The organism is Pseudomonas taiwanensis (assembly GCF_013393345.1).
GTDB lineage: Bacteria > Pseudomonadota > Gammaproteobacteria > Pseudomonadales > Pseudomonadaceae > Metapseudomonas > Metapseudomonas resinovorans_C.
Map to the genome: position 1 here is coordinate 57247 of NZ_QJRF01000031.1, position 55774 is coordinate 113020.

At 65.4% G+C, this 55774-nt stretch carries 51 protein-coding genes (2 of these 51 running past the window's edge); 29 read left to right on the forward strand and 22 right to left on the reverse strand.

Annotation, left to right across the window (positions count from 1 at the left end):
• Positions 1-266: the beginning of a LysR family transcriptional regulator gene (locus tag DM872_RS02980; RefSeq protein WP_179058057.1), read on the reverse strand. It extends 628 nt beyond the left edge of the window; only the first 266 of its 894 coding nucleotides appear in the window; it begins with the start codon at positions 264-266; its stop codon lies beyond the left edge, outside the window.
• A gap of 103 nt (positions 267-369) precedes the next feature.
• On the opposite strand from DM872_RS02980, the gene DM872_RS02985 reads away from it, so the two are divergent.
• The 4 genes from DM872_RS02985 to DM872_RS03000 are packed head-to-tail and all read left to right on the forward strand — an operon-like array spanning position 370 to position 3199.
• Positions 370-1068, forward strand: coding sequence for an MOSC domain-containing protein (locus tag DM872_RS02985; protein WP_179058058.1), 699 nt, complete (start codon positions 370-372; stop codon positions 1066-1068).
• Positions 1065-1304: a hypothetical protein gene (locus tag DM872_RS02990; RefSeq protein ID WP_179058059.1), complete on the forward strand. Its 240-nt coding sequence runs from the start codon at positions 1065-1067 to the stop codon at positions 1302-1304. Before DM872_RS02985 ends, DM872_RS02990 begins: the two co-directional genes overlap by 4 nt.
• Positions 1297-2493, forward strand: a complete 1197-nt coding sequence (locus DM872_RS02995; protein ID WP_179058060.1) for an aminotransferase class III-fold pyridoxal phosphate-dependent enzyme — start codon at positions 1297-1299, stop codon at positions 2491-2493. The genes DM872_RS02990 and DM872_RS02995 overlap by 8 nt, the downstream gene beginning before the upstream one ends.
• A 1-nt stretch (position 2494) precedes the next feature.
• The gene (locus DM872_RS03000; protein WP_179058061.1) at positions 2495-3199 is read left to right on the forward strand and encodes a type 1 glutamine amidotransferase; all 705 of its coding nucleotides are present in this window, start codon (positions 2495-2497) and stop codon (positions 3197-3199) included.
• Between the two features lie 121 nt (positions 3200-3320).
• Here DM872_RS03000 and DM872_RS03005 read toward each other — a convergent pair whose 3' ends face one another.
• The 3 genes from DM872_RS03005 to DM872_RS03015 form a co-directional block, all read right to left on the reverse strand.
• The gene (locus tag DM872_RS03005) at positions 3321-4115 is read right to left on the reverse strand and encodes a carbon-nitrogen hydrolase family protein (protein ID WP_179058062.1); all 795 of its coding nucleotides are present in this window, start codon (positions 4113-4115) and stop codon (positions 3321-3323) included.
• Between the two features lie 15 nt (positions 4116-4130).
• Positions 4131-5813 carry a flavin monoamine oxidase family protein gene (locus DM872_RS03010; protein WP_179058063.1) on the reverse strand — a complete coding sequence of 561 codons (1683 nt, stop codon included), beginning with the start codon at positions 5811-5813 and terminating at the stop codon, positions 4131-4133.
• Between the two features lie 239 nt (positions 5814-6052).
• Positions 6053-6823, reverse strand: coding sequence for an AraC family transcriptional regulator (locus tag DM872_RS03015; protein ID WP_179058147.1), 771 nt, complete (start codon positions 6821-6823; stop codon positions 6053-6055).
• 300 nt (positions 6824-7123) lie between these two features.
• Between DM872_RS03015 and DM872_RS03020 the strand changes: the two genes are divergently transcribed.
• From DM872_RS03020 to DM872_RS03045, 6 genes are all read left to right on the forward strand, one after another.
• Positions 7124-8752, forward strand: coding sequence for an APC family permease (locus tag DM872_RS03020; protein WP_179058064.1), 1629 nt, complete (start codon positions 7124-7126; stop codon positions 8750-8752).
• Positions 8753-8775: 23 nt separating this feature from the next.
• Positions 8776-9789 (forward strand): Ldh family oxidoreductase, encoded by a 1014-nt coding sequence (locus DM872_RS03025; RefSeq protein ID WP_179058065.1) that lies wholly within the window; start codon positions 8776-8778, stop codon positions 9787-9789.
• Positions 9790-9831: 42 nt separating this feature from the next.
• Positions 9832-10758, forward strand: coding sequence for a 4-hydroxyproline epimerase (locus DM872_RS03030; RefSeq protein ID WP_179058066.1), 927 nt, complete (start codon positions 9832-9834; stop codon positions 10756-10758).
• A gap of 43 nt (positions 10759-10801) precedes the next feature.
• The gene (locus DM872_RS03035) at positions 10802-11749 is read left to right on the forward strand and encodes a dihydrodipicolinate synthase family protein (RefSeq protein ID WP_179058067.1); all 948 of its coding nucleotides are present in this window, start codon (positions 10802-10804) and stop codon (positions 11747-11749) included.
• Positions 11750-11812: 63 nt separating this feature from the next.
• Positions 11813-13390 carry an aldehyde dehydrogenase (NADP(+)) gene (locus DM872_RS03040; RefSeq protein ID WP_179058068.1) on the forward strand — a complete coding sequence of 526 codons (1578 nt, stop codon included), beginning with the start codon at positions 11813-11815 and terminating at the stop codon, positions 13388-13390.
• A gap of 4 nt (positions 13391-13394) precedes the next feature.
• On the forward strand, positions 13395-14678 hold the full coding sequence (locus DM872_RS03045) for an NAD(P)/FAD-dependent oxidoreductase (protein WP_179058069.1): 1284 nt from the start codon (positions 13395-13397) through the stop codon (positions 14676-14678).
• Positions 14679-14701: 23 nt separating this feature from the next.
• Here DM872_RS03045 and DM872_RS03050 read toward each other — a convergent pair whose 3' ends face one another.
• Complete coding sequence (locus tag DM872_RS03050; RefSeq protein WP_179058070.1) at positions 14702-15169, reverse strand: Lrp/AsnC family transcriptional regulator; 468 nt, start codon at positions 15167-15169, stop codon at positions 14702-14704.
• A 177-nt stretch (positions 15170-15346) separates the two neighbouring features.
• Between DM872_RS03050 and DM872_RS03055 the strand changes: the two genes are divergently transcribed.
• The gene (locus DM872_RS03055) at positions 15347-15799 is read left to right on the forward strand and encodes a YMGG-like glycine zipper-containing protein (RefSeq protein WP_179058071.1); all 453 of its coding nucleotides are present in this window, start codon (positions 15347-15349) and stop codon (positions 15797-15799) included.
• Here DM872_RS03055 and DM872_RS03060 read toward each other — a convergent pair.
• Complete coding sequence (locus DM872_RS03060) at positions 15796-16527, reverse strand: tellurite resistance TerB family protein (protein WP_179058072.1); 732 nt, start codon at positions 16525-16527, stop codon at positions 15796-15798. The two genes, DM872_RS03055 and DM872_RS03060, sit on opposite strands and share 4 nt — an antisense overlap.
• 221 nt (positions 16528-16748) lie before the next feature.
• On the opposite strand from DM872_RS03060, the gene DM872_RS03065 reads away from it, so the two are divergent.
• A complete protein-coding gene (locus DM872_RS03065) occupies positions 16749-17006 on the forward strand; it encodes a DUF2790 domain-containing protein (protein WP_179058073.1) in 258 nt (85 codons plus the stop codon).
• A gap of 520 nt (positions 17007-17526) precedes the next feature.
• Here the strand turns inward: DM872_RS03065 and DM872_RS03070 are convergent.
• Positions 17527-18435: an NmrA family NAD(P)-binding protein gene (locus tag DM872_RS03070; protein WP_256873278.1), complete on the reverse strand. Its 909-nt coding sequence runs from the start codon at positions 18433-18435 to the stop codon at positions 17527-17529.
• Positions 18436-18533: 98 nt separating this feature from the next.
• Here DM872_RS03070 and DM872_RS03075 point away from each other — a divergent pair, with 98 nt between their 5' ends.
• Together DM872_RS03075 and DM872_RS03080 are read left to right on the forward strand one after the other, a co-directional pair.
• Complete coding sequence (locus DM872_RS03075) at positions 18534-19493, forward strand: AraC family transcriptional regulator (RefSeq protein ID WP_179058074.1); 960 nt, start codon at positions 18534-18536, stop codon at positions 19491-19493.
• 124 nt (positions 19494-19617) lie between these two features.
• Positions 19618-21702: a TonB-dependent receptor gene (locus tag DM872_RS03080; protein ID WP_179058149.1), complete on the forward strand. Its 2085-nt coding sequence runs from the start codon at positions 19618-19620 to the stop codon at positions 21700-21702.
• Between the two features lie 289 nt (positions 21703-21991).
• On the opposite strand, the gene DM872_RS03085 is transcribed toward DM872_RS03080, so the two are convergent.
• Positions 21992-22555 (reverse strand): tetratricopeptide repeat protein, encoded by a 564-nt coding sequence (locus tag DM872_RS03085; protein ID WP_179058075.1) that lies wholly within the window; start codon positions 22553-22555, stop codon positions 21992-21994.
• A 255-nt stretch (positions 22556-22810) separates the two neighbouring features.
• On the opposite strand from DM872_RS03085, the gene DM872_RS03090 reads away from it, so the two are divergent.
• The 4 genes from DM872_RS03090 (at position 22811) to DM872_RS03105 (ending at position 27142) form a co-directional block, all read left to right on the forward strand.
• Positions 22811-23713: a LysR family transcriptional regulator gene (locus DM872_RS03090; RefSeq protein ID WP_179058076.1), complete on the forward strand. Its 903-nt coding sequence runs from the start codon at positions 22811-22813 to the stop codon at positions 23711-23713.
• A gap of 166 nt (positions 23714-23879) precedes the next feature.
• On the forward strand, positions 23880-25169 hold the full coding sequence (locus DM872_RS03095; RefSeq protein ID WP_179058077.1) for an NAD(P)/FAD-dependent oxidoreductase: 1290 nt from the start codon (positions 23880-23882) through the stop codon (positions 25167-25169).
• A gap of 37 nt (positions 25170-25206) precedes the next feature.
• Positions 25207-25764 carry a helix-turn-helix domain-containing protein gene (locus tag DM872_RS03100; RefSeq protein WP_179058078.1) on the forward strand — a complete coding sequence of 186 codons (558 nt, stop codon included), beginning with the start codon at positions 25207-25209 and terminating at the stop codon, positions 25762-25764.
• Between the two features lie 25 nt (positions 25765-25789).
• Positions 25790-27142 carry a glutamine synthetase family protein gene (locus tag DM872_RS03105; RefSeq protein ID WP_179058079.1) on the forward strand — a complete coding sequence of 451 codons (1353 nt, stop codon included), beginning with the start codon at positions 25790-25792 and terminating at the stop codon, positions 27140-27142.
• 250 nt (positions 27143-27392) lie between these two features.
• On the opposite strand, the gene DM872_RS03110 is transcribed toward DM872_RS03105, so the two are convergent.
• On the reverse strand, positions 27393-28292 hold the full coding sequence (locus DM872_RS03110; RefSeq protein ID WP_179058080.1) for a LysR family transcriptional regulator: 900 nt from the start codon (positions 28290-28292) through the stop codon (positions 27393-27395).
• A gap of 110 nt (positions 28293-28402) precedes the next feature.
• Here DM872_RS03110 and DM872_RS03115 point away from each other — a divergent pair, with 110 nt between their 5' ends.
• Positions 28403-29485 carry a polyamine ABC transporter substrate-binding protein gene (locus DM872_RS03115; RefSeq protein ID WP_179058081.1) on the forward strand — a complete coding sequence of 361 codons (1083 nt, stop codon included), beginning with the start codon at positions 28403-28405 and terminating at the stop codon, positions 29483-29485.
• 61 nt (positions 29486-29546) lie between these two features.
• On the forward strand, positions 29547-30509 hold the full coding sequence (speB, locus tag DM872_RS03120) for an agmatinase (protein ID WP_179058082.1): 963 nt from the start codon (positions 29547-29549) through the stop codon (positions 30507-30509).
• Between the two features lie 291 nt (positions 30510-30800).
• On the opposite strand, the gene DM872_RS03125 is transcribed toward speB, so the two are convergent.
• From DM872_RS03125 to DM872_RS03135, 3 genes are all read right to left on the reverse strand, one after another.
• Positions 30801-32360 (reverse strand): acyl CoA:acetate/3-ketoacid CoA transferase, encoded by a 1560-nt coding sequence (locus tag DM872_RS03125; RefSeq protein WP_179058083.1) that lies wholly within the window; start codon positions 32358-32360, stop codon positions 30801-30803.
• A gap of 165 nt (positions 32361-32525) precedes the next feature.
• Complete coding sequence (locus DM872_RS03130) at positions 32526-33914, reverse strand: GntP family permease (RefSeq protein WP_179058084.1); 1389 nt, start codon at positions 33912-33914, stop codon at positions 32526-32528.
• A 354-nt stretch (positions 33915-34268) separates the two neighbouring features.
• The gene (locus tag DM872_RS03135; protein ID WP_179058085.1) at positions 34269-35714 is read right to left on the reverse strand and encodes a sigma-54 interaction domain-containing protein; all 1446 of its coding nucleotides are present in this window, start codon (positions 35712-35714) and stop codon (positions 34269-34271) included.
• Between the two features lie 116 nt (positions 35715-35830).
• Between DM872_RS03135 and DM872_RS03140 the strand changes: the two genes are divergently transcribed.
• Positions 35831-35989, forward strand: coding sequence for a YqaE/Pmp3 family membrane protein (locus DM872_RS03140; RefSeq protein ID WP_077520738.1), 159 nt, complete (start codon positions 35831-35833; stop codon positions 35987-35989).
• A gap of 110 nt (positions 35990-36099) precedes the next feature.
• Here the strand turns inward: DM872_RS03140 and DM872_RS03145 are convergent, their stop codons facing one another.
• A complete protein-coding gene (locus tag DM872_RS03145) occupies positions 36100-36948 on the reverse strand; it encodes an EamA family transporter (RefSeq protein WP_373273675.1) in 849 nt (282 codons plus the stop codon).
• Between the two features lie 116 nt (positions 36949-37064).
• On the opposite strand from DM872_RS03145, the gene DM872_RS03150 reads away from it, so the two are divergent.
• Positions 37065-37943: a LysR substrate-binding domain-containing protein gene (locus tag DM872_RS03150; RefSeq protein WP_179058086.1), complete on the forward strand. Its 879-nt coding sequence runs from the start codon at positions 37065-37067 to the stop codon at positions 37941-37943.
• Between the two features lie 405 nt (positions 37944-38348).
• Here the strand turns inward: DM872_RS03150 and DM872_RS03155 are convergent, their stop codons facing one another.
• The 9 genes from DM872_RS03155 to DM872_RS03195 all read right to left on the reverse strand — a co-directional run bounded on the left by DM872_RS03155 (position 38349) and on the right by DM872_RS03195 (position 47807).
• Positions 38349-39128 carry a lysine/arginine/ornithine ABC transporter substrate-binding protein gene (locus tag DM872_RS03155; protein ID WP_179058087.1) on the reverse strand — a complete coding sequence of 260 codons (780 nt, stop codon included), beginning with the start codon at positions 39126-39128 and terminating at the stop codon, positions 38349-38351.
• A 25-nt stretch (positions 39129-39153) separates the two neighbouring features.
• On the reverse strand, positions 39154-40341 hold the full coding sequence (locus tag DM872_RS03160) for an amidohydrolase family protein (RefSeq protein WP_179058088.1): 1188 nt from the start codon (positions 40339-40341) through the stop codon (positions 39154-39156).
• Positions 40342-40365: 24 nt separating this feature from the next.
• Positions 40366-41028 (reverse strand): flavin reductase family protein, encoded by a 663-nt coding sequence (locus DM872_RS03165; protein WP_179058089.1) that lies wholly within the window; start codon positions 41026-41028, stop codon positions 40366-40368.
• Positions 41029-41032: 4 nt separating this feature from the next.
• The gene (locus DM872_RS03170; RefSeq protein ID WP_179058090.1) at positions 41033-42538 is read right to left on the reverse strand and encodes an amidohydrolase family protein; all 1506 of its coding nucleotides are present in this window, start codon (positions 42536-42538) and stop codon (positions 41033-41035) included.
• Positions 42535-43731, reverse strand: coding sequence for an amidohydrolase family protein (locus DM872_RS03175; RefSeq protein WP_179058091.1), 1197 nt, complete (start codon positions 43729-43731; stop codon positions 42535-42537). Before DM872_RS03175 ends, DM872_RS03170 begins: the two co-directional genes overlap by 4 nt.
• Before the next feature lie 179 nt (positions 43732-43910).
• Positions 43911-44963, reverse strand: a complete 1053-nt coding sequence (locus DM872_RS03180; protein WP_179058092.1) for an extracellular solute-binding protein — start codon at positions 44961-44963, stop codon at positions 43911-43913.
• Between the two features lie 48 nt (positions 44964-45011).
• On the reverse strand, positions 45012-45803 hold the full coding sequence (locus DM872_RS03185) for an ABC transporter permease (protein WP_179058093.1): 792 nt from the start codon (positions 45801-45803) through the stop codon (positions 45012-45014).
• Positions 45803-46717, reverse strand: a complete 915-nt coding sequence (locus DM872_RS03190; RefSeq protein ID WP_179058094.1) for an ABC transporter permease — start codon at positions 46715-46717, stop codon at positions 45803-45805. The genes DM872_RS03185 and DM872_RS03190 overlap by 1 nt, the downstream gene beginning before the upstream one ends.
• A 1-nt stretch (position 46718) precedes the next feature.
• On the reverse strand, positions 46719-47807 hold the full coding sequence (locus DM872_RS03195) for an ABC transporter ATP-binding protein (RefSeq protein WP_179058095.1): 1089 nt from the start codon (positions 47805-47807) through the stop codon (positions 46719-46721).
• Between the two features lie 142 nt (positions 47808-47949).
• On the opposite strand from DM872_RS03195, the gene DM872_RS03200 reads away from it, so the two are divergent.
• From DM872_RS03200 to metE, 7 genes are all read left to right on the forward strand, one after another.
• Positions 47950-48639: a GntR family transcriptional regulator gene (locus tag DM872_RS03200; RefSeq protein WP_179058096.1), complete on the forward strand. Its 690-nt coding sequence runs from the start codon at positions 47950-47952 to the stop codon at positions 48637-48639.
• A gap of 8 nt (positions 48640-48647) precedes the next feature.
• Positions 48648-49385, forward strand: coding sequence for an aspartate/glutamate racemase family protein (locus tag DM872_RS03205; protein ID WP_179058097.1), 738 nt, complete (start codon positions 48648-48650; stop codon positions 49383-49385).
• Positions 49386-49868: 483 nt separating this feature from the next.
• Entirely contained in the window at positions 49869-50252 is a 384-nt protein-coding gene (locus DM872_RS03210) for a DUF2946 domain-containing protein (RefSeq protein WP_179058098.1), read from the forward strand.
• 189 nt (positions 50253-50441) lie between these two features.
• Positions 50442-50825 (forward strand): DUF2946 domain-containing protein, encoded by a 384-nt coding sequence (locus DM872_RS03215; RefSeq protein WP_256873279.1) that lies wholly within the window; start codon positions 50442-50444, stop codon positions 50823-50825.
• A gap of 111 nt (positions 50826-50936) precedes the next feature.
• Positions 50937-52976 (forward strand): TonB-dependent receptor family protein, encoded by a 2040-nt coding sequence (locus tag DM872_RS03220; RefSeq protein WP_179058099.1) that lies wholly within the window; start codon positions 50937-50939, stop codon positions 52974-52976.
• A gap of 152 nt (positions 52977-53128) precedes the next feature.
• The gene (cobF, locus tag DM872_RS03225; protein ID WP_179058100.1) at positions 53129-53899 is read left to right on the forward strand and encodes a precorrin-6A synthase (deacetylating); all 771 of its coding nucleotides are present in this window, start codon (positions 53129-53131) and stop codon (positions 53897-53899) included.
• Between the two features lie 111 nt (positions 53900-54010).
• A protein-coding gene (metE, locus tag DM872_RS03230) for a 5-methyltetrahydropteroyltriglutamate--homocysteine S-methyltransferase (RefSeq protein ID WP_179058101.1) crosses the window boundary here: on the forward strand, positions 54011-55774 show its 5' portion. It continues 528 nt past the right edge of the window; the window shows 1764 of its 2292 coding nt (coding positions 1-1764); its start codon is at positions 54011-54013; its stop codon lies beyond the right edge, outside the window.

The window sequence follows — 55774 nt, forward strand, 5'->3', positions numbered from 1 at the left end:
GACTGGCCACGGAAGCCGCGCAGGGCTTCGCGGGCGCGCTCGAGACCATCCAGCAGCGGCAGCGCGTGGCTATACAGGGTGTGCGCGGCCAGGGTCGGCAGCAGGCGTTTGCCGCTGCGTTGGAACAGGCTGACGTCCAGACCCTGTTCCAATTGACGAATCTGCTGGGAAAGCGCGGGTTGCGACAGGCTGAGGCGCTCGGCGGCTCGACCGACATGGCCTTCCTCGTAGAGCGCGACAAAGTAGCGGAGCTGGCGAAAATCCATAAGCGTTACTTATCGATAAAACAGGAAAATCGAAATGGCCCGTGATGCCTCAAGACCATAGCCTATGCCGCGTAGAGACTGTATCTCGCGCTGGAGAGGGCAAATGTGCGCGTTAGTCGTGAAGGGCGTTTTCATAGGTAAAGCCGAAGATATAGGTGGCGGTTTGTCCAGTGCAATCGACAAGCAGCCGATCGATCACCGACTCTGGCTCTGGCCCCAGGGGCTGGGCAGCGACGAGCAGGGCGACCCCCGCTTCCATGGTGGCCCGGAACGGGCCCTGCACCACTATCCGGCCGAGCACTACGCATACTGGCGCAGGCATTTCCGCGACGTCGACTGGAAGGCGCCCAGTTTCGGCGAGAACCTTTCCACCTACGGCCTGACCGAAGACCAGGTGTGCATCGGCGACATCTTTCGCTGGGGGCAGGCCTTCATCCAGGTCAGTCAGCCGCGTTCGCCCTGCTATCGCCTAAGCCGGCGCTGGGGAATTCCCGACCTGCCGCAAAGGGTGCAGGAAACCGGCCGCTGCGGCTGGTTCTACCGCGTGCTGCGGCCCGGCTTCGTCAGCCAGGAAGATTCGCTGGAACTGATCCAGCGCAGCTACCCCGGCCTGACCGTCGCCCACGCTATTCAGAGCTACTTCCACTACCCGCTGGAGCACGCTGGCCTGCAACTACTGCAGAAGTGCGAGGCGTTGACCGGTCGCTGGCGCGATACCGTTGCCAGGCGCCTCAGCACCGGCCTGGTGGAAGACTGGAATGCGCGCCTGCAGGGCTTGCCGCTGGAGGGGATGCGCGCATGAGCGACTACCGCATAAGCCTGCGTCGTGACGACGTGCTGTTCGCCGAAATCAGCGTGAGCCAGGCGCGCTACGTGGAAATGACCCACGAGATGCGCAAGCGTTTCCCGCGCGAGGAAGGTTTCAGCCTGCACATCGAGCGTCGCCGGGAACTCCGCCGCATCCTTGAACAGGGTCCAGATGGACTGCGCCTGCTGGGCGTCGAGTATCGCCATGAAGAGGTGTCCGAGCATGCGTGACGCTCTCGCCGACCTGCGCCTGATGAAAACCGTGGATCGGCCCGCGCAACTGTTCGTGCGCGGCCAGGGTTCCTGGCTGTGGGATTCCGAAGGCCACGCCTTCCTGGACTTCACCCAGGGCTGGGCAGTGAACAGCCTCGGCCATAGCCCCAGCGTCGTGGTGAACGCACTCAAGCGTCAGGCGGAGAGCCTGATCAACCCCGGGCCGGCCTACTACAACCGCGGCATGCTCGAACTGGCCTCGCGCTTGTGCCAGGCCAGCGGCAGCGACCAGGTGTACTTCCTCAACAGCGGTGCCGAGGCCAACGAAGGGGCCATCAAGCTGGCGCGCAAGTGGGGCCAGCTGCATCGGGGCGGCGCCTTCGGCATTGTCACCGCGAGCAACAGCTTTCACGGCCGCACGCTGGCCACCATGTCGGCGTCCGGCAAGCCAGCCTTCGAATCGATGTTCGAGCCCAAGGTGCCCGGTTTTACCAAGGTCCCCTACAACGACCTCGATGCCCTGGCTGCCGCAGTAGGCGATGACACGGTGGCAGTGATGCTGGAGCCGGTGCAGGGCGAGGCCGGTGTTATTCCCGCCACGCTGGAGTACCTGCAGGGTGCCGAGCGCCTGTGCCGCGAGCGCGGCGTGCTGCTGATCCTCGATGAAGTGCAGACCGGCATCGGCCGCTGCGGCACCCTGCTGGCCGAAGAGCTGTATGGCATCCGCGCCGACATCATCACCCTCGGCAAGGGCCTGGGCGGTGGCGTGCCCCTGGCGGCGCTGCTGGCGCGAGGCAATGCCTGCTGCTTTGAGATGGGCGAGCAGGGCGGCACCTACCATGGCAATGCCTTGATGACCGCAGCCGGCCTCGCCGTACTGAACACGGTGTTGGAGCCCGGTTTCCTCGAGCAGGTAGGCGAGGTTGCCCAGCACCTGCGCGAGGGGCTGGCGCGAGTATCGCGTCGTCATGGCCACGGTCCCTTGCGAGGCCACGGATTGATGATCGGCCTGCCGCTGATCCGCCAGTCCGCACCCCTCGTGGCGCGGCAGGCTTTCGCCGAAGGGCTGCTGATCAATGCGCCGCAGCCCGACTGCCTGCGCTTCACCCCGGCGCTGACGGTAAGCCGCGCCAATGTCGATGAAATGCTCAAGCGTCTGAATCGCGCCTTCGCGCTGGCCAAGAACAAACCCCTGGAGATTGCCTGACATGCGCATTGCCACCCTGCAGCATGCCCCCTTTGAAGGCCCCGGCCGCATCCAGCAGTGGCTCGATCTGCGCGCCGCCAAGGTGCAGGTGTTCAATCTTTACGCTGATGCGTGCCTGCCCAGGCTGGACGACTTCGACCTGCTGGTCGTCATGGGAGGTCCCATGAGCGTGCATGACGAGGAAGCACTGCCCTGGCTCAAGGCTGAGAAGAAGCTGATCCGAATGTCACTGGATGCCGGCAAGCGGATACTCGGCATCTGCCTGGGCGGCCAGCTCCTGGCTCAGGCCCTGGGGGCCGAGGTGCGCAAAGGCGAAGCGGAGATCGGCTGGTGGCCCATGGAAAAACGCCCCGAAGCGGATCGCTCCCCGCTGGGCCGCATGTTGCCCCAGCGCCTGCTGGCGATGCACTGGCACGGCGAAACCTTCGATCTGGCGCCCGGTGCGATTCCTCTCTACGGTTCGGCGGCTTGCGCCAATCAGGGATTCGTCTGGGAAGAGCGCGCCATCGGCTTGCAATGCCATCTGGAAAGCACGCCGGAAATCATCGAGGCGATGTTGGAGGCCTGCGCGGCGGATCTGGAGCTACCCGGCTCAGTGGAGGATGCGGCCGCCATCCGCGACGGCTTCCCCCATTGCAGCGCCCTGGCGCCCACCCTGTTCCGCCTGCTGGATTACCTCACGGGGCCGCATGCCGCGCTGACTTGAGTGGACACGCCTGTGGGGGCGAATTCATTCGCTAAGCAGGCCGCAGGTCTGCCCTTCGAGATCGCAGGGCAGCTTCGCTACCCCAAGCGAATGAATTCGCCCCCACAAGGGCTTTACGGACTCAGGTCAGAGGGCGATACAACTCCGCCCGCCGATCCCGGAGGTAGGTGAGCCCTGCCCGCGAGGCTTCCAGCTTGTCCCGCTTGAGGTCGGCGAAGGCCAGGGTTTCCTCGCGGCCGCAGATCGCGGCCTGGCTGCCGTCCGGCGCGCACACGCTGGAGAGACCGCAGTAGCGGATTTCCCCTTCACCACCGCAGTAGTTGGCATAGGCCAGGTAGCACTGGCTCTCGAAGGCGCGGGTGCGGACAAGCACATCGCAGACGAAATCGTACGGCTCCATGTTGGCGGTCGGCACCAGTATCGCGTCAGCGCCGGCCAGGGCCAGGCGCCGCACGTTCTCGGGGAACTCCACGTCGTAGCAGATCAGCATGCCCAGCTTCCAGCCGTGCAATTCCACCAGCGGATAGTCGTCGCCGCCGGCGCTGAACATGCTCCTGTCCAGCTCACCGAAGAGGTGGGTCTTGCGGTAGTTGCCCAGGCGCTGGCCCTGGGCGTCGATCAGTTGCACGGAATTGAAGATGGCGCCTTCGACGCTACGTTCCGGATAGCCATAGAGGATGGCGATACCCTGCTCGCGGGCGATCTCGGCAATCCGTCCGGCCCAGGCGCCGTCGCAGGGTTCGGCCAGGGCGCTGACCGCTTCCGCGCCGATGTTGTAGCCGCTGAGGTACATCTCCGGCGTGACCAGCAGCTGTGCGCCGCGTCGGGCCGCCTCGGCCGCCCGCAGCTGCAGGCGATCGAGGTTGGCCGCCGGGTCGCGCGGCAGCGGTGGGCATTGGAAGAGGGCGATGCGCATGGAGCGTCTCCTGGCTCAGTCCGGCAGGGCGATGGGGCCGAGTTCGGCGAAGCAGTCGCCGGGGCCGGGGTTCTCGGGCGAGGTGCTGCCACCGAAGTGCTTCATGATGCCCCAGACCGCGTTGAGCGAGGTCTGCACCGCGCCTTCCACCCAGGCCGGGGTCCAGGACACGTCGTCACCGGCGATGAAGATGCCGCGCTGTTCGGCGGGCATGTCGTCCTGCACGAAGTGCGCGTACATGCGCTGGTTGTAGCGGTAGTGGCCCGGCAGCGCGCCCTTGAAGGCGCCGAGGAAGTGCGGGTCGGACTCCCAGGAAATGGTGATCGGGTCGCCGATGATGTGGCCGGCGATGTCCACGTCCGGGTAGATCTTCTTCAGCGCATCCAGGGCCAGCTTCACGCGCTTCTCCACCGGGTGCGGCAGCATTTTCAGCGCGTCGCTCATCCACGAGTAGGACAGGCAGATCACGCCCGGTTTGTCGTCGCCGTTGTCGAACAGGTAGGTGCCGCGAGTGAGGCGGTCGGTGAGGGTCATGCTCAGGGTGTCGCGGCCGGTTTCCGGATTCTTGTCCTTCCAGAACGGGCGGTCGACCATCACGAAGGTCTTGGACGACTGCATGTAGCGGGTGCGGTCCAGGGCCATCCACATCTTCTGCGAGAACAGCGATTCCTCGCACTCGATCTGGGTGGTCAGCAGCCAGCTCTGGCAGGTGGCGAGCACGGCAGCGTAATGGCGGGTGTCACCCCAGTTGTCGGTGACGGCGAGGCTGCCATCGGCGGCCCGGGCGATGCGCTTCACGCCTGGACGCGGGGCGCCGTTGTGCAGGGACGCGAGGCTGGTGCCCGCCGGCCAATGCACGCATTTCTCGGGGACGTGGCGCCAGATGCCCATGGGAACCTGTTGCACGCCGCCGACGATCAGGTGCTGGTTGTCGTCGCAGGCGGTCATCACCACGCGGAAGATTTCCAACATCGAGTTGGGGAAGTCCGAGTCCCAGCCGCCGGTGCCGAAGCCCACCTGACCGAACACTTCGCGGTGATGGAAGGACAGCTTGGCGAAAGCCTTGGAGCTGGCCACGAAGTCGTAGAAGGTGCGGTCGTCCCACAGCGGTACCAGGGTGTCCCACAGCTCCTTCAGGCGTTTCACATCGCGGTCGCGGATGGCCTGCTGGATGTCGCCGAAGCGGGCGCCGTCCTCCAGCGCATCGGCCCAGGCGTCGGCCACTTCCTGGAACAGCGCCGGCAGGTCGGCCATCTTCTCGGCGTAGTAGGTCTTGCCTTCGAGATCGATCACCGTGCTGCCCGAAGCTGGGGTCAGCGGGTTGGGGAAGGGCTGGGTCTTGAGGCCGAGCATGTCCACGTAGTGGTAGAAGGCGGTGGAGGACGCCGGGAAACGCATGCCGCCCAGCTCCGCGATGATGCCGTCGGTGCCTTCGAAGGTCTGCGAACGCAGGCGCCCGCCCATTTTCGAAGCTTCGTACACCACGGGTTTCAGGCCCAGCTTCATCAACTCGTAAGCCGCCACCAGCCCGGCGATACCGGCGCCGACGATGGCCACCTCGGCACCATGCTGTTCGGCCGGGATGCTCCCCAGGCCCGCAGGATGTTCGATCCAGTCATCGAAGGCGAAGGGGAAGTCCGGACCGAAGATGGTGATGGGTTTCTTGCCGTCGGCGGGGTGGCGATTGTTGTTGTTCATGCTGGACCTTGAAGGCTTGTGGGAGAGCGGCCCGTTGGGCGCGGTGGGGCCATTCTAGGGAGCGTCGTTTTCGTCCATAAGACGCAAAGTGTCGTCATTTGGAGCGCTGGTAATACAAAGTGACGATAGAAAAGTTAATAGTGACGAATATGCTTCACGCGTCCCTTCCTCAGGCTAGTCGCGGAGAGAAGAAGCCGTAGGCTGAGCTTGCTCGCGAAGGGCTGCACCTGCCCATGGCGCTATCTGCTGGCCGCGGTCGCTTGCCGATACTGCCGGGGTGTGAACCCGGTCAGCAGCTTGAACTGCCGGCTGAATGCGCTGTGGTCGGTGTAGCCGCACTGCAGGGCGACTTCCGTGATCGGCAGATCGGTCTGCAACAGGCGATGGGCGTGCTCGAGCCGCACCTTGTTGATCATCTGTCGTGGCGTCAGGTGGAACACACGCTTGCAGTAGCGTTCCAGTTGGGCGACGGAGATGCCGGCGATCCGCGTCAGCGTGTCCAGGGTGATGGGCTCGTGGAAGTGCGTGCGGATGTGCTCGTCCACTGCGGCGAGACGCTCATAGGCCGGGTGCGTATGGCTCGCGGACTGCAGATCCATCGAGATGCCCGCCAGGCCGATGATCTCGCCTGCGCGACTATGCAGGGGGCGCTTGTGCGTCAGGCACCAGCCCGGCTCCCGGCTGCCATACAGGTGCAGTTCCAATTGGTCTTCCAACACCTGGCCCTGTTCCAGCACCCGCCGGTCCTGCTCGGTGTAGCCAGGGCCGAATTGTGCGGGGAACACCTCGGCGCTGGTCTTGCCCAGAAGAGGCTTCACGCCACAGCGCTGGACCAGCGTGCGATTGGCCATTACGTAACGGGCCTGGGCGTCCTTGATGAAGATCGCCGCGCTGGAGATCGCATCCAGCATCGGCAGCAGCATCTGCACGCTCGCCAGCAGTTCATCCATGGTTTCGGGGCGCTTCAGGTCGCTCTCTGAGCAGAGTGCCGCAAGTGCGCTACGCGACATCATTTCCATCCTCCCCAAGGTTGGCCGGCGATGCCCAGCCGGCAGCTTGCCCCAGGGCCAGCGGCCTGTCGAGCGCCAACCGGAACGGGCTGCGCGGCTGTCCGGACTGTGCTGATTTCGTCACCCGAAGCGGGGAAAGGCATCAAGCGCGAAGGCGCGCCGCCCGTCCACTCTATGGCCATCGCCCCGGTCGGCGAATCCAGGGAATACGCACTCACCAAGGGGCAGCATTCACACGCCGATCCAAGCCCCGAATGGCGATCCACCAGCCCGTCCAATAACTCACAAGAAGGCGACGCCATGTCTGGAAAATTCAAGAAGCAGCTCTCGTTGATGGACCTGACCTTCATCGGTCTAGGGGCCATCTTCGGCTCCGGTTGGCTATTCGCGGCCAGCCACGTCTCGGCGATCGCCGGACCGGCGGGGATCATCTCCTGGTTCCTCGGCGGGTTCGCCGTACTGCTGCTCGGCATCATCTACTGCGAACTGGGTGCAGCGCTGCCGCGTGCCGGCGGCGTGGTGCGGTATCCGGTGTTCTCCCATGGCCCGCTGCTGGGCTACCTGATGGGGTTCATCACCCTGATTGCCTTCTCCAGCCTGGTGGCGATCGAAGTGGTCGCCTCCCGCCAGTACGCCGCGGCCTGGTTCCCGTCGCTGACCGAGCCGGGCTCCAGCGCCCCGACCATCCTCGGCTGGTTCGTGCAGTTCGGCCTGCTGTGCCTGTTCTTCTGGCTCAACTACCGCAGCGTCAAGACTTTCGCCAGGGCCAACAACCTGGTCAGCGTGTTCAAGTTCATCGTGCCGCTGCTGGTCATCGGCGTGCTGTTCGCCTTCTTCAAACCGGAGAACTTCGCAGTCCAGGGCTTCGCGCCCTTCGGCCTTTCGGGCATTGAGATGGCGGTCTCGGCGGGTGGCATCATCTTCGCCTACCTGGGGCTCACGCCGATCATCTCGGTGGCCAGCGAGGTGAAGAACCCGCAGCGCACTATCCCCATCGCGCTGATCCTCTCGGTCCTGCTCTCCACCGCCATCTATGTGCTGTTGCAACTGGCCTTCCTCGGTGCCGTGCCCACGGAAATGCTGGCCAACGGCTGGGCCGGTATCTCCAAAGAGTTCGCCCTGCCGTACAGGGACATCGCCCTGGTCCTCGGTGTGGGCTGGCTGGCCTACCTGGTGGTCGCCGATGCGGTGATCTCACCCAGCGGTTGCGGCAACATCTACATGAATGCCACGCCTCGGGTCGTCTATGGCTGGGCGCAGACCGGCACCTTCTTCAGGATCTTCACCCGCATCGACGAACAGTCTGGCATCCCGCGCCCGGCGCTCTGGCTGACCTTCGCCCTGTCGGTGTTCTGGACCCTGCCGTTCCCCTCCTGGGAGGCCCTGATCAACGTGGTGTCGGCCGCGCTGGTGCTGAGCTATGCCGTTGCACCGGTGACCGTCGCTGCCCTGCGCCGCAATGCTCCCGATATGCCGCGTCCGTTCCGGGTAAGGGGCCTGGGCGTGATGGGGCCGCTGTCCTTCGTCATCGCTGCGCTGATCGTCTACTGGTCAGGCTGGAGCACCGTTTCCTGGCTGCTGGGCCTGCAGATCCTGATGTTCGTGATCTACCTGCTGTGCCGGCGCTTCGTACCCACCGAGCACCTGAGCATCGCCCAGCAGGTGCGCTCGTCCGCGTGGTTGATCGGCTTCTACGCCACCACCCTGCTGCTCTCCTGGCTCGGCAGTTTCGGCGGCCTGGGCGTGCTCGGCCATCCGTTCGACACCCTCGTCGTGGCCGCCTGCGCCACCGCCATCTACTACTGGGGCGCAGCCACCGGCGTGCCGGCTCATCTGATCGTTCTCAGTGGAGAGGATGAAAGCGAAGAGGGCGCCGACACCGAGACGGGCCTGCATCCGGCCACGGCCCGCACCCAGGCCTCGTCCTGATGTCCAGCGAAAGGAGTACGGATATGAGCGACCTCATCAACCTCAGCCTCGACCAGGTCCATGCCCTGGCGACGCGCGCACTGACCCATAACGGTATGGGCGAGGACCATGCCCGCGCCATTGCCGACACCATCACCCGGGGGCAGCGCGACGAGTGCCACTCCCATGGCCTCTACCGAGTCCTGGTGTGCGTGCATTCGCTGCGCTCCGGCAAGATCGACCCGCTGGCACGCCCGACGCTGAGCCGGCCCGCGCCCGCCGTCGTCAGCGTCGACGCCCACCGAGGCTATTCGCTGCTGGCGTTTCAGAGTGGCCTGCCGCTGCTGGTGGAACAGGCCCGTGAATTGGGCGTCGCCGCTCTGGTGATCCGCAACTGCTTCCACTTTTCCGCGCTTTGGCCGGAGGTGGAAGCCATTGCCGCCGAAGGGCTGGTCGGGCTGGCCATGACCCCCAGCCACGCCTGGGTGGCGCCGGAGGGTGGCAGCAGGGGCGTGTTCGGCACCAACCCCTTGGCGTTCGCCTGGCCCCGGAATGGCCGCGAGCCCTTCGTCTTCGATTTCGCCACCAGCGCCATCGCGCGGGGCGATATCGAGCTGCACGCCCGCCAGGGCAAGCCCATTCCCCTGGGGTGGGGCCTGGATGCCGAGGGACTACCCACCACCGATGCGCGGGCCGCGCTGGAGGGTGCCATGCAGACCTTCGGCGGACACAAAGGCTCGGCGCTCGCCGCCATGATCGAGCTCATGGCCGGTGCGCTGATCGGCGACATGACCAGCGCCGAATCCCTGGCCTTTGATGCGGGTGCCGGCGCTACGCCCTGCCACGGCGAGCTGCTGCTGGCCTTCGACCCCGCCCGCTTCCTCGGCGGCGCGATGGAAGACGGCCAACGGCGTGCCGAGCAACTGTTCGCCGCCATCACCGACCAGGGGGCACGCCTGCCGTCTCAGCGACGTTTCGCGGCCCGCCAACGCAGCGAGCGTGATGGCGTCTGGGTGGGGCGAGCCCTGCTGGACGACATCGAGCGGCTGATGGCCTAGCAAGTTCCCCGAACCTTACCCGGCCACTGAATGGACCAGCTCATGAAGCGCATACACGTCATCGACTCCCACACCGGCGGTGAACCCACCCGCCTGGTGATGAAAGGCTTTCCCGAACCGGCCGGCGCTACCCTGGCCGAGCAGCGCGATGCACTGCGCGAGCGGCATGACCAATGGCGTCGAGCCTGCCTGCTCGAACCACGGGGCAACGACGTACTGGTGGGCGCCCTGTACCGCCCGCCGGTATCACCCGGCGCCACGTGCGGGGTGATCTTCTTCAACAACGCCGGCTACCTCGGCATGTGCGGCCACGGCACCATCGGCCTGGTCGCCTCCCTGCATCACCTGGGGCTGATCGGCCCGGGCGAGCACCGGATCGACACACCGGTGGGCACGGTCAGCGCCACCCTGCATGAAGACGGTGCCGTGACCATCGGCAACGTACCGGCCTACCGGTACCGCCGGCAGGTGCCGGTCGAGGTCCCCGGGCACGGCCTTGTCCACGGCGACATCGCCTGGGGCGGCAACTGGTTCTTCCTGGTGTCCGAACACGGCCAGCGGCTGCAACTCGACAACGTCGAAGCCCTGACCGCGTTCACCTGGGCGATGCTCAGGGCACTGGAAGCGCAAGGCATCCACGGTGAAGGCGGCGCGTTGATCGACCACGTCGAGCTCTTCGCCGATGACGACGAAGCTGACAGCCGCAACTTCGTCATGTGCCCGGGCAAGGCCTACGACCGCTCGCCCTGCGGCACCGGCACCAGCGCCAAACTGGCGTGCCTGGCCGCCGATGAAAAGCTCGCGCCCGGCCAGACCTGGGTCCAGGCCGGCATCACTGGCAGCCGCTTCGAGGGCCGCTACGAAACGGACGGAGAACGCATCCGTCCCTTCATCACCGGCCGCGCTTACCTGACGGCCGACAGCACCCTGCTCATCGATGAACAGGACCCCTTTGCGTGGGGCATCTGAGTCTCCACGCCTTCTTCATCCCCCTGCACCAAGGAGCAGAACAATGAACGACAGCATCTTCACCGGTTGCATTCCCGCCCTGATGACACCCTGCACCGCCGAGCGCACGCCGGACTTCGACGCCCTGGTGGCCAAGGGCCGCGAGCTGATCGATATCGGCATGAGCGCGGTGGTCTACTGCGGTTCCATGGGCGACTGGCCGCTGCTCAGCGAAGCCCAGCGCCAGGAAGGCGTGGCGCGCCTGGTGAAGGCCGGCGTACCCACCATCGTCGGCACTGGTGCGGTCAGCACCCGCGAGGCGGTTGCCCATGCCGCGCACGCCGCCAAGGTGGGTGCCCACGGACTCATGGTGATCCCGCGCCTGCTCTCCCGCGCCGCTTCGCCGGCCGCGCAGAAGGCCCACTTCTCCGCCGTGCTCGGCGCCGCCCCCGCGCTGCCGGCGGTGATCTACAACAGCCCCTACTACAGCTTCTCCACCCGCGCCGACCTGTTCTTCGAACTGCGCGGCCAGTTCTCCAACCTGATCGGCTTCAAGGAGTTCGGCGGCGCCGCCGACATGCGCTACGCCGCCGAGCACATCACCTCCCGTGACGACGACGTGATCCTCATGGCCGGCGTGGATACCCAAGTGTTCCACGGCTACGTCAACTGCAACGCCACCGGCACCATCACCGGCATCGGCAACGTGCTGCCACGCGAGGTGCTGCAGCTGGTGGCGCTGAGCCGGCAGGCCGCCAAGGGCGATACCCGCGCGCGTCGCCTCGCCCTGGAGCTGAGCGCGGCGCTGGACGTGTTGTCGTCCTTCGACGAGGGCTGCGACCTGGTGCTGTTCTACAAGTACCTGATGGTGCTCAACGGCGACCGCGAATACAGCCTGCACTTCAACGAGAGCGACGCGCTCAGCGACTCCCAGCGCCGCTACGCCGAGCAGCAGTACGCGCTCTTCCGCCAGTGGTACGCCAACTGGTCGGTGGAGCAGAACCTCGTCTGACACAGGCCCGCCGCGGAGCCCCCGCTCCGCGGCGGAGCGCACCTCGCACACCCAGGAAGCACCATGAAACTGACAGGCAACATGCTGATCGGCCGTCAGGCCGTAACTGGCAGCCGCGAAGCGATCCGCGCCATCGATCCCGCCACCGGCACCCCGCTCGAACCCGCCTATCCGGGCGGCAGCCAGGCCAAGGTGGAGCAGGCCTGCGCCCTGGCCTGGGCCGCCTTTGGCGGCTACCGGGAAACCTCGCTGGAGGCACGCGCCGGATTCCTCGAAACCATCGCCGAGGAGATCGAAGCGCTGGGGGACGAACTGATCCAGCGCGCTGTGGCCGAAACCGGGCTGCCCCAGGCGCGCATCCAGGGCGAGCGGGGCCGCACCTGCCAACAGCTGCGCACCTTTGCCCGTACCGTGCGGGCGGGCGAATGGCTGGATGTGCGGGTCGACACGGCCCAACCGGATCGCCAGCCCCTGCCAAGGCCAGACCTGCGCCAGCGCCAAGTGCCTCTGGGACCGGTGGCGGTGTTCGGCGCCAGCAACTTTCCCTTGGCCTTCTCCGTGGCCGGCGGCGACACCGCCTCGGCGCTGGCGGCCGGCTGCCCGGTGGTGGTCAAGGCCCATGGCGCACACCCCGGCACCAGCGAACTGGTGGGGCGTGCCGTGGCCAGCGCCGCGGAGCGTTGCGCCATGCCCGAGGGCGTGTTCTCGCTGCTGTTCGGTGCCGGGCGCGAGGTGGGCATCGCCCTGGTCAGCGACCCGCGCATCAAGGCCGTGGGCTTTACTGGCTCGCGCAGCGGCGGCCTGGCCCTGTGTCGGGCGGCCCAGGCCCGGCCGGAACCGATCCCGGTGTATGCGGAGATGAGTTCGATCAACCCGGTGTTCCTGCTTCCTGCCGCCTTGCAGGCCCGTGGCGAGGGCCTGGCCCAGGGCTTCGTCGCCTCGCTGACCCAGGGTGCCGGCCAGTTTTGCACCAACCCTGGCCTGGTGATCGCTCGCCGGGGCGCGGCACTGGATGCCTTCATCGCGGCGGCTGCCAAGCAACTGCAGAGCAGCCCGGCACAGACCATGCTCACGCCGGGCATCTTCGGCGCCTTCGAATCCGGCGCCGGCGCGCTGGCCGGGCACGCCGAGGTACGGCGTGTGGCCATCGGGCTGCCGGGCGAGGGTCCCAACCGCTGCCAGGCGCAACTGTTCGTCACCTGCGCCGAAGCCTTCCTGGCCGACCCGGCATTGCAGGCCGAAGTCTTCGGTGCGGCCGCGCTGATCGTGCAGTGCCGCGACGAGGAGCAGATACGCGAAATCGCCGAGCACTTCGAAGGCCAGCTCACAACGACCCTGCACCTGGACGAGGCGGACTTCGACGCCGCCCGGGCCCTGCTGCCGACCCTGGAGCTCAAGGCTGGCCGCGTGCTGGTCAACGGCTGGCCGACAGGCGTCGAGGTGTGCGACGCCATGGTCCACGGCGGCCCGTTCCCGGCCACCTCGGACACGCGCAGCACCTCGGTAGGCACTGCCGCGATCCGCCGCTTCCTGCGGCCGGTCTGCTATCAGGGCTTCCCGGATGGCCTGCTGCCCACCGAGCTCAGGCAAGACAATCCCTTGCGGTTGCGGCGTCTGCTCGATGGCGAGAGGGAGGTCTAGCGCCATGGCAAACGCTTCCGTTCCCGCTCAGGCCGAGATCGATATCGCGGTGGTCGGCGCCGGCATCATCGGTGTCGCCTGCGCCCTGCAATTGGCCCGGAAGGGCAGGCACGTCCTGGTCATCGACCCGCAAGGGCCGGGGCAGGGCGCCTCGTTCGGCAATGCCGGGCACCTGGCCACCGAGCAGGTCTTTCCCATCGCCGACCTGTCGATCCTCAAGCGACTGCCGGCGATGCTCATGGACCCCATGGGCCCGCTGCGTCTGGACTGGAAGTACCTGCCCTTCGCCTTGCCCTGGTTCACGCGCCTGCTGCTCAACCTGCGGCCGGCACCCTTCCAGCGCACAGTCGCCGGACTGCGCGGGCTCAACGAAGCCAGCCTGGGTGCCTGGCAACGGCTGCTGGCGGCCATCGACCGTCCGGGTCTGCTGAAGGAGGACGGCTCCCTGCTGATGTACGAGCGCCCCGAATCCCGCCAGGCGCTCGAAGCGCTACAGGCCCGCATGGCCGGTCAGGGCGTGCCGGTGGATTTCTGGGAGTCCGGCGCCGTGCGCGACGCCGCGCCCCACTTGAACGAGCGGATACGCGGCGGGTTGTTCTTCCCCCGTACCGGGCACTTCATCGACCCGTTCCGGGTGGTCTGCGAACTAGCCACTGCCGCCGAGAGGGCGGGTGTTCGTTTCCTCCGTCAGCGCATGCTCGGTGGGCGGTTGACCGAGGATGGCGTCGCGCTGAGCACCGGGGAGGGCAGCGTACGGGCCCGCCAGGTCTTGATTGCCTGCGGCGCCCATTCGGCCGGTCTTACCTCCGGGTTGACTGGCAAGCGGGTACCGCTGGATACCGAGCGGGGCTATCACCTGATGTTGCCCCAGGAGCACGGGCGACTGCCGTTCGCCGTCACCTCGTTCGAGCGCAAGTTCATCATGTCGCCCATGGCCGACGGCCTGCGTCTGGCCGGCACCGTTGAGTTCGCCGGCTTGGCGCGATCACCGAACATGGAACGCGCCTGGCAGTTGCTCCGCCTCGGCAAAGGTCTGTTCCGCCGTGAACTGAATGCCGAAGGGGCAACCCCCTGGATGGGATTCCGGCCATCCCTGCCGGACTCGCTGCCCATCATCGACCGGGTGTGCGAGGGGCGGGTGCTGCTCGCTTTTGGCCACCAGCACCTGGGGCTGACTCAGGCAGCGATCACCGCCGAGCACATCGCCGGGCTGGCGGGGCTGCCGGTAGCGGCGGGCGCGTCGCACGGTGTGCCGGATCTGGCGCCTTTCCGGCTGGCTCGCTTCTGAGCGGGGGGGGCGCCGTGGCGGCGTCAGGTGGCCGGCGGCGCCAGCGGCTGGCCACGGTCGATCTTGCAACTGAGGATGATCGAGGTGGTGGTCTTCTCCACCCCGTCGACGCTGCCGATCAGGTCCAGCAACTCGTCGAGGCGCTCGGGGGAGTCGGCGCGCAGCCAGGCGACGTAATCGAACTCGCCGCTCACCGCGCAGAGCACCTGTACTTCCGCCATGCCGGTCAGGCGCCGCAGCACGTCCTTGCCGCTGCGCGGTTTCACGGTGATCCCCACGTAGGCCTGCAGGCCGCCATCGGCGACGCGCCGGCCCAGGCGCACGCCGTAGCCGGTGATGACCTGTGCCTTCTCCAGCCGTGCCAGTCGCGAAGTCACCGTGGTGCGCGCAATGCCCAGGTGCCGGGCCAGCGTGGCCACGCTCTCGCGGGCGTTGATCTGCAGCGCGGCGATCAGCTGGCGGTCGATTTCGTCGAGGGACAGGTCGGACATGGACGGGCTCGTTGGTGGCGTGCTTGGAGGTTAGCGGGTGCGCAAGGCTACCTGAAGCCGATGGGTCGCGCCCATTGGTCGGCGCCGCTGTCGCGCCACCCGTAGCCGAACCAGACTGAACACGACATGGTCGGAGACACGTCGGCCCCATCCACTTCCCTCGAGAGCCTCACCACCATGATCTCCATCGCCCCTTGCCGCTGGACCCTGCTCGCCTCGCTCATCTGCCTGCCCGCCTTCGCCGAAACCGTGGTGCCGTTGCAGGGGCAGACCCAGCAGCAGGTCCAGCAGGATATCGCCAACTGCCAGGCCCAGGCCGGCAGTTCCACGAGCACCACTACCTCCAACCCGAGCGGCGGTCGAGTCCGGGGCGCCGCGACGGGGGCCATGGCCGGTGCCGTTGTTGGCCAGGCGCGCAGCAACGACTACGACCGCATCGATGACGATCTGCAGAAGGAGTACCGGCAGGAGAAAGCCAAGGACGCCGCGGTGGCCGGTGCCGTGGTCGGTGGTTCGCGTCAGCGCCAGGAGCGCAGGCAGGACCGCCGCACCAACGAGCAGGCCAGCAGCACGGCGTCCTCGGCTTATACGAGTTGCCTGCAGCAGCGCGGCTACCAGGTAACGCCCTAGGCAGTGCCGCGCGCCTGCTGCTCCAGCTGCGCCTGCAGGTTCGGATCGAGCCTGAGCTGATAGGCCAGTTCGTCCAGGTAGGCGCGTTCGGCGGATTGCTGGTCATCTACCAGCATCACGCTGGCCAGGTACATCTCGGCCGCCATGCCGGGGTCCGATGCGGCCTGCGCCACTTCGGCGGCGTCCAGCGGCCGTTGCACTTCCTGGTCCAGCCACGCCTGCAATTGTGGGTCGTCGGTGTGCCGGGAAATCTCGGCATAGATCGTCTGTTTTTCCTGCTCGTCGATGCGACCATCGGCCTTGGCCGCGGCGATCAGTGCGCGGAGGATGGCCAGGCTGTGGTCATCGGCCTCGGCACCGGAAAGCTGGTCCACCGTGCTGATCGCCTGCTGGGGTGCGGAAGATTGCTGGCGCTGCCAGGCCTGGTACGCCTGGAAAGCCATCATGCCGAGGGACGCCAGCGCGGCGTAATTCGGTCCCCCGGCGCGCCCGCCACCACCGCCCATCGAACCACCGCCCATGGAGGCACCGCTCTGGCCCCCACCGAGGATGCCGCCGAGCAGGCCGCCCAGTCCGGCATTGGCGCCGCCGCCACCTCCCATGAGCCCGCCCAGCAGGCCACCGAGCCCGCCCAGAGGGTCCTGCGACGCCATCCCTGCGCCGCCCCGTTGTGCTGCGCCGGCCTGGCCGGACCGCAGTAGTTGTTCGAGCAGATCACTGGTGTTCATGGCCTCGTCCTCGCGGTGGCCGTTTTCCGGTCAGGGAACGATAGACCCGGCCAGAAGCAGGGGCATGACCGTCGGGCGGCGAAGATTGTTGCGCGCCACGGAAAAGCGCTTTCAGCAAAGGCGTCTTTTTCCCGCGCCTTGCCTGGAGTCGAATTGGCACATCGGCCGAATGCGCATCGCCAGCGATGCCCGGGGCCTTCCAGGCAAACAGGAGAACCACCATGAACCGTGCAATCGCCACCAGTACCACCTTGCTGCTCGCCTTCCTGGCCAGCGGCAGCGTCTTCGCGGCTAAATCCGCCGAGTCCGTGCCCTACAGCTACGGCATGCCGCTGGACGTCGCCCGCGTGATCTCCATCGACGAACCGAACTCGGTGACCTGCGAAACCATCCAGGCGAAGATGACCTACGTCGATTCCCAGGGCGAAGAGAAATCCGTGACCTACCTGAAAGAGTCCAGCGCCTGCGCCAATAGCTGATGTGGGGACGTGAATCGTCCGGCGCCAGACGGCAGGACTGCGTCCTGCACAGCGATTGAAATCGCCCCCACAGAGAGGGGCAACAGGATTGTGCCGCCGTTGGCCCGAGAGTCACCCCTCTCCATTCAGGGAGAGGGGCCGGGGGTGAGGGGGGCCGGCCAGCTCCGAGCTAGCTCCCCATCGCGAATGAATTCGCTCCCACAAGAGCTAGGCAGCCCTGCGGCCTGCTTGGCGAATGAATTCGCCCCCACAGGGTTTGTGCACAGCCAGACCAAGGTGTCAGTGGTGCAGGGCGTTGCAGGCGCGAGTCACCCCTCTCCATTCAGGGGCGAAGAGGCACGCTTTTGGAAGCACCGCTTCCAGTGCCGATGAGCGACTGAGCGCGAAGGCGATCAGGCCGGGGCGCAGGGCGGGGGCCGGGGGTGAGGGGGAACAGGCCAGCGCCGAGCCAACCCCCATCGCGAATGAATTCGCCCCCTACGGAGAAGCGAGCTGGATTGCGTTGTGGGTGAGGCGCCAGTCACCCCACTACCTCTGCCACAAACGCCTCGAACGATGTCGCCGTGGTGTTTTCCGGACGCCGTCCTTCCAGCGACTTCACCGTCCGTTCGTTGATGCCATGGGCCAGTTCCGCATAGAGCTCGGCGAGATTGGCCGAGAACCCTGCCTCCTGCAGCATCCCCGCCATTTCGCCATAGGGCAGTTGAACGTAGGGCAGGTCCGGCCGGCCCAGATGCTCGCCGAAGATGCGTGTGGCCTCGCCGTAGCTGATGTCCCGCTGTCCCAATAGCTCGCGCACCTGGAACCCGGCCCAGTCACGGTCGAGCAGCGCGGCGAGGGCCGCATCGGCGATATCCTTCGAGGCGATCATCGGCACCGGCACGTCCGCGCCGACGCCATCGGCCACCAGGCCGTGCTGTTCGATCATGTACAGCGCCGGTAGCAGGTTTTCGAAGAAGGCCCCGGCACGCAGGATCAGCACATCCACCCCCGTCAGTTCGCGCAGTCGCCCTTCCTGTTCATGCATGCTGGCGATGGGACCGTTGCCCGAAGTCAGTTCGGCACCGACGCTGGAAAGCGCTACCACGCGGCGTACGCCGCTGGCGCGTATCGCCTTCACGATGGCTTCGCCCACCTCCGCCTGCTGCGCCATGTAGTCCGTTACCGATGGGTCGTAGGGCAGCAATGTGTAAACCACCTCGGCGCCGTGGAAAGATTCCGTCAGATACGCCGCATCGTTCGGCTCACCCACCATCACCTCGGCTCCGGCGTTCTTCAGCGTGGCCAGGCGTTCAGCCGAACGACCCAGTGCGCGAACCGGCTGACCGGCTTTCAACAGTTGCTCGACGATGCGTTTGCCCGTGTGTCCGCTGGCGCCCATTACCGTGATCATTTCTTCCTCCAGGTCGCGCTTGTCTGTTCGGCACATGCCTGCGCGCTTGGGTTCAAGTCTCGGCTGGGAGTGCTGGACGAACAATGATTCTGGGTCGATGATTCATGATCATTCGTCCAGAGATGAGCAAGCCCATGGACCCAAACGCCCCCTGGCAATCCCGCGATCCCCTGGGCGAGGCGCTGCACCTGCTGCGCATGAGCGGGACGCTCTATTGCGCGTCGGAATTCACCGCGCCCTGGGGGCTGGGGCTGCCGCCGATGGAGGACTGCCTGATGTTCCATGTGGTGACATCCGGCGAATGCTGGCTCGACGTGGGCGGGCACGAACCGCTGCTGCTGCGGGCAGGCGACCTGGCGCTGGTGCCCCATGGTCACGGCCATAGCCTGCTGAGCGGCAAGGGTGTGGCGGCGGTGCCGTTGTTCGACCTGCCACGGGAGTGCCTGAGCGAGCGCTACGAGATCATCCGCCATGGTGGCGGTGGGGAGCCGGTGAGCCTGGTCTGCGGCGCGGTCCGCTTCGACCATCCGGTGGCCCGGCAACTGGTGCGCTTGCTGCCGGCGTTGCTGCATGTGGAGGCGGCCAGCGCCGAGCACGCCGACTGGTTGCAGGGCACCTTGCGCTTCATGCGCGACGAAGCCCGTGCGCTGCGCCCTGGAGGCGAGACGGTGGTGACGCGACTGGCCGACATCCTGGTGATCCAGGCCATTCGCGCCTGGATCGAGCGCGACCCCGCCGCCCAGACTGGCTGGCTCGGTGCCTTGCAGGACCGCCAGATCGGCCGCGCCATCGGCCTGATCCACCGCGATCCGGCGCGCGACTGGAGTCTCGTGTCCCTGGCCGAGGCTGCCGCCATGTCGCGCTCCGCCTTCGCCGCGCGCTTCACCGCCCTGGTGGGCGAACCGGCCATGCAATACCTCACCCGCTGGCGCATGAACCTCGCGCTGGGCTGGTTGCAGGAAGGGGATATGGGCATCGCTGTCTTGGCCGAGCGTCTGGGCTACCAGTCGGAAGCGGCCTTCAGCCGAGCATTCAAGCGCTGCCATGGCATGGCGCCTGGTGCTGCACGACATGCCACGAAAATCAATCGGTAAAATTTACCATTCGCGAATTATTTACATTTGATTTACAAATGCTAATTGTTACCATTTGTTCTTTCTTCCAACGATCAAGGAACTCGTGGTGGCTAGAAAGCGTATTGCCCCGGCATCTCTGCCGATGCTGGGCCTGCTGGTAATTCCCGCTGTCCAGGCTGAAACCAAAGAGGCGCTGGCCATTCCGGCGACCTCAGTGACCAGTGCTTACGAGCAGCAAAGCTACAAGGCCACCGAGAGCCGCAGCGCGCTGAAGATCGACGCGCCGCTGCGCGACATTCCCCAGACCGTCAACGTGGTGCCTGAGAGCGTGATCAAGGATCAGGGCGCCCAGTCGATGGAAGACGTCCTGAAAAACGTTCCCGGCATTGGTCTTTCCAACGGTGACGGCCAGCGCGACCAGGTCACCATCCGCGGCTTCAGCGCCATCGGCGACATGTTCATCGACGGTATCCGTGACGATGCGCTGTACTTCCGCGACCTCTCCAACATCGAGCGCGTCGAGGTCATCAAGGGCCCGGCCGCGGTGCTTTACGGGCGTGGTTCTTCCGGTGGCCTGATCAACAGCGTGAGCAAGAAACCCGGTTTCGATCCCAAGCATGAACTGGGGGTCAGCTTCGACAGCGAAGGCAAGCGCCGCACGCAGTTCGATGCTGGCTGGGCCGACCAGCAACAGCGCGACAAGGCATTCCGCGTCACTGGTGCGTTCGAAGACAGCGACACCTTCCGCGACGACGGCTACATCGACCGCAAGGCCATCGCGCCGTCCGCCTTCTTCAAGCTCTCCGACGACCTGGAGCTGAACCTCGGGGCCACCTACCTCTACGACAAGCGCCTGATCGATTTCGGTATTCCTGCACTCGGCGATCGTCCGGTGCACGTCGATCGCGAGAAGCGCTTCGGCTCCGGCGACGCGGACCAGGATTACGCCCGCAGTGAGGTGTTTTCCTTCACCGCCGGCCTGGACTACCGGATCAACGACGAGCTGACGCTGAGCAACACCACCCGCTACTACCGCTACGACCTGGACCGTAACAACACCCTGGCCGACAGCAGCCCGACCCGCTTCGTCACCGCGCCCAACGGTGAGCTGCTGGTGAAGCTGAACCGTGGCAACGTGGCGCGTGACGAATACGGTGTGTTCAACCAGACCGAACTGAAGCAGCAGGCCCAACTGGCCGGCATGCAGCACAGCCTGCTCTACGGTGTCGAACTGGGTCACCAGGACAAGTACCAGCGCGTGTTCAGCCAGAACAACGTGGCCCAGGTGCCTGTCTACCGTGACGCCCTGGTTCCGGTGCCGGAACACGCCAACAGCCTGTCGTCCAAGGGCACCAACTTCCAGGACACCGCCGGCTTCTACGTGCAGGACCTGATCGAGCTGACCTCGCAGTGGAAGGCCCTGCTCGGCGTGCGCTACGACATCTTCGGCCAGGAGTACGACGACGATCGCGTGCAGAACGTCGATCTCGATCGCACCGACAAGACCTGGAGCCCGCGTGCCGGCCTGGTCTTCCAGCCGGATCAGATCCAGTCCTACTACGCCTCGGTGAGCCGTGGTTATCAGCCGTCGGGTGAAGTGTTCGCCCTGGCTCCGACCAACCAGCATCTCGAACCCGAGGAAACCACCAACTACGAGGTGGGCGCCAAGTGGGATCTGCTCGACAACCGTCTCTCGGTTACCGCCGCGGTGTTCCGTCTCGAACGCACCAACATGAAGACCACCGACCCGACCACCAACCTGACGGTGCTGGCCGGTGAGCAGCGTACCGACGGTTTCGAAGCGACCTTCAGTGGCCAGATCACCGAGAAGTGGAACGTGTACGGTGGCTACGCGTACCTGGACGCGGAAATCACCAAGTCCACCAACAAGACCAATGGCGTGCCCAACGAAGGTCAGACCCCGACCCTGACCCCACGCAACAGCGCCAACCTCTGGGTGGTGCGCTCGCTGACCCCGGAATGGCGTCTCGGCATGGGCGCCAACTATGTGGATGACCGCTACACCGCACTGGACAACAAGGTCGTGATGCCCAGCTACACGACCTTCGACGCGGCGCTGCTGTACAACCTTCCGCAATGGGACATGGCACTGCGTCTGCACAACGTGTTCGACCGCGATTACTACGCCTCGGCCCACGGCTCGGTGGACCTGATCACCCCCGGCGCGCCCCGTACCCTGGAGCTCAGCGCCAACTACCGGTTCTGATCGACGTGCAAGAAGCCCGGCCAATGCCGGGCTTCTTGCTTTTCATGCAGCGAATTGTTGGGCTTCGCTCCGCTCTGACCAACCTACAAGAGCTTCCTTGTAGGGGCGAATTCATTCGCCAAGGGCCGCGCAGCGACCCAGTAGGTTGGTCCGAGCCTGCGAGGCCCAACGTGGTCAGTCACAGGCGCCGCAACGTTGGGCTTCGCTGCGCTCTGCCCAACCTACAAGAGCCCGCTCGGTGCCGTAGGTTGTGGCTGAGCTGTGCGAAGCCCAACATTCCTCCAAGCGCTCAATTCGCCTGCAATTTTTTCAACGCTTCGCAGCTCGGTGCGTACTGCTTGTCGCACGCACTCTGGAACAACGCGCGCGCCTGGTTGGGGTCCTGCTTCAGGCCTTCGGCGCCTTGGGCATACATGCTGCCCAACACGTGCTGCGCCATGGCATTGCCGGCGGCGGAGGACTGGGCGAGGTACTTGTGCATGGCGCGCTGGTCGGCGAAGGCGGGATCGGCGCGGCCGGTGTAGAGGAAGGCGAGACTGAACGCCGACTGGGAATGCCCCTTGTCGGCAGCCTGCTTCCACCAGTACTCGGCTTGCTTGAGGTCCTTCTGCGGCTTGCCCACGAAGTACAGGCTGCCGAGTTGGTACTGCGCGTCGGGGTCGCCACGTCCGGCCTGTTGCTTGATCCGTTCGAACTCGCTGGCTTGCTGGTCCTGCGGCGTAGTCGCCGGGGCCTGGGGTTGGTCGGCTGGCGGCGTGGCGGGCTGTTGTTGCTGTTGTTGCTGCGTGCATGCACCCAGCAGGGCGAGTGCGGCGATGCAGGCAAGTCGCGGCAAGGCGCGTTGAATGGACATGGGCGGAGTTCTCCCTGGCAGATCAGGAGGAGGGTAGTTGCATCCGCTGGCCCCGTCACCCGGCGTGTTGATGGTGCGCGGACGTCTTGCGCATGTTGGTGGATCGGTGAAGCCTGATCCACCCTGCGCAGCGGAGGTAGTCGGTGGGTAGGGTGGATGTCGCTTTTTACATCCACCATCCCAGCCAGGCTTCGCCACTCGACTCATGTGAAAATCCCGGCTATCAAGGGCAGGATATTTGCTCGGAAGTCACGAATGAAAACCACCCTGGACGAACTCCAAGCCTTCACCGCCGTAGTCGACACGGGCTCCATCACGGCTGCCGCCGAGCAGCTGGCGCAGACCGCCTCCGGCGTCAGCCGTGCACTCAGCCGCCTGGAAGACAAGCTCGACGTCACCCTGCTGCGACGTACCACCCGCCGACTGGAACTGACCGAGGAGGGCGAAGTGTTTCTGGGCCAGGCGCGACGCATCCTCGCGCAGGTGGAAGAAGCGGAGGAGCAGATGACCCTGCGTCGGCAGAAGCCGGCCGGCCGCCTGCGGGTCAATGCCGCTTCGCCCTTCATGCTGCATGTACTGGTGCCGCTGGTGGCGGGATTTCGTGAACGCTTTCCGGAAATCGGACTGGAACTGCACACCAGCGACCAGATCATCGACCTGATCGAGCACCGCACCGACATCGCCCTGCGCCTGGGTACCCTGCGAGATTCTTCCCTTCATGCCCGCCCTCTGGGCAGCAATCGCATGCGCATCCTGGCCAGCCCCGCCTACCTGGCGGCCCACGGCGCACCGAAGACAGTGGAAGAATTGCAGCAATGCTGCCTGCTGGGTTTCACCCATCCGGACAGCCTCAACTTCTGGCCACTGCGCCATGCCCAGGGAGAGAGCCTGCAGATCACCCCGACTGTCAGGGCGTCCAGTGGCGAAACCCTGCGTCAACTGGCACTGGAGGGTATCGGCATCGTCTACCTGTCGGACTTCATGACCCATGCCGACCGCGCTTCCGGCCGGCTCGTGCAAGTACTCGTCGACGCGACGGTCGAGCACCGTCAGCCGATCAACGCCGTCTACTACCGCAACACCGCGCTGGCTTCGCGCATCACCTGCTTTCTCGACTATGTGGCCGGGTGCCTGAAAGAACAGGTCTGGGCCCAGTAGCGCTCGCCCGTCTGTCCGTAATTTCAATCACGAACCATCCAAATGACCTGTTCTCATGCGGATTTCAGGCATTCGTGTTGTTTATTTCAAACAAATGCCTTGGCTGAGTGAATATTTTTGTGTAAATTTTCATGAAATTTATAAATCAAATATTCACGAGGCACCCATGTTCAAGCAGTCCGCCCAGCATGTCGGCACCTACTACGCCCAGACCTACCCCGGCAGCATTCCATTGCGCCCGGTCCAGTCCGGTAGCGAGGAAACCGATGTCCTGATCATCGGTGCCGGCTTCAGCGGTTTGCATACCGCTCTGCGTCTGGCTGAGGCCGGCAAGCGCGTGACCCTGCTGGAAGCCAGCCGTGTGGCCTGGGCCGCCTCCGGCCGCAATGGCGGGCAGGCATTGCTGGGCTGGTCCTGCGATATGCCGCCGCTGGAGAAGGCGCTGGGGCTGGAACGCACCCGCCGCCTGTGGGACAGCATGCGCTGGGCCGCCGATGAGATGCGCGAGCTGCCCGGCCGCCACGGCTTCGACGTGGACTACCGCGTCGGCAGCCTCTGGACCGCCGTGATGGAACGTCGGGTGAAGTTCCTGGAAGAAGCCCAGGAAGACGCCATCCACAAATGGGGCTACGACCGGATGCGCCTGCTCCGCCGCGACGAACTGTCCGAGTGGATCGACAGTCCACGCTACCAGGCTGCGCTGTACGACCCGGAAGCCGCCCACCTCAACCCACTCAAACTGGCCCAGGGCCTGGCCGCCGCGATCGAAGCCCGGGGCGGACGCATCTACGAACAGAGCCAGGTGCTGGAATACCGCGAAACGACGTCCGGCTATGTCGCCCGTACCGCCCAGGGCGAAGTACGCGGCAGCATCCTGGTGATGGCCTGCAACGCCTACGTCGACCGCCTCGATCGCCAGCTTTCCAGTCGCCTGTTGCCCGTGGGCTCCTACCAGGTCGCTACCGCACCGCTGGACGCCGAACTCGCGCAATCGCTGCTGCCGAAGAACAGCTGCGTGATCGACAACCAGTTCGTGCCCGATTATTTCCGCCTCACCCCGGACCATCGCCTGTTGTTCGGCGGCGGCTGCACCTACCTCGGCGGCCTACCCAAGGATGTGCCGGCGGCCACGCGTCCTTACCTGGAACGCGTCTTCCCGCAGCTCAAGGGTGTGGAGATCGAGTTCGGCTGGGGCGGCCATATCGACGTCAGCATGAAACGCACCCCGGACATCGGTCGGCAAGGCTCGCGCTATTGGCTGCAGGGCTTCTCCGGTCACGGAATCCTGCCCACCCTGGCCGGCGCCAAGGCGGTGAGCGACGCGATTCTCGGTAATGACGACCTGCTCGACCTCTACCAGGCCATCGGCAACCCGCGCTTCCCCGGCGGCTCCCTGCTGGCGGCGCCGCTGGAAGCGGCCGGCAAGGCCTATTACCGCTTGAGGGATGTGATTTAAGGTCGCGCCTTTCGAGTCCGGTAGTCGGAGTTCCCAAATGGACAAGCAAGACGAAATTGAAAGCCTCGCGATCCTGATTCGCGACCTGCGCAAGCACAAGAACGTGACCCTCGGGGACCTCGCCACGCGTATCGATCGCTCGGTGGGCTTCCTCTCCCAGGTGGAGCGCGGGCTGTCGCGTCCGACGGTGGCCGACCTGACCGCCATCAGCGAGGCGTTGGGCGTACCCACGACCTACTTCTACAACCTGAGCAAGCCTCGCGAGACGCCCTGGGTCACCCGCCCGGGCGAGCGTCGCACGCTCTACTACGCCGGCGGCATTACCGACGTGCTGGCCTCGCCGACCATGTCCGGCGGCTTCTCCATGCTGGAAAGCCACCTGGAGCCCGGCGCCACCAGTGGCGAGGGCCACCTGGATGACAGTTCCGAGCAGGGCGGCTTCGTCCTCGAAGGCGAATTGACGGTCTGGTACGGCGACGACACCAAGCCCGTGACCCTCCACGCCAACGACAGCTTCCAGCTGCCGCCCCATGCCCAGTTCCGCTACGCCAATCTTTCCGACAAACCGACGCGAGTATTGTGGGTCTTCACCTGAAGCCCCAGCTCGCAGGACTGCAGTGATGACAACAGCAAACCAGTACCCCGACCTGCTCAGCGAAGTACGTGCTTTCCGTGCCCAGTACCCGGAAATCCGCTACATCGACCTGATCTGCCTGGACATTCCCGGTCATTTCTACGGCAAGCGCTACCCCGTGGAAATGGTGGAAAAAGTCGCTGCAGGCAGCCCGCTCAAGGTGCCGCAGAACTGCGTGCTGCTGGGCACCCAGGGGGGGCTCTATCCGATTGGCGACTACTGCTTCGCAGACGGCGACCCGGACGCGCCGCGCCGCCTGGTGCCCGGCACGCTGAAGCCGGTGCGCTGGGAGAAGGAGCCGCTGGGGCAGATGCTCATCACGTCGGACGGTACTGAAGCCCCCATCGAGTTCGAACCGCGCGAGGTGCTGGCGCGGGTACTGCAGCGCCTGGAAAAGCGTGGCATCCGCCCGGTGGTGGCCTTCGAACTGGAGTTCTACCTGTTCGACCGCAAGCTCAAGGACGGCCTGCCGCAGTTCCCCCGCGACCCGCTCTGCGAGGACGAGGACGACCAGCCGAACATGCACATCGAGCGCCTGTCGCGCTTCTCCAGCGTGCTGCATGAGATGGTCGACGCCGCCAACGAGCAGGGCGTCGCCGCCAACGTCATCACCGCCGAACTCGGCCCGGGCCAGTTCGAGATCAACTTCGGCCATTGCGACGACGGCCTCAAGGCCGCCGACTGGGCCGCCCTGTTCTGCCGCAGCACCCGTGGCGTGGCGATGAAGCACGGCCACCGCGCCAGCTTCATGAGCAAGCCCTACCTGAACGCGCCGGGCAGCGGCATGCATGTCCACGTGAGCCTCTACGACCAGGACGGCAATAACCTGCTGGCCGCCAGCGACCAGCGCCCGCTGCGCCACGCCGTGGCCGGCTGTCTGGATCTGCTGCCGCACTGCATGCCGATCTTCGCCGCCAACCACAACGCCTTCCGCCGCTACGGCGCCATGGTCAACGCCGCCAGCCGTGCGAGCTGGGGCTTCGAGGACCGCGATGCGTGCATCCGCATCCCCGAATCCGATGGCCGAAACCTGCGCATCGAACACCGCCTGGCAGGCGCCGACGCCAACCCCTACCTGGTGCTGGCTGCGATCCTCAGCGGAATGGAACACGGCCTGGACGCCGCCCGCGAACCCATCGCCCCGCTCAACGAAGACCGCGAAAGCGGCATCGACTTCCCCAAGGACATGCTCACCGCCGTCGCCGCCATGCGCAGCCATCCCGTGGTGAACGAAGGCCTGGGCAGCGAGTTCGTGATGGTCTACTGCGAGAACAAGCGGCAGGAGTACCTGGACTTCATGAACGAAGTCAGTGCGCGGGAATATCGTTGGTACATGTAACCCCGGAGTCCCTGTAGGTTGGGCAGAGCGCAGCGAAGCCCAACATTCGAGGCATCATGCGAGCTTCGCATAGCTCAGCCCAACCTACGTTCTTGGCGAATGAATTCGCCCCTACAGGGATTGCACCCGGATCGACCCAGGCACAGACAGCCCCCTCTCCCTCTGGGAGAGGGTTGGGGTGAGGGTGTTCGCCGGCCTGCGCGGCGCAAGTCCATTTCGCGAATGAATTCGCCCCCACAAAAAATCGCCCCTACACATCCCCGAACGCAGCCAGCAAATCCTCCACGAACGCCAGCTGCGCCTCACTCGGTTGTCGTCCGCGATGGCTGCTGAGGTGGAAGTTGACGCGGTAGCCGGTTTGCTCCGGCAGCAAGGCCCGCAGCTGTCCGCTGGCCTCCCAGGGCGCGGCGATGTGTTCCGGCAGGTAGCCGATATGCGCGCCTGACAGGATGAAGGCGAGGCTGCACTCGACCTGTTCGGTGCGGGCGCTACTCGGGCCGCTCTGGAAGGGCTCCATTGCCTCGCCGAAGCGATAGGGGTGCTGCACCAGGTCGCAGCGTGAAAGCTCATCGAGGCTGACCTGGTCGCGGTGAAATAGCGGGTGTCCGACGGCGCAGTAAAGTCGTTCCTGCTCGCCGAACAGGGGCTGATGGTCCAGCGCGGCCTGCGTCCTGGAGAAGTAGCCGATCGCGAGATGCAGCTGGTCTTGCAGCAGGCGCCGCTCCAGTTCGGCGGGCATGGCGCTGATCAGCTCGAAATGCACCGCCTGGTTGCGTTGACGGAAGCGCCCGATCGCTTTGCCGAGCCTTTGCAGCACCTGATTGTCCAGCGCTTCGGAAAGACCGATGCGCAGCTCCCCCAGAAGCAGCCCGGACATGCCCCGCGCTTCACCCTTGAAGGTCTCGATGGCCCCGAACAGCTTGCGGGTGGCGGCCAGTACCTGCTCCCCCTTGGGCGTCAGGCGGAACCCTGCCTTGCCGCGTTCGCAGAGGCGAAAGCCCAGGCGCGTTTCCAGCTTGGCCATCTGCGTGCTGATGGTGGACTGACCGATCCCCAGCTCGCCCTGGGCTGCACTGAAGCCGCCGCTTTCCACCACCGTGATGAAGATGCGCAGCAGTTGCAGGTCGAGGTCATGGAGCTGGCTGAGCATGGCGGCACCAAACATTGATAGTTGTAGATGCCAAAGTAGAACACTTCATATTTATTCAAAGCAAAGCTCGGCGCAGCATGGCCCCACCTGCAATCCCCCAGGAGTCCATCATGCGTTGTCCCTTGTTGCTTGCCGCCCTGTTCGCCTGTGCCTTGCCGGTGCATGCCGAAGACAAGGCGCTGAACCTCTACAGCTGGTCGGCCTACATCCCGGAAAAGGCCCTGCAAGGCTTCAAGGACGAAAGCGGCATCGAGGTCAAATACGACATCTTCGACAGCGCCGAAGCCCTCGACGCCAAGCTGATGACCGGCGGTAGCGGCTATGACGTCGTCTTCCCCGCCAGCAGTGGCCTGGCCCGCGCCATCCAGGCCAAGGCGGTGCAACCGCTGCAGCGCGAGCGCCTGAAGAACTTCGCCAACCTCGACCCGGAACTGCTGGCGAAGCTCGCCACCGTCGACCCCGACAACCGTTTCGGCGTGCCCTACACCTGGGGCACCGTGGGCCTGGGCATCAACAAGGAAGCGGTGGAGAAGCGCATCCCCGACGCGCCGCTGAACAGCCTCGACCTGCTGTTCAAGCCCGAGTACGCCAGCCGGTTGAAGGATTGCGGCATTGCCGTGATCGACTCGCCGCAGGAAGTGATCAGCGTCGCCCTGCATTACCTCGGCAAGGACCCCTACAGCACCGACAAGGCCGATCTGAAAGCGGTGCAGGAGTTGTTCGCGCAACTGCAGCCCAATGTGCGTTATGTCGGCGCCGGCAAGCACATCAACGACCTGGCCAAGGGCGAAATCTGCCTGGCCCTGACCTACAACGGCGATGCCGCCATCGCCGCCGACCAGGCCCGCCAGGCGAAGATGCCCTTCGAGGTGATCTACCGCATTCCCCGTGAGGGCACGCTGATCTGGTTCGACACCATGGTCATTCCCGCCGACGCGCCGCACCCCCAGGCGGCCCACGCCTTCATCGACTACATGCTGCGTCCCGAGGCCATCGCCGAACTGACCAACAGCCAGTTCTTCGCCAACGCCAACAAGGCCGCGACTCCGCTGCTGACACCAGACGTAGCCGGTGATCCGGACATCTACCCGAGCAAGGATGTGCGCGACCGCCTGTTCGGCGAGCAGATCCAGTCGCTCAAGGACCAGCGCACCCGCACCCGTCTCTGGACCAGTTTCCGTACTCAGTACTGATTGCCCTCTCCCCCAGCCCCTCTCCCAGAGGGAGAGGGGACCCCTACCGATGGAGCCCGATATGGACCACGCCTTCGACAACGACCAGGCCATTACCCGCGACAGCCTTTATGGCACCGCTGCCGAATCCACCTACGCCGGCATCACCAGCTTCATGCGCCGCCGCTATAGCCGCGACCTGCGCGGTGTGGACCTGGTGGTGAGCGGAGTGCCTTTCGACACTGCCACCACCAATCGACCCGGTAGTCGCTTCGGACCGCGCGCCATTCGTGCCGCCTCGGTGCAGATGGCCTGGGCGCGGCATTTCCCCTGGGAGTTCGACCCCTTCGATCATCTGGCGGTGATCGACTACGGCGACTGCTCGTTCGACCACGGCACGCCCCAGGACACGCCGGAAACCATCCAGGCCCATGCGGCGCGCATCCTCGAATCCGGCGCGGCCATGCTCACCCTGGGCGGCGACCACTTCATCAGCTACCCACTGCTGAAGGCCCACGCGGCGAAGCACGGTCCGCTGTCGCTGATCCACTTCGACGCCCACAGCGACACCTGGCCAGACGAAGAGGTCAAGCGCATCGACCACGGCACCATGTTCTATCACGCCGCCCGCGAGGGCCTGGTGGACCCGGCGCGCTCGGTGCAGGTGGGCCTGCGCACCACCAACGACGACGTGATGGGCTTCCAGGTATTGGACGCCCGTGAAGTACACCGCCACAGCCCCGAGCAGATCGCCGAACGCATCCGCGCGCGGGTGGGCGACAACCCCGTGTACCTGACCTTCGACATCGACTGCCTCGACCCCGCGTTCGCACCCGGCACCGGCACACCGGTATGCGGCGGGCTGTCCAGCCACCAGGCACTGGAAATACTCCGCGGCCTGCGCGGCATCAACCTGGTGGGCATGGATGTGGTGGAAGTGGCGCCGCCCTACGACAACGCCGAAGTCACCGCCCTGGCTGGCGCCACCCTGGCGATGGAGATGGTTTGCCTGTATGCGGCGCGGCATAAGTTGGGGATGCGCTGAGCCGCGACGAAGGTGGGCTTGTAGTCACCCCTCTCCCACCGGGAGAGGGGTTGGGGCGGGCTGCGTTCAGATGAGGGGAGTTTGAGTTGGCAGGATGCTTCGAGTGAAGCGAAGCCGCCCTCACCCCAGCCCCGCTTCGCGCCCCAGCCTGATCGCTTCGCGCTTAGGCGCTCATCGGCACTGGAAGCGGTGCTTCCAAAGACGTGCCTCTTCGCCCCAGAGGGAGAGGGAGCCGTCCGTGCCAAAAAAGACGCGGGCCCAACCACAGACCCGCGTTTCACGCACGAAACTTCAATCAGGCTGGATCAACTCACGCAACCCAATCCGCGCCTCGCGAAACAGCCGCGCATCCATCAACTTCGGCTCGCGCACGATGGGGCGGAAATCCATGCGTTGCAGGATGTCCCGCTCTAGCTCCACGCCCGGCGCGATCTCGATCAACTCCAAGCCTTCGGTCGTCAGGCGGAACACGCAGCGCTCGGTGACATAGAGCACCGGCTTTCCGGATTCCGCAGCCAGGCGACCGGCGAAGGTACGGTGTTCCACCTCGCGGACGAACTTGCGCACGTCGCCGTCCTTCACGATGCGCAGCGCGCCATCCTCGATGCGAATGTCCTGGCTGCCAGTGCTGAAGGTGCCAACGAACACCACCGCCTTGGCGTTCTGGCTGATGTTGATGAAGCCGCCGGCACCGGCCAATCGACTGCCGAAGCGGGAGACGTTGAGGTTGCCTTCGGCGTCCGCCTGGGCGAGGCCGAGGAAGGCGATGTCCAGGCCGCCGCCGTCGTAGAAGTCGAACTGGTAGGGCTGGTCGATCAGCGCGCTGTGGTTGCTCGCCGCGCCGAAGTCGAGACCCGAAGCAGGGACGCCGCCGATGACACCGGGTTCGGCGGTCAGGGTCAGCAGGTCGATTACCCCTTCCTCGGCGGCCACCGCTGCCACCCCTTCGGGCATGCCGATACCGAGGTTGACCACTGCCCCTGGCAGTAGCTCCAGTGCGGCGCGGCGGGCGATCAGCTTGCGCAGGTCCAGCGGCATGGGCGCCAGGCTGTCCACCGGCACCCGCACCTCGGCGGCAAAGGCCGGGTTGTAGTGGGTGGCGAAGGTCTGCTGGTGGTTTTCCGGTTGGGCCACCACCACGCAATCCACGAGGATGCCGGGGATCTTCACCTCACGTGGATTCAGCGAGCCGCGCGACACCACGCGCTCCACCTGGGCGATCACCAGACCGCCGGAATTACGCGCGGCCATGGCGATGGCGAGGCTCTCGATGGTCAGTGCCTCGCGCTCCATGGACAGGTTGCCGTCCTCGTCGGCGCTGGTGGCGCGGATCACCCCGACGTTGATCGGGAAGGCCTTGTAGAACAGGTAGTCCTCGCCCTCGATGGGCATGCGCCGCACCAGTTCCTCGGTGGTCCGCGCATTCAGCTTGCCGCCGCCGAACTCGGGGTCGACGAAGGTGCCGAGGCCAACCCTGGACAACTGCCCTGGCTTGCCCGCAGCGATGTCGCGGAACAGCTGGGAGATCACCCCCTGAGGCAGGTTGTAGGCCTCGATGCGGTTTTCCACGGCGAGCTTCTGCAAGCCAGGCACCAGGCCCCAGTGGCCGCCGATCACCCGACGCACCAGGCCTTCATGGGCCAGGTGGTTGAGACCACGACCCTTGCCGTCGCCTTGCCCGGCCGCATACACCAGGGTCAGTCCTTGCGGCGCCTGTTCTGCGGCGAAGCGCTGTTCCAGGGCGATGGCGATTTCCTCGGCGAATCCGATGCCGACGAAGCCCCCGGTGGCCAGGTTGGCGTTGTCCGGAATCCTGGCCACCGCTTCGGCGGCGCTCATCACTTTGCTCATGGTTGTCCTCGAGCGGTTGAAGCTGAATACGGGGGAGCTGCTTTTCCTGTGGGGGCGATTTCAATCGCTGAGGGCTGCGCAGCGGCCCCATAGGGCAACCCTTCGGGCTGCTTAGCGAATGAATTCGCCCCCACAAGTGAAGGCCCATGACAGTGGGGTGGTGCATCAGAAACTGCCGAACGCGGTACCCAGCACGATCACCAACACCAGCGGCACCACTGGCAGCAGGGCGCTGGTCATGAACACGTACTTGTAGGAGTCGCGGTGGGTCAGCTTGCAGATGGCAAGCAGGGTGATAACCGCGCCGTTGTGCGGCAGGGTGTCGAGGCTGCCGGAGGCCAGGGCGGCGACGCGGTGCAGCAGCTCGGGGCTGATGCCGGCGGCATTGGCCATTTCCAGGTACTGGGCGCCGAGGGCCTTGAGGGCGATGGACATGCCACCGGAGGCCGAGCCGGTGATACCGGCCAGGGCGCTGACGGTCAGGGCTTCGGACACCAGCGGGTTGCCCGGCGCCACGTTGAGCAGAAGGTCGCGGAGCACCACGAAGCCCGCCAGCGAGGCAATAACACTGCCGTAGCCCACCTCGGAGGCGGTATTTAGCACCGGCAGCATGGCGCCGAAGGTGCCGTCGTTGACGCTCTTCTTCAGGTTGACCCAGCGCCGCCAGTGCAGCACCACCAGCAGCAGAATGGCGGCGGTGAGGGCGATGATGATGGCCCAGATACCGATCACCGAGCGGGCGTCCTGCAGGCCGCCGAACTCCGGTTTGGCCAGGTAGCTGGTGTCGAGGCCGGGCAGGTAGACCTTGGCCATCAGGAAGTTCAGCACGATCACCACCAGGATCGGCAGCAGCGCCACCCAGAAGCCGGAGCTCGGCTGGTTGTCCTGCCCGTGCGGATCGTCGGCGTGGTCGCCGTAGCCTTCACCGGCGGCAATCAGCTTGCGGGCCTCGTTGCTCAGCCACCAGGAACCCAGGGCGAAGATCACCACGCCCGCGAGCAGACCGAGGCCGGGCGCGGCGAAGGTATCGGTGCCGAAGAAGGGGATCGGGATGGCGTTGGTGATGGCGGGGGTGCCGGGCAGGGCCGTCATGGTGAAGGTGAAGGAGCCCAGGGCGATGGCGCCCGGCAGGATGCGCTTGGGAATGCCCGCCTCGCGGAACAGCGCCGCGCCAATGGGATAGACCGCGAAAGCCACCACGAACAGCGATACACCGCCGTAAGTGAGGATGCCGCAGGCGATGACGATGGCCAGCACGGCACGGGAGCTGCCGATCCTGCTGACGATGTTGTGGGCGATGGCGCGGGCGGAGCCGGAGTCGTCCATCAACTTGCCGAAGATGGCGCCGAGCATGAACAGCGGGAAGAACTGGATCAGGTAGCCGCCGAGCGCCTTCATGAAGACCTGGGTGTAGGTCGGCAGCAGCAGCGCCGCGTCACCGGTGAACAACACCGCGAGCAGGGCCAGCAGGGGTGCGAGAAGCAGGACGTTGATGCCTCGGTAGGCGAGGTACATCAGCAGAGCGAGCGAAATCAGGATGCCTAGGGTGCCCATGGGGACTTCCTTCTTGTTGTTGTTTTCCGCTGCGTCGGGGCGGCGGGTGGAAGGCGTTAGAGCGAAAGCTGTGCCAAGTGTTGAGGGAAGGGGCAGGACGGCTCTGGGGCGGTGGTTACAGGGAAATGGTGGTATTTGGTAGGAAAATGGATTGTCCATTTTTTTGGGCAGTGCCCAGAAACTTGGACGCTCGATGTGTCCATAAATTTGGACGATCCGGCTGGACTGATCCTTGTGGGGGCGAATTCATTCGCTAAGGGACGCGCAGCGTCCCCCTTGGGATTCAGAAGGGCAGCCCTGCGGCCTGCTTAGCGAATGAATTCGCCCCCACAGGAAAAGCAAAGGCCCGCGTCGTTACAACCCATGCACCTGCAACTTGTTGTACAGGCTGGCCCGGGCGATACCGAGGCGTTCGGCGGCCTGGGTGCGGTTGCCATTGCAGGCCGCCAGGGCGGCGAGGATGGCCTGGCGTTCGGCGGCGGCCATGCTGTCGGCCAGGGCGCGGACATCGCCTGTCATGGGCGTGAGAGCGGGGTTGGTCGCCGGCAGCGGATTCACCAGCAGCGTGCGCAGGGACTCGCCACTGAGCGGTCCGGCTTCACTGAGCATCTGCGCGCGCTCCAGCAGGTTGCGCAGCTCGCGCACATTCCCCGGCCAACGCTGGGCCTGGAGCAACTGCTGGGCGCCTTCGGCCAGTTCCAGCGGTGGCTGGCCGGAGCGGCTGGCGATGTCGTCCAGCAGGTGCTCGATCAGTACCGGCAGATCCTCGCGGCGTTCGCGCAGGGGCGGCAGGCGCAGGGCCAGCACGTTGAGGCGGTAGTAGAGGTCTTCGCGGAACTGCCCGGCGGCCACCTTGGCTTCCAGGTCCACATGGGTGGCAGCGATCACCCGTACGTTCAGCGCTTTCACCTGATTGGAGCCCAGGGGCTCCACCTCCTGTTCCTGCAGCACGCGGAGCATCTTCGCCTGCAGGGGCAGCGGCAGGTCGCCGATCTCGTCGAGGAACAGCGTACCGCCATCGGCCAATTCGAACTTGCCGGCGCGGGCGCGCTTGTCGGCGCCGGTAAAGGCGCCAGGGGCGGTGCCGAAGAGTTCGGCTTCCACCAGGGATTCCGGAATCGCCGCCACGTTCACCGCCACGAAGGGCCCGTTGGCGCGCAGGGACTGGTTGTGGATGCCCTGGGCCAGCAGTTCCTTGCCAGTGCCGGTTTCGCCACGCAGCAGCACGGTGGCGTCTAGCTGTGCGGCACGGCGGGCCTGGCGCTTGACCTCGGCAGCGGCGGCGCTGCTGCCGATGAAGCCGGCGATGGTGTAGCGGGCGCGACGGGCCTTGGCCAGTTCGCGCTGCGCGGCGGCGAGCTGGGTCTGCAGCTGGTTGTACTTGGCCATGACCGGCTGCAGGTGGCGGGCGCGGTCGAACAGCACGAAACCGAGCGCCCCCACCAGCGTGCCGTCTTCATCGCGCAGCGGAATGCGGGTGACCACGAAGTGCTCGTCGCCGAAGGCCATCAGGTCGAGCATGCTCGGCTGGCCGTTCTGCACCACTTCGCGGAGGCGGCTGGCGGGCAGCACTTCCTCGATTTCCTTGCCGAGCACGCTGCGCGGATCGCGGATGCCGACCTTCTCGGCGTATTTGTCGTTGATCCAGACGATCCGTGCCTGGCGATTCACCGCGATGGTGCCTTCGCACTGGGCATTGAGGTGATCGAACAGCAGCGGCATCGCCACTTCGCGGAAGCGTTCGGGAGAGACGCCGATGACCAGACCGTTGTGGTCGATGTCTTCGCTGGCGATGGGCATGGCAGGGCATCCGGCTGAAACATCAGGCAGCGATTATGGGGGTGTGCCGGATGAACGCCTAGCCTGTACTAAGGTCGTTAACCAGGCGTACGGCTTTTCACACAAGGAGCAACTTCATGGACCTTCTTCGCATCCTCATCGCCATCCTCCTGCCGCCGCTGGGCGTGTTCCTGCAGGTGGGCTTTGGCGGCGCCTTCTGGCTGAACATCCTCCTGACCCTGCTGGGCTACATCCCCGGCATCGTCCACGCGGTGTACATCATCGCCAAGCGCTGAGACCGAGGTTGCTCTCCTGTAGGTTGGGCAGAGCGCAGCGAAGCCCAACAATTGCGAGCTGAGTCGTTGGGCTTCGCGTAGCTCAGCCCCAACCTACCGCTGCACCGAGGCTAATCCACCATCTTGATCAGCAGGATGCCGGCGGTGACCACGCAGGCGGCGAGGATGCGGCGGATGCCGAAGGGCTCCTTGAACACCAGGCTGGCGATGATGGCGGCGATGATCACGCTGCTTTCGCGCAGGGCGGCGACCTTGGCCACGTTGTCCAGGGTCATGGCGAACAGCACCAGGCCGTAGGCCACGCAGTAGTTGAAGCCGCCGAACAGACCGATGCGCCAGTTGTCGCGGGCAAAACGCAGGACCAGCGGGCCACGGCGCATCCAGGCCACCACCGGAATGGTCATGCTCTGCATCAGCGTCAGGTAGACCACGAACTGCAGGACGCTGTCGGCACGGCGCACGCCCTGGGCGTCGATCAGCGTGTAGAGCGCCACCCCGGCGCCGGCCAGCGCCGCGCAGCCCAGGGCTTTCAGCGCATTGGATTCGAGGCGGGTGGAGAGCAGGCTGAGGATACCGACAGAAATCAGCACGATGCCCAGCAGCATGGCGCCTGACAGGTGCTCGCCAAACACCAGCCCCGCAGATAGCGCCACCAACAGCGGTGGCAGGCCGCGCACCACCGGGTAGACCTGGCCGAAATCACCGTAGTGGTAGGCGCGGATCAGCAGCAGCCGGTAGAGGGTGTTCACCACCACCGACAAGCCGATCAGCCCCCAGACCACCAGCGGCGGTGGGCCCACCAGGGGGAGCAGGGCAATGCTGAAGCAGAAGGCCACGCTATCCACCAGCGCCATGGAGGACAGCCGGTCGCTGCCGGCCTTGATCACCGCGTTCCAGCTCGCGTGCATCAGCGCGGAAAGCAGCACCACCAGCGTGGCGAGGTCGGTATCGGCGAGCACGGGAAACTCCAGGGCGGGAAAGCTAAGGCAGGTGGCAGCTAGCGTGCGGGTTCATCGATCTATCATTCAAATCGTTTATCGTTATCCGTCGAATAAGTCTTGCTGATGGGGTGGCCATGAACCTGTTCCAGCTCCGCGCTTTCGATGCGGTGGTCCGCGAAGGTAGCTTCACCCGCGCCGCTGAGCGCCTGTGCATCAGCCAGCCGGCAGTGACGGGGCATGTGAAGGCACTGGAGGAGCATTACCAGGTGCAGCTCTTGCGCCGCAGCGCCCGGCAGGTGGAACCCACCGAACTGGGCCGGCGCCTGGCTGCCATCAGCCACCAGTTGTTCGCCCTGGCGGACCGTGCCGAAGACTTGCTGGACAGCAGCCAGGCGCTGACGTCGGGTCGCCTGGACCTGGCAGCAGACAGTCCGCACCTGGTCATGCCGCTGCTGGCGCGGATGCGCGAGCGCTACCCCGGCGTGCGCATCAACCTGCGCCTGGGCAACACCCAGGAAACCCTGACGGCGCTGTATGGCGAACGGGTGGACCTGGCCCTGGTCAGCGATATCGCGCCGCGTGCCGGCCTGCACCTGATGCCGCTGGGGGAAGCGCGGCTCTGCCTGCTGCTGCCGGCAGCACATCCCTGGGTTGACCGCCGCGATGCAGTGGCGCTGAACGAATTGCGGGGCCAGGTCCTGCTGCAACGAGAGCCCGGTTCACTGACCCGGCGCACCTTCGAGCGGGCCTGCGCCAGCCAGGAGCTGGAGTTGCCGGCAGACCTGGAGCTGAACAGCCGCGAAGCGATGATCGAGGCGGTGGCCGCCGGTATCGGGGTGAGCATCCTCTATGACCAGGAGGTGCCCAAGGACCCCCGGGTGAAAGTGCTTCCGCTCAAGGGCGAAGGGATGGTGAGCCGGCACTTCCTCGCCTGCCAGCAGCGGCACGCGGAGTTGCGAGCGGTGAAGGCGTTCTTCGAGGTGGCCGGGGATGTGGGGTATCCGAGCCCGTAGGCTCGGCTTTTCCTTGTGGGGGCGAATTCATTCGCCAAGAGCCACACAGCGGCCCCGTAGGTTGGTCCGAGCCAGCGAGGCCCAACGTGGCCAGGCACAGGCGTCGCAGCGTTGGGTTTCGCTACGCTCTACGCCAACCTACAAAAGCCGCCCCTCGCCAAGGCCGCGCAACGGCCCGTAGGTTGGTCCGAGCCCGTGAGGCCCTACGCGGCCAGGCGCAGGCTCTGCAACGTTGGGTTTCGCTACGCTCTACGCCAACCTACAAAAGCCGTCCCTCGCCAAGGCCGCGCAACGGCCCGTAGGTTGGTCCGAGCCCGCGAGGCCCAACGTGACCAGGCACAGGCTCTGCAGCGTTGGGCTTCGCTTCGCTCTGACGGAACGCCGCCCGCACCACCTACAAAAGCCTCACTGAATCAGCTTGCTGACCTCGCCCTGGGGGAAGTAGCTGTCGTAGATCTTCTGGTAGGTGCCGTCGCGGCCGATGTTGACCAGGGACTGGTTGAAGCGGTCACGCAGGGCCTCGTTGCCTTTGCGGAAGGCGATGCCGGCGCCTTTGCCGAAGTACTCCTCCTCGTCGTAGCTCGGGCCATTGAAGGCGAAGCCCTTGCCGCCTTCGCTCTGCAGGAAGTTTTCCTTGAGGTTGATGGCGTCGGCCATCATGGCGTCGACGCGGCCGGAGATCAGGTCCAGGTCGGCTTCCTGTTGCGAGCCGTACTGCACCATCTGCACACCGCGCGGCACGAGTTTGTCCTGCACGTAGCGGGCGTGAACGCTGCCGCGCAACACAGCCACGCGCAGGCCGTCGAGGGGACCCTCGGCAGTGATCTCGGGGCGGTCCTTGCGGGTGACGAAGCGGGCCGGGGTCTTGTAGTAGCTCTGACTGAAATCGACCACCTTGAGACGGACTTCGGTGACGGTCATCGACGACATGATGGCGTCGATCTTCTTCACCCGCAGCGCCGGGATGAGGCCATCGAAGGGCTGCTCGACCCAGGTGCAGGTGACTTTCATCTCCGCGCAGAGCGCGTTGCCAACGTCGATCTCGAAGCCGGCCAGGCTGCCGTCGGCTTTCTTGTAGGAGAAGGGCGGGTAGCTGGCTTCGACGCCGATGCGCAGGCTGTCCTGGGCCATGGCCTGGGTACCGGCGAGCAGGGCGAGGACGCCGACGAGAATGTGCTTTTTCATGCTGGATGATCTCGGGTGGTTAAGTTCAGAGGGCGAGGAAGTGACCGTCGCGGGCAATCAATCGCCCCTTGCTGATCACGCTGCGGCGGTGGGTTCGGGACACCACGGCTTCGGCGACATTGCGCACCGGCAATAGGACGCCGCTGGCATGGCAGCCGGGTTCCAGTCCGTAGTGGGCAAGCCCTAGGGCGCGGGCGCCGTTGACTGTGGCTGCGCGCAGGCAGGCGACGATTTCCTCGTCGCGGCGCAGGTTGAAGCGGAAGGCCAGGAGCATGGCGCGTTCGAGCATGTCGCCATTGCCCATGGGGGACCAGGCGTCGCGGATGCCATCGGAGCCGAGGCAGAGGTTCACGCCGCGCGCGTCCAGTTCCAGGTAAGGCGGTACTTCGATATCCGCCGGCGCGGTGCTGACGATGGAAATGCGCTGCGCCGCCAGGCGTTCGGCAATGGTCTGGAGACTCGCTGGCCGGGCCTGGCCCAGGCAGAAAGCGTGGCTGATCGCGACCCGTCCCTGCAACTGGTGGCGTTCGGTGAAGTCGATGATGCGCTCGATCTGCCAGAGGCCCAGTTCGCCTTCGTCGTGCAGGTGAATGTCGACGCCGCGCTGGTGAGTGCTGGCCAGTTCGAACACCCGCGTAAGGTGCGCAATGGGATCGTTGTCGATTCCGCAGGGGTCGAGCCCACCGACGTTCTCCGCCCCCATGAGCAGGGCGTGCTCCAGGGCGTCGACGGTGCCCGGATCTCGCAGCAGCCCGGTTTGCGGGAAGGCCACGAACTCCATGTCGATCAGGTCGCCGAAGTGTTCGCGTACCCGCAGCATGGCTTCCAGGTGACGGCTGCCGAGTTGGGCGTCGACGTCCACATGGCAGCGGAAATGCAGCGAGCCGTGGGCGATGCATTCGCGGATCAGCGCACTGGCACGTTCCTCGATCGGTGTGTCGATACTGCGCAACAGGCTGCGTTCGTTGGCAATGCGCTGGCTCAGGCTGTCGCCGGCGGCGTGGCTGTGCCAGTCCACGCCCCAGAGGGTCTTGTCGAAGTGGGCGTGGGCCTCCACCAGCGGCGGCAGCATGATCTGCCCGTTGCCTTCCACCAGCACCGATTCGGGGGCGCGTGGCGACGGTGGGCTCAGTGCGGCGATGCGGCCGTTGTCGACGGCGATATCCACCGCTGCGCCGCCCCATGGGCGGACCTGGGTAATCCATTGGGTCATCTGGGTGTTCTCGAACAAAGGGGGTCAGCTGGCTGGCGGCCACTGGCGCTCACCGCCGTGGGGGTCGTCGCGCCAGGCCTGCAGGGAACGGGTCGGCAGATCGAAATACTCCCGCGTGCGGGCATAGCCGTGGCCGCCCATGCGGCCGATGGCGTCCAGGCCGAGCTGGTCGATGTAGAGGGTGGCGGGGTCGATCAGGTCGTCGCGCACGTGAACCATCAGCACTTCACCGAGGATGATTTCCCGTGACTGGCCGATGGACAGGCCCATCATTCGCCGGCACTCCAGGGCGACCGGAGCTTCGGCGATGTAGGGGCAGCCGACGCGGCTGCCGGGCAATGCAGTGAGCCCCGCCGCCACCAGTTCGTCGAAGCCCGGTTCGAAGGGCACGGCGCAGACATTCATGGCTTCCACCAGGGCATCGTTGACGATGTTCACGGTGAATTCCTGATTCAGCTGGGCATTGCGCGTGGTGTCCTTGGGTCTGAGGTCGGCGTGGTTTTCCACCCCCAGGGCGAGGATCGGCGGGTCGGCGGACAGCGCGTTGAAGAAGCTGAAGGGCGCAGCGTTGGCGCGGCCTTCGGCGTCCACCGTGGTGACCAGGGCGATGGGCCGAGGCACCACGCTGCCAATGAGGATCTTGTATTTCTCGCGGGGGCTCAGTTTGGCGAAGTCGAAGCTCAGCATGGCGTCATCTCTTGTCGTCGTTCGGGCTGGCGAGGGTGCAGAGCGGGCGGTCCGCGCTCCAGGCGTCGGCGAAGGGAATCGCCGGCTGGAACAGGGTGCGCCAGTCGGGTTGGCCGAATGCCCGGTCGGCATGGCTTTGCATCAGCCTGTGGAACTGCCGTTGGGCTTGCTGTTGGAGGCTGGCGTAGTCGACGCCGTTGACCTGGCCGTCCTGCATCACGCAGCGGCCGTCGATCCAGCTGGCGATGCAGTCGTCGCCGCGGCCGGCGAGGATCAGGTTCTTCAGCGGGTCGAACAGAGGGCCCAGGTGCAGGCCGTCGAGGCTGAACACGGTGATGTCGGCCTTGCTACCGGGTGCCAGGCGGCCGAGGTCGTCGCGCCCCAGGGCCTTGGCGCCGCCGAGGGTGGCGGCGTTGTAGAGGTCGAGGGCGGAGGTGCTGGCGCTGCCACCTTCCTTGAGCCGTGCGATGTTCAGGCCCTGGCGCATGTTGTCCAGCAGGTCCGCCGGCCAGGTATCGGTGCCGAGGGCGAAGTTGACGCCGTGGGCGCGGTAGCGGCCAAAGGAATCGAGTGCCTCGCCGTCACGGGCAAACACCACCGGGCAGTGCACCAGGCTGGCGCCGCTATGCGCCAGGCGTGCGAGGTCGTCGTCACCTTCGATGTAGATGCCGTGAGGCAGCACGGCGCGTGGGCCGAGCAGGTCCAGCTCCTCCAGCCAGGCCAGTGGCGCCTTGCCGCGCATTGCCTTGACCAGGGCGACCTCGCCAGGACCCTGGCAGCAATGCAGGCGCACCGGTGCGGCCAGTTCGCGGCTGAGGGCGGCGGTGCGTTGCAGTAGCGCCGGGGTGCAGGTCTGGATACGGTCGGGCAGCAGGGCGCCACGGATCAGCCCGCTCTGGGTGCCATCGAAATCGCGGAAGAAGCGCTCGGCGGCGTCCAGTCCGGCCAGGCCGCGCGCTTCGTCCCAGTGTTCGGCGCGGCTGCCGTCCGCCTGCAGGTACTGCATGCCGCTCATGTAGCAGGGGCCGAGGTAGGTACGCAGTCCCAACTCGGCGGCGACGCCGGCCACGGCGGCGAATTCGTCGTAGGTTTCCGCCCACTCGCGGTAGTACATGGAGGTGATCGGCATGGCGGTGGTGATGCCATTGCGGATCAGTTGGGTGAAGGCGTAGCGGTATTTGAAAACTTCTTCGTCGAAGCTGTAGCTCTCTTTCGGCCCGCGGGCGAGGTACTCCGCCGACCACATGCGGCCCATGGCGTTCTCGTCGCCGTTGTCCAGGCAGAGCACGGTGGAGTCGAGGTCGCCGAGGGCGTCGAGGTCGATGAAGCCGGGACCGAGCAGGGCATTGCCGTAGTCGATCCACTGGTCCACCGGGCCGGGAAAGCCCCGGCCGACGAAGAGCACGCGCGAGCCTTCGATCACCACTTCGCCGTCGCGCCAGAGCACATGACGAGTGCCATCGAAGCCCACCACGCAGCTGGCTTTCAGGCCGATGCGGGGTGCGCTCACAGGCGGCTCTCCAGCAGGCGGCCCTGGGCGGCGATCAGCTTGCCGGCGCGGTAGACCTGGCGAGGCGGCCGCGTGACCACGGCATCGCCCAGGCTTTGCGCATCCATCAGCAGGAAGTCCGCAGCGCCGCCGATGACCAGGCCGTGCTCAGCCAGGCCAAGGGCCTTGGCGCCGTGTTGGCTGGCAGCATCGAAGGCGGTGGCCAGTTCTTCGTCCTTGTTCAGGTCGAAGCGGAAGGCCAGGAGCATGGCGCGTTCGAGCATGTCGCCATTGCCCATGGGGGACCAGGCGTCGCGGATGCCGTCCGAGCCCAGGCAGAGGTTCACGCCGGCCTCGTGCAGGGCGAGGAAGGGCGGCACGGAGCAGTCGGCGGGCGCCGAACTCATCAGCGAGATGTTCAGCGCGGCGAGGCGTTCGGCCAGGGGCTTCACCTGGCTCCAGGGCGCCATGCCCAGGCAGTAGGCGTGGCTGATCATCACGCGGCCCTGGCGGTTGAACCGCTCGGTGTAGTCGGCGATGCGGGCGATCTGCCAGAGGCCCAGCTCGCCCTTGTCGTGCAGGTGAATGTCGACGCCCCGGTCGAACTCGCTGGCCAGGCCGAAGACGATGTCGAGCTGGGCGATGGGGTCGTTGTCGATGCCGCAGGGATCGAGTCCGCCGACGTTCTCGACGCCCAGGCCCATGGCTTCGCGCATCAGCTCGGCGGTGCCGGGGCGGCTGACCAGTCCGGTCTGCGGGAATACCACCAGTTCCAGGTCGATCAGGTCGCGGTAGCGCTCGCGCAGGGCTTGCATGGCCTCCACGTGGCGCAGGCCGAATTCGGGGTCGATGTCCACGTGGCAGCGCATGGTCAGCGAGCCACGGGCGATGCAATTTTCCAGCAGTGCGCCAGCGCGCTCGGCAATGGGCGCGGTGACTTCGCGCAGCACACGGCGCTCGTTGGCGATGTAGTCCTTCAGTGTTGGGCCCGCGCTGTTGGAGCGCCAGGGCTGGCCCCAGAGGGTCTTGTCGAGGTGGATGTGGCTTTCCACCAGGGCGCAGGTCATCAGCTGGCCGGCACCGTCGATGTCAGCGGCGGCGAGCGGCGCATCACTGGCAGGACGGCGCTCGGCGAAGCGGCCGTTCTGGATGAGGAAGTCTTCAGCCGCGCCGCCGAAGGGGCGGACGTTGCGCAGCCAGTAGGTGTCGGTCATGGGGACCTCAAAGGCAAAGTGCAAAGGTTGGGGGACCGCTGCGCGGCCCTTCGCGAATGAATTCGCTCCCACAGGTGGCTCAGTTCGTAGGATGGGTAGAGCGGATCGAAACCCATGCTGCTGTGCGCGGGGCGATGGGTTTCGCAGGCTCAACCACATCCTACGAATACGGTTCGATGTCAGCCCTTCAGCTTGGACCAGATGCGGTCCTGCAGTTCGCGGGCCTGGTTGCTGCATTCCTTCTCCGGGCGCAGGCGTTCGGCGAACTCGTCGGGCATGTTGATGGCGTCCATCACCTTCCACTTCTTGTCCAGCAGCGCATCGCTGTCGACGCCGTTGGCGTAGGCGATGGAGTTGGACACGGCGGCGGCGTTCTCGGGCTTCATCATCCAGTCGATGAACACCTTGGCGTTGCCCGGGTGTGGCGCGCTCTTCGGCACGGCGAAGTTGTCCTGGAACATGGCCACGCCTTCACGCGGGTAGACGTACTTGATGGTGCTCTTCTGCAGCGTGGCGCGGGCGGTTGAGCCGTTCCAGTTCTGCATCATGATCACTTCGCCCGAGGCCATGCGGTCCACGGTGTTGTCGGAGCTGTACATCTTCAGGAAGGGTTTCTGTTTCTGCAGCAGTTCGAGGATGCGCTTGGCGTCCTGTGGGTTTTCGGTGCACTCGTCCACGCCCAGGTAGTGGCTGGCGGCGTTGATCACGCTGCTCGGGGTATCCAGCGCGGCGAGCTGACCCTGCAGTTCGGGACGCGGCTCGAAGAACTCCTTCCAGGAGTCATCCAGCTTGCCGCCCGGCACCCTTGCGCTGTCGTAGGAGAAGCCGGTGGTGCCCCAGAGATAGGGCGCCGAGTACTTGCGGCCGGGGTCGAAGTCGGGGTTGCGGAAGGCTGGCTTCACATGGGCGAAGTTCGGCAGGCTGGGGGAGTCGATTTCCTGCAGCAGATTCTGCTCGATCAGGGTGCGCATGATGGAGTGGGACGGCACGATCACGTCGTAGGCGGCGCCGCCGGCCTGGAGCTTGGCCAGCAGGGTCTCGTTGCTGTCGTAGCCATCCATGGTGACCTTGATGCCGGTTTCCTTTTCGAACTTGGCCAGCAGTTCCACCGGGTAGTAGTCGGTCCAGTTGTAGAAGAACAGCTCCTTGGGCTCGTCCGCCTGGGCGACGGTGGCGGCGAAACAGCTGAGGGCGAATCCGGCTACCCCATGACGCAATGCTTTCAACTTCATTGTTTTTCTCCGGGTTGAAGAACAGGTTGGGCAGTGGTGGAACAAGGTTCAGGCGGCTGGTTTGCCTCGCTGGCCGAGCCAGTACGAGAGCACCACCAGGACGATGGAGATCACCAGCATCAGAGTGGAGATCGCGTTGATCTCCGGCGTTACCCCGGCCTTGATGGCCGAGAAGATGTAGACCGGCAGCGTCGTCGAGCCGGGGCCCGCGACGAAGAAGGTCATGATGAAGTCGTCCAGGCTGACCACGAACGCCAGCACCGCGCCGGACAGCACCGCCGGGAACAGCAGCGGCAGGGTGACGCGGCGGAAGGTGTGGAAGGGGTTGGCGTAGAGGTCGTTGGCCGCCTCCAGCAGGCTCTTGTCGAGGTCGTTCAGGCGGGCGCGGATCGGCAGGTAGGCGAAGGGGATGCAGAAGCCGATATGGGCGACGATCACCGTCAGCAGACCGAGCTTGATACCGAGCGCCATGAACAGCAGCAGCGTGGCCACGGCGGTGACGATCTCCGGCAGGATCAGCGGCAGGTTGATCCCGCCTTCCACCATCTTCTGTCCGTAGAACGGCTTGTAGGTGGCCAGCGCCGCCAGCAGCGCGATGGCGGTGGCGCAGACGGTGGCGATGCCGGCGACGATCACCGAGTTCAGTGCTGCCGCCTGGATCGACGGGTTGGCGAGGATGCGCCCGTACCAGGCGAAGGAGAACTCGGTCCATACCGTGGCGGTGCGGTTGGCGTTGAAGCTGTAGGCGATCAACACCAGGATCGGCAGGTACAGGTAGGCCAGTACCAGCAGGCTGGTTTCGCGGGTCAGCGGCAGTTTCTTCAAGTGCGAGGCGATCATCAGCGGGCTCCCTGGCGAACGGCCTTGGCGGCCTTCTTGGCGTAGAGGGCGTAAAGCACCAGGGCCAGCAGCATCAGCCCGAGCAGGAGGAAGGACAGTGAGCTGCCCAGCGGCCAGTTCCGTGCGGTGCCGAACTGCTGCTGGATCAGGTTGCCGATCATCAGGGTCTTGCCGCCGCCGAGGATGGCGGGGGTGATGAAGGCACCGAGGCTCGGCACGAACACCAGCAGGGAACCGGCGACCACGCCTGGCATCGACAGCGGCAGGATCACCCGGCGCAGGGCCTTCCAGCGGTTGGCGCCGAGGTCATAGGCGGCTTCCACCAGGCGCCAGTCGAGCTTCTCCAGGGTGGAGTAGATCGGTAGGATCATGAACGGCAGGAAGCTGTAGACCAGCCCGACCACCACGGCGAAATCGTTGTACAGCAGGGTGATGCCGCCGGCCTGCGGGAACAGGGCATTGATGCTCTGGGCCAGCCAGCCGTGCTCGCGCAGGATGATCAGCCAGGCGTAGTTGCGGATCAGCAGGTTGGTCCAGAAGGGGATGGTGATCAGCAGCACCATGATGTTGCGCGAGCGCTCGCTGAGGCTGCTCATCCACAGGGCCACGGGGAAGCCGACGATAAAGCACAGCAGGGTCGTGCCGCCGGCCTGCAGCACCGAGCGCAGCAGGGCCTGGGCGTAGACCCAGTTCAGCTCCAGGTTGCCGTCGAAATCTTCCTGGAAGAACAGCTGGATGTAGCTCTGCCACTGCCAGTTGGCGCTCCAGTCGACTCCGCCGTAAAGGTTGCGTGGCAGCAGGCTGATATAGCCCATGATGCCCAGCGGAATGGCGATCAGGCAGAGCAGGGTGAGCAGCACCGGCGACAGCAGCAACAGCCGGTTGAGGCTTGGGGAGGTGGCGCTGACGCTCATCTCAGGCCTCCATCAGCAGGCAAGCGTGGGGCGGCAGGTGCACGGCCACGGGCGAGCCCACGGGGCGGGAGCTGGTGGCGCCTTCATTGCTCTCGCGCAGCATCACCTTGAGGTCGTTGGCCAGCCGGCACTGGTAGAGCGTGGCGGTGCCGACGTAGAGCACGGCTTCGACCACGCCGCGCAGGTGGTGCGGCTCGGACGGGTCCACCAGCTTCGAGCGCTCCGGGCGGAAGGCCAGTTGCGCCTTGCCGCTGTCCAGTCCGTTGGCGGAAGCGCAGGGGATTTCCACCGGCAGTCCTTCAGGCTGGAACAGGTTGCCGTTCTGGGTGCAGCGCTTGAGGTTGCCGGGGAGGAAGTTGATGTCGCCGATGAAGTGGGCGACGAAGCGGTGCTGCGGGCGTTCGTAGATGTCGTTGGGGGTGCCGATCTGCAGGATCTTGCCGCTGGACATCACGGCGATGCGGTCGGAGAGGGTCAGCGCTTCTTCCTGGTCGTGGGTGACGAAGATGAAGGTGATGCCGGCTTCCTGCTGAACGCGCTTGAGCTCCACCTGCATTTCCTTGCGCAGCTTCAGGTCCAACGCGGAAAGGGGTTCGTCCAGCAGCAGCACATCAGGGCGCGGCGCCAGGGCGCGGGCCAGGGCCACCCGCTGCTGCTGACCGCCAGAAAGCTCGGCGGGGCGACGGCGGGCCAGGTGCTCCATCTGCACCAGGGCCAGCATCTCCTTGACCCGACCGGGGATGGCGTTGCGCTCCAGCCCCTGCATCTCCAGGCCGAAGGCGATATTCTCGGCCACGCTCATGTGCGGGAAGAGCGCGTAGTTCTGGAACACGGTATTGACCCGGCGCTTGTAGGGCGGGAGCTGGTCCACGCGCTGGCCGCCGATCTGGATGGAGCCGGACGTGACCTGCTCGAAACCGGCGATGGAGCGCAGCAGGGTGGTCTTGCCGCAGCCCGACGGGCCGAGGAGGGTGAAGAACTCGTTGTGGCGGATGCTGACCGAAACATCGTCGAGCGCGGGAGCCACTTCGGGGTCATCGGTGTAGCGCTTGCTGACGCGTTGCACCTCGATGGAGGACGTGTGCTTCATAATGGTGCATTCCTCTTGTTTTTGTATGCAAAAATTGAATGCAATCTAGAAATACTCGGATTATGCTGACAACGCAACCGGGTTTTTCTGCCTGCTTGTTTCCTGCAGGAGCCGGGTTGCACACGCACTTACGGAGTCACGAATGGCAGACAAGAAACTGGAAACCACGGTGGACCGCGTCTACCAGGGGGTTTACCAGGCCATCAGCAACCGCTCGCTACGGCCTGGTATGAAACTGGGGGAAGCCTCCCTGGCGGAGCTGTTCAACGTGAGCCGCACCTCGGTGCGGGCGGCGCTGAAGCAACTGGAGGCCGATGGCCTGGTGTCCTCCGAACCGAACAAGGGCTGCTGGGTGTCACTGCCCAGCGATGATGAAATCCGCTTGCTGTTCGAAACGCGGCGTCTGATCGAGATCGGCGTTGTCACCGAGCTCTGCCGGCGTCGCGACAGCGCGGCCATGCTCGACCTGCGCGAGCACCTGCTACTGGAAGAGGAAGCCCGGCGCAACCATGACCACGAGCGCCTGATCTACCTGCTTGGCGAGTTCCACATAAAGCTGGCCGAGGCGCTGAACAACCCGGTGCTGCTGGACTGGTTCCGCAAGCTCATCTCGCGCGCCTCGCTCTATGTCGCCGCCCTGGATGACGAGCGCCATGACGCCTGCCGCGACGACGAGCACCTGCGCCTGATCGAGTTCATCGAGGCCGGCAACCAGAACGCCGCCATCGAGTTGACCTGCTTCCACCTGGGGGCCATCGAGAACGCCATCGTCGAGTCGGCCGGCAAGCTCAAGGCCAACTACCACCCGCTGAAACACCTGATCGAGACCTGACCTCGGCCATGAAAATCCAGCTGATCAACCCGAACACCAGCGTGGCGATGACCTCCGGTATTGCCGAAGCCGCCAGCCACCTGCTGCGCCCCGGCAATCAGTTGCTGGCCGTGACCAACAGCGCAGGTCCGGCTTCCATCGAGGGGCATTACGACGAAGCGCTTGCCGTGCCCGGGTTGCTTCAGGCCATTCGCGACGGCGAGCGGGACGGCGCAGAAGGACACGTGATCGCCTGCTTCGGTGACCCCGGCCTGCTGGCGGCGCGGGAAATCGCACGGTACCCGGTGATCGGCATCGCCGAAGCGGCCATGCACCTGGCTACCTGGGTCGCCACCGGTTTCAGCGTCGTCACCACGCTTGGCCGCACCAAGGTCATCGCCCGCCACCTGGTGGAGCGCTACGGCTTTCACCAACACTGCCGAGGCATCCATGCCGTGGAGATTCCGGTGCTGGCGCTGGATGAAGACCCGGACGGGCTGTTCCGCATCATGCGTGGGGCCTGCCTGGAAGCGCTGGAGTGCGATGAGTCGGGCGCCATCGTCCTCGGCTGCGCCGGCATGAGCCATCTGGCTGCCGCGCTGCAGGAGGAGATCGGCGTGCCGGTGATCGACGGCGTCAGCGCTGCGTTGAAGATGGTGGAAATGCTGGGTGAACTGCGGCTTTCCACCAGCAAGCGCGGCGACCTGGACTTTCCCCTGCCCAAGCCTTATGCGGGTTTTCTGCGGGGGTTTGCGGTCGGCGCTTGAGGGGACTCGCGGGCGGCTTTTCCTGTGGGGGCGATTTCAATCGCTAATCAGGTCGAAGACCTGCCCTACGAAGTCCCAAGGGGCAGCTGCGCTGCCGTCAGCGAATGAATTCGCCCCCACAGGGTCAGGGTGCTGAGGTGAGGCCCTTCCCCTCGACTGCTTATGGCGTTGTGCATTCCGCTCGTGTTCGGGATTCCACCCCCGGCCGCAACCAAGCCTGCGACGCGGGAGGAGGCAACCGATGCCCCTTGTGAGCCGAATAGGAGGGCTTATTCGGCTCATCAGATGAGCCGAATAAAGAAATTCCAGACGCTGCGGGGTGGGGCGGGACGGACTCAGGCCAGGCTCGCCAAGTGCTCCATGGTCTCCGGGTACTGTTGCACCACACGAATCAGCGTGGCGGCCTGGGCATTGCAGTGCGTCTACGCACCTCACGCAGCCCCGGCTTCCAGCGCTGCAACCACGGTGCTAGAGTCGCTGCCCATGAAAATCGCCCGCCCTGACCGCTCGCTGATTGCCTGGATGCTCTATGCCTGCGTCCTGTTCAATCTGTTCGCCTGCGGACTGCACCACGGGCAGGCGATGGGCCTGGAGTTGAGCGGCCTGGGCGGCGCGTTCTGCTCCGGCCAGTCCAATGCCGGCCCGGGTCTCGATGGCGACCTGGGCGGTAGCGCCGCCAGTGGTTGGTCCGGCGTTTTCAAATGCCCGTTCTGCGGGACGATCCCTCTGGCAATGGCCGCGCTGTTCGCCCTGGCCTGGCTGTTGGGTGTTCGCGATGCCCGCCCGAGCACCTTCGAAACGCGGCGCAAGGCGCCCCCGCGCTATCTCTGGCCTTCGGCCAATCCTCGCGCCTCTCCTCTTCGCTGAATCCGTCGCCGGTACGCCCGGCTTTGCACTCGACGACCGAATTGCCTCCTGGCCTGACGTACGCGCAGGAATGCTGGATGGCCGGTGCGCACGAGTGTGCGGTGCGCTGGAAAAGCGCATCTATGCTGAGTCTGAAATCAGCTCGACCAAGGCCCTTCAGGGTCAGCAACATGATGGATGGAACCAGGCATGACTGATTTGGATGCCTTCCGACGCAACCGCTCGCTGATTGCCTGGATGCTCTATGCGTGCGTCCTGTTCAATCTGTTCGCCTGCGGTCTGCACCATGGGAAGGCGATGGGCCTGGAACTGAGCGGCCTGGGTGGTGCGTTCTGCTCAGGCGAATCCAATGCCGGCCCGAGCCTTGATGGCGATCTGGACGGCAGCGCTGCCAGTGGCTTGTCCGGCATTTTCAAATGCCCCCTGTGCGGGACGATCCCTCTGGCAATGGCCGCGCTCTTCGTGCTGGCTTGGCTGCTGGGTGTGCGCGATGCCCGCCCCATATCCTTCGAGCCGCGCAACAAGACTTCACCCCGCCACACCTGGCCCCCCGCCAACCCCCGCGCTCCCTAGCCGTCTTCGTGCTGTCTTCTTCCCGCTGTGACGCCGGGCGCTTGCCCGTGCGCGATGCGGGTCCGTGCAACACCTGAAAAGACTGCCAAGACAAGACCCAAGGAGTGCGCCATGCGCCAATTTCCTTTGCTGAGCCTGCTCGCCCTGAGCGTGAGCCTGGCCAGTTTCGCCCATGCCGAGCACGTAGAACTCGGCAAGACCGTCGTGACGGACGAGTACCAAAGCGACCCGACTTCGCCGACCATCGCCGAGAAGAAAGAAGACTTCTCCCACATTCCCGGAGGCGCCGGTGTGGTGGATGCCGAGACCTACAAGAATGGCCGCAGCAGCACCCTGCAGGACGCCTTGGGGATGGCGACGGGTGTATTCATCCAGCCGCGCTTCGGCGCCGAGGAAGCTCGCCTGTCCATTCGCGGCTCCGGCCTGCAACGCACCTTCCATGGCCGTGGCTTGCTGCTGATGCAGGACGGCGCGCCGGTCAATCTCGCGGACGGGAGCTTCGACTTCCAGACCATCGAGCCACTGGCGACCGACCACATCGAAGTGCTGCGCGGCGCCAACGCCTGGCGCTATGGTTCGGCCACCCTGGGTGGCGCCATCAACTTCGTCAGCCCCACCGGCAAGACCGCGCCACCGGTGACCCTGCGTGCGGAAGGGGGCAGCTTCGGCTATCAGCGAATCTATGGCGCGGCGGCCCAGGACTTCGGTGACTGGGATGGCTTTGTCAGCGCGAACGGATATAGCCAGGACGGCTATCGTGACCATTCCTGGCAGGGCAACGAGCGCTACTTCGCCAACCTGGGCGGGCGTATCAACGAGCGGCTGGCCACGCGTTTCTACCTGACCCATGTGGAGTCCGACTCGGACCTGCCGGGCAACCTGACCCTGGCGCAGATGCGTCGTGATCCGAAGCAGGCGGCGCCAGGCAACATTACCGGCGACCAGCAGCGCGACTTCAATCTCGACCGCCTGGGGAATATCAGCGTGCTGCAGCTGGACGACGGCCACAGCCTGGAGTTCGCCAGCTTCTACAGCACCAAGTCGCTGTTCCACCCCATCTTCCAGGTGCTCGATGTCGACAGCGAGGACTACGGCCTGCGCGTTTCCCACAAGTGGATGAACGAGCAGGGCTGGCGCTGGACCGGCGGCGTGGAGGCCAGCCAGGGGCGCAACTGGGATTCGCGCTACGTCAACGTCGGAGGAGAGAAAGGCCGCAAGGTCAACGAGCTGCACCAGACCGCACGCAACCTCAATGCCTTCGGCGAATTGGAGATTCCGCTGGCCGAACGCTGGGCGCTGATCGGTGGCCTGGCCTGGCTGCACCAGGAGCGCGACGTGGATGACCGCCTGCGTTGCAATGCCTTCGTCACGGCGTTCTGCCTGCCCCAGGATGAGTCCTTCAACAAGAGCTACCTCGGGCGAATCGGCCGCATCGGATTGCGCCACGACCTGAGCGAGGAGATGCAGCTGTTCGCCAACCTCAGCCAGAGCTTCGAGCCGCCGACTTTCAGCGAACTTACCGGCGGCCAGGTGGTGACTGCCAACGATGCGCAGAAGGCCAATACCGTGGAACTCGGTATGCGTTGGCAGCGGGATAGCGTGGACATGGACCTGGCGGTCTACCGCAGCGAAATCCGCGATGAGCTGCTGGCGCTGAACGATGCCAATGGCCAGCCACTCGGCACCGTCAACGCCGACCGCACCATCCACCAGGGCATCGAACTCGGCGGCGCCTGGACCATCGGCGAGTTCGTCCTGCGCGGACAGTATCTGTTCAACGACTTCCGCTTCGACAACGACGACACCTACGGCGACAACCGCCTGGCCGGCCTACCGCGCCAGTTCATCAAGGGCGAGGCCTTGTGGCAGCGTGAAGGCTGGTACGCCGGGCCGACTTTCGAGTGGGTGCCGACCCACTACAACGTCGATCAGGCAGAAACCCTCTACGCAGCTGGCTACGCCATCTGGGGGCTCAAGGCGGGCTACCGTCCGGGCGAGGGATTCGGCTTCTTCGTGGAGGGACGCAACTTGTCCGACAAGACCTACGTCGCCACCACCGGGGTGATCGCCGACGCCCAGGGCCGTGACAGCGCGCAGTTCCTGCCGGGCGATGGCCGGGCGGTCTATGCCGGCCTGGAGTGGCGGATGTAACTGCGGCGTCGGGAAGCGCAAAAATCGTTGACAGCGACAGGTATCGCGACGACCTTTTGCGCTCCCATATTCCCGCCTGCCCACGGGGCCAGCCTCACCGGCTGCACCCAACCCGTTGGCAGGCGGTGCGTTCGCCCACGACGGATCTACCCATGAAGAAGCTGCTCATCATCGGCATCGGCGCCGGCAACCCCGAGTACATCACCATCCAGGCCGTGAAGGCACTGAACCAGGTCGATGTGTTCTTCATCATGGACAAGGGCAACAGCAAGGAAAAACTCATCCACCTGCGCCAGGAAATCTGCGAGCGCTACATCACCGAACGCGACTATCGATTCGTCGAGGCCAGCAGCCCCGAACGTCAGCGCGAGGGTGGCGACTACCGGGCCAATGTCAGGGACCTGAACCTGGCCAAGCAGCAGGTGTTCGAGCGCCTGATCGACGAAGAACTGGCCGATGGCGAGTGCGGGGCCTTCCTGGTCTGGGGCGATCCGTCGCTCTACGACAGCACCATCCGAATCCTGGAATCCATCCTCCGAGGCGGCCGGCTCCAGTTCGAGTTCGATGTGATCCCCGGCATCACCAGCGTCCAGGCGCTGACGGCCCGTCACAAGGTGCCGCTCAACCGCATCGGCAAGCCCGTCCAGATCACTACGGGCCGCCGGCTGGCCGAGGGTTTCCCGGAGAACGCCGACAGTGTCGTGGTGATGCTCGATGCGGAAGATACCTACCAGCAGTTGAATGATCCGCAGCTGGAAATCTACTGGGGTGCCTATGTGGGCACGCCGGACGAAATCCTCATTTCCGGCAAGCTCAATGAAGTGGCCGATGAGATTCGCCGGGTACGGCACGACGCTCGGGAGGCCAATGGCTGGATCATGGACACCTATCTGCTGCGTCGCTCGGATGGTGGCGAAGACTGATGTCCTCTCATCATGAGAGAAACTTGATTTCATGACGAAATAATTGAGTTTTACTCATGCGTGGGTGCGCCGGACAATTCCCCCAATGATTTTTCAATGGAGGAATTTCCCATGGCATTGGCACACAACCTCGGCTTCCCGCGTATCGGCGGCGATCGCGAACTGAAGAAGGCTCAGGAAGCCTTCTGGAAGGGCGAGCTGGACGAGGCCGGGCTGCGTGCGGTTGGCCGCAAGCTGCGTGCTGAGCATTGGCGGATCCAGAAGGAGGCCGGGATCGACCTGCTGCCGGTCGGCGATTTCGCCTGGTACGACCAGGTGCTGACGCACTCCCTGACCTTCGGCGTCATCCCCGAGCGCTTCCGTGGCCATGGCAACGCCAAGCCGACCCTGCAAACCCTGTTCGGCATGGCCCGTGGTGTCAGCGACAGTTGCTGCGGCGGCGCCCACGCGCAGGAGATGACGAAGTGGTTCGACACCAATTACCACTACCTGGTCCCCGAGTTTTCCGCTGACCAGCAGTTCGTCCTGAGCTGGGAGCAATTGTTCGAGGAAGTGGCTGAAGCCCAGGCCCTCGGCCACAACGTTAAGCCGGTGCTGATCGGTCCGCTGACCTACCTCTGGCTGGGCAAGGCCAAGGGTGGCGAGTTCGACAAGCTCGACCTGCTGGAGCGTCTGTTGCCGTTGTATGGGGAGATCCTCCAGCGCCTCGACGCCCAAGGCGTGGAGTGGGTGCAGATCGACGAACCGATTCTTGTGCTCGACCTGCCCCAGGACTGGAAGAATGCTTTCGAACGTGCCTACAACCTGCTGCAGAAAGAACCGCTGAAGAAGCTGGTCGCCACCTACTTCGGCGGCCTGGAAGACAACCTCGGCCTCGCCGCCGGCCTGCCGGTGGACGGTCTGCATATCGACCTGGTGCGTGCGCCCGACCAGTACCCGACCATTCTCGACCGTGTGCCGGGCTACAAGGTGCTGTCCCTCGGCCTGGTGAACGGCCGCAACGTCTGGCGCTGCGATCTGGAGAAAGCACTCGACGTCCTGCGCCATGCTCATGAGCGTCTGGGTGACCGCCTCTGGGTCGCGCCGTCCTGCTCGCTGCTGCACAGCCCCGTGGATCTCGCTCGCGAAGACAAGCTGGATGCCGAGCTGAAGAGCTGGTTGGCGTTCGCCGTGCAGAAGTGCGAGGAAGTCGCCGCGCTGTCCCGCGCCCTGACCGAACCGGAGGCGCCAGGGGTGCTGGAGGCCTTGGCCGTCAGCCAAGCCGTGCAGGCCAGCCGTGCCGCATCACCACGCATTCACAAGCCGGCAGTCCAGGCCCGCGTGGCCGCGCTGAAACCGGAAGACGACAAGCGTCCGGCACCTTTCGCCGTGCGCATCGAGAAACAGCGTGCGGAGCTTTATCTGCCGGCTTTCCCGACTACTACCATCGGTTCCTTCCCGCAGACCTCCGCCATCCGCCTGGCGCGCCAGGCGTTCAAGGCGGGCAAGCTATCCGAGGCCGAGTACACCGAAGCGATGCACAGCGAAATCCGCCATGCCGTGGAAGTGCAGGAAAGGCTGGGCCTGGACGTCCTGGTGCACGGCGAGGCCGAGCGTAACGACATGGTTGAATACTTCGCCGAGCAGTTGGATGGCTATGCCTTCACCCGCTTTGGCTGGGTCCAGAGCTACGGCTCCCGCTGCGTGAAACCGGCGGTGATCGTGGGTGATCTCAGCCGTCCGAAAGCCATGACCGTGGAGTGGATCCGCTATGCACAGGGTCTGACGTCCAAATGGATGAAGGGCATGTTGACCGGTCCCGTGACCATGCTGATGTGGTCCTTCCCGCGCGAGGACGTGTCCCGCGAGGTGCAGGCCCGGCAACTGGCGCTGGCC

Coding starts and splice junctions, on each gene's coding strand:
- DM872_RS03005 (WP_179058062.1), bottom strand. CDS start 4,115: ATGCGCATCGCCCTCTTCCAATGCCCACCGCTGCCGCGCGACCCGGCG.
- DM872_RS03190 (WP_179058094.1), bottom strand. CDS start 46,717: ATGAGCGTCAGCGCCACCTCCCCAAGCCTCAACCGGCTGTTGCTGCTG.
- DM872_RS03115 (WP_179058081.1), top strand. CDS start 28,403: ATGCGTTGTCCCTTGTTGCTTGCCGCCCTGTTCGCCTGTGCCTTGCCG.
- DM872_RS03030 (WP_179058066.1), top strand. CDS start 9,832: ATGAAGCGCATACACGTCATCGACTCCCACACCGGCGGTGAACCCACC.
- DM872_RS03075 (WP_179058074.1), top strand. CDS start 18,534: ATGGACCCAAACGCCCCCTGGCAATCCCGCGATCCCCTGGGCGAGGCG.
- DM872_RS03020 (WP_179058064.1), top strand. CDS start 7,124: ATGTCTGGAAAATTCAAGAAGCAGCTCTCGTTGATGGACCTGACCTTC.
- DM872_RS03070 (WP_256873278.1), bottom strand. CDS start 18,435: ATGTGCCGAACAGACAAGCGCGACCTGGAGGAAGAAATGATCACGGTA.
- DM872_RS03205 (WP_179058097.1), top strand. CDS start 48,648: ATGAAAATCCAGCTGATCAACCCGAACACCAGCGTGGCGATGACCTCC.
- DM872_RS03050 (WP_179058070.1), bottom strand. CDS start 15,169: ATGTCCGACCTGTCCCTCGACGAAATCGACCGCCAGCTGATCGCCGCG.
- DM872_RS02995 (WP_179058060.1), top strand. CDS start 1,297: ATGCGTGACGCTCTCGCCGACCTGCGCCTGATGAAAACCGTGGATCGG.
- DM872_RS03055 (WP_179058071.1), top strand. CDS start 15,347: ATGATCTCCATCGCCCCTTGCCGCTGGACCCTGCTCGCCTCGCTCATC.
- DM872_RS03125 (WP_179058083.1), bottom strand. CDS start 32,360: ATGAGCAAAGTGATGAGCGCCGCCGAAGCGGTGGCCAGGATTCCGGAC.
- DM872_RS03060 (WP_179058072.1), bottom strand. CDS start 16,527: ATGAACACCAGTGATCTGCTCGAACAACTACTGCGGTCCGGCCAGGCC.
- DM872_RS03165 (WP_179058089.1), bottom strand. CDS start 41,028: ATGCTGAGCTTCGACTTCGCCAAACTGAGCCCCCGCGAGAAATACAAG.
- DM872_RS03040 (WP_179058068.1), top strand. CDS start 11,813: ATGAAACTGACAGGCAACATGCTGATCGGCCGTCAGGCCGTAACTGGC.
- DM872_RS02985 (WP_179058058.1), top strand. CDS start 370: ATGTGCGCGTTAGTCGTGAAGGGCGTTTTCATAGGTAAAGCCGAAGAT.
- DM872_RS03135 (WP_179058085.1), bottom strand. CDS start 35,714: ATGCCCATCGCCAGCGAAGACATCGACCACAACGGTCTGGTCATCGGC.
- DM872_RS03140 (WP_077520738.1), top strand. CDS start 35,831: ATGGACCTTCTTCGCATCCTCATCGCCATCCTCCTGCCGCCGCTGGGC.
- DM872_RS03080 (WP_179058149.1), top strand. CDS start 19,618: ATGCTGGGCCTGCTGGTAATTCCCGCTGTCCAGGCTGAAACCAAAGAG.
- DM872_RS03000 (WP_179058061.1), top strand. CDS start 2,495: ATGCGCATTGCCACCCTGCAGCATGCCCCCTTTGAAGGCCCCGGCCGC.
- DM872_RS03015 (WP_179058147.1), bottom strand. CDS start 6,823: ATGTCGCGTAGCGCACTTGCGGCACTCTGCTCAGAGAGCGACCTGAAG.
- DM872_RS03090 (WP_179058076.1), top strand. CDS start 22,811: ATGAAAACCACCCTGGACGAACTCCAAGCCTTCACCGCCGTAGTCGAC.
- DM872_RS03105 (WP_179058079.1), top strand. CDS start 25,790: ATGACAACAGCAAACCAGTACCCCGACCTGCTCAGCGAAGTACGTGCT.
- DM872_RS03035 (WP_179058067.1), top strand. CDS start 10,802: ATGAACGACAGCATCTTCACCGGTTGCATTCCCGCCCTGATGACACCC.
- cobF (WP_179058100.1), top strand. CDS start 53,129: ATGAAGAAGCTGCTCATCATCGGCATCGGCGCCGGCAACCCCGAGTAC.
- DM872_RS03130 (WP_179058084.1), bottom strand. CDS start 33,914: ATGGGCACCCTAGGCATCCTGATTTCGCTCGCTCTGCTGATGTACCTC.
- DM872_RS03155 (WP_179058087.1), bottom strand. CDS start 39,128: ATGAAAAAGCACATTCTCGTCGGCGTCCTCGCCCTGCTCGCCGGTACC.
- DM872_RS03085 (WP_179058075.1), bottom strand. CDS start 22,555: ATGTCCATTCAACGCGCCTTGCCGCGACTTGCCTGCATCGCCGCACTC.
- DM872_RS03215 (WP_256873279.1), top strand. CDS start 50,442: ATGACTGATTTGGATGCCTTCCGACGCAACCGCTCGCTGATTGCCTGG.
- DM872_RS03150 (WP_179058086.1), top strand. CDS start 37,065: ATGAACCTGTTCCAGCTCCGCGCTTTCGATGCGGTGGTCCGCGAAGGT.
- DM872_RS03195 (WP_179058095.1), bottom strand. CDS start 47,807: ATGAAGCACACGTCCTCCATCGAGGTGCAACGCGTCAGCAAGCGCTAC.
- DM872_RS03200 (WP_179058096.1), top strand. CDS start 47,950: ATGGCAGACAAGAAACTGGAAACCACGGTGGACCGCGTCTACCAGGGG.
- DM872_RS03210 (WP_179058098.1), top strand. CDS start 49,869: ATGAAAATCGCCCGCCCTGACCGCTCGCTGATTGCCTGGATGCTCTAT.
- DM872_RS03185 (WP_179058093.1), bottom strand. CDS start 45,803: ATGATCGCCTCGCACTTGAAGAAACTGCCGCTGACCCGCGAAACCAGC.
- DM872_RS03025 (WP_179058065.1), top strand. CDS start 8,776: ATGAGCGACCTCATCAACCTCAGCCTCGACCAGGTCCATGCCCTGGCG.
- DM872_RS03175 (WP_179058091.1), bottom strand. CDS start 43,731: ATGACCGACACCTACTGGCTGCGCAACGTCCGCCCCTTCGGCGGCGCG.
- DM872_RS03100 (WP_179058078.1), top strand. CDS start 25,207: ATGGACAAGCAAGACGAAATTGAAAGCCTCGCGATCCTGATTCGCGAC.
- DM872_RS03010 (WP_179058063.1), bottom strand. CDS start 5,813: ATGAACAACAACAATCGCCACCCCGCCGACGGCAAGAAACCCATCACC.
- DM872_RS03065 (WP_179058073.1), top strand. CDS start 16,749: ATGAACCGTGCAATCGCCACCAGTACCACCTTGCTGCTCGCCTTCCTG.
- DM872_RS03220 (WP_179058099.1), top strand. CDS start 50,937: ATGCGCCAATTTCCTTTGCTGAGCCTGCTCGCCCTGAGCGTGAGCCTG.
- DM872_RS03160 (WP_179058088.1), bottom strand. CDS start 40,341: ATGACCCAATGGATTACCCAGGTCCGCCCATGGGGCGGCGCAGCGGTG.
- DM872_RS03045 (WP_179058069.1), top strand. CDS start 13,395: ATGGCAAACGCTTCCGTTCCCGCTCAGGCCGAGATCGATATCGCGGTG.
- DM872_RS03110 (WP_179058080.1), bottom strand. CDS start 28,292: ATGCTCAGCCAGCTCCATGACCTCGACCTGCAACTGCTGCGCATCTTC.
- DM872_RS02990 (WP_179058059.1), top strand. CDS start 1,065: ATGAGCGACTACCGCATAAGCCTGCGTCGTGACGACGTGCTGTTCGCC.
- DM872_RS03180 (WP_179058092.1), bottom strand. CDS start 44,963: ATGAAGTTGAAAGCATTGCGTCATGGGGTAGCCGGATTCGCCCTCAGC.
- speB (WP_179058082.1), top strand. CDS start 29,547: ATGGACCACGCCTTCGACAACGACCAGGCCATTACCCGCGACAGCCTT.
- DM872_RS03095 (WP_179058077.1), top strand. CDS start 23,880: ATGTTCAAGCAGTCCGCCCAGCATGTCGGCACCTACTACGCCCAGACC.